Source organism: Streptosporangium sp. NPDC004631, from assembly GCF_053601935.1.
The window spans coordinates 230,126-273,314 of the sequence record NZ_JBSGCR010000007.1 but is presented as its reverse complement, the minus strand read 5'-3'; the positions used below and the strand labels follow the sequence as shown (position 1 = coordinate 273,314).

Below are 43,189 nucleotides of genomic sequence, written 5' to 3'. Positions count from 1 at the left end.
TACCAGCCGCCGAGCCCGTCGGCGCTCCGGCCACCGGTCAGGATCCGGCCGCCCGACGCGACCCCGGAAGCCCCGTTCCGGCGAGACCTCCTCAGGCCCCGGGTCTTCGACTGGCAGGCGGACGCCGAGGCCCGTGGATCGACGGCAGACCCTCGGGCCCCTGGGACCTCGCCCCCTCCGGCGCCTCAGGGTGCCGCGATCCCCAGGGCGCCGCGAGACCGTGTGAACAAGACGGTCCTGCGGTGCGCCCCCCCTCGGGGTCCCGGGGCACCGGCCGGGACGGGCGAGTCAGCCGAGGACCGCCCGCTCCGTCCTGTCCTCCCGGTCCGCTCTGGCGGCCCGTTCGAACTCCTTGCGAGGCTGGCTGAGCTGGCCGAGGGAGACGATCTCCCTGCGGAAGAGCAGCGAGAGGGTCCAGTCGATCAGGACACGCACCTTCTTGTTCAGCGTGGGAACGCGGGACAGGTGGTAGGTCCGGTGCATGAACCAGGCGGGCATGCCGTGCAGCTTGTGGCCGTAGATCTGCGCGACGCCCTGGTGGAGTCCCAGGCTGGCGACCGATCCGGCGTAGGCGTGCCGGTACGGCCTGCGCTCCCGGCCCCTGAGGGTGGCGGCCACGTTGGCGGCCAGCGTGCGGGCCTGCCGTACGGCGTGCTGGGCGTTGGGCGCGCACATCTCCCCCGGCTTGGTGAGGTCGGGCACGGCGGCGCAGTCTCCGGCCGTGAAGACGTCGCGGAAGCCCTCGACGGTCAGCTCGGCGGTCGCCCTCACCCGGCCCCTGTCGTCGGTCGGGAGCCCGCTGTCGCGCACCAGCGGGTGCGGCCTGACCCCCGCGGTCCACACCAGGGTGTCCGCGTCGAACTCGGCGCCGTCGTCAAGCACGATGTGGCCGTCCACCGCGGACCGAAGGCGGGTACGGACGCGCACGTCGATCCCCCGGCCGCGGAGCTGTTCCAGCGTCCAGCGGCCCATCTCGGGGCCGACCTCGGGCAGGATGCGGTCGGTGGCCTCCACCAGGAACCAGCGCATGTCGCCGGGCTCGATCGTCGGATAGTACGCGCAGGCGTCGCGGGCCATGTCCTCCAGCTCGGCCAGCGCCTCGACGCCGGCGAAGCCCGCACCGACGAACACGAAGGTCAGCGCCCTGGCCCGGACCGTCTCATCGGTGGTGGAGTCGGCCAGGTCGAGTCGGCTGAGCACCTGGTTGCGCAGGTGGATGGCCTCTTCGAGGGTTTTGAAACCGATGCCGCACTCGGCCAGGCCCGGGATGGGCAGGGTGCGGGAGACGGAGCCGGGCGCGAAGACCAGGAGGTCGTACTCCAGGGTGCGGCCGGGGCCGCCGTGCGGGCGGAGGTCGACGGTACGGGCCTCGGGGTCGACGCGGACGACCCAGCCGTTGAGAATCCTGCACCTGTTCAGGACCCGGCGCAGGGGCACGACGACGTGCCGGGGTTCGACGTTGCCCGCCGCGGCCTCCGGCAGGAACGGCTGGTAGGTCATGTAGGAGTCGGCGTCGACGACGGTGATCAGTGCCTCGTGACGGCGGAGTTCGCGCTGGAGCCGCAGGGCGGCGTACATGCCGACGTAGCCACCGCCGACGATCAGGATGCGGGCAGGTTCGGTCATAGACCGCCCCTACCCAGAAAAACGGTTCAAATCTTGAAGGACATCGTGATGAACGTGCCCGCGGCCCCGGTCTCGATCGTGAGGTCGGAACTGACCGTCCGGGCCACCCACAGGCCCATGCCACTGGTGGCGTGCGGGCCGGGGGGCAGCCGGCCCGGGGACGCCTCGGGGCTCCACCGGCCCTCGTCGTGGACCTCCACGACGATCCCGCGGCCGACGGCCCACATCCGCAGCACGGCCTTGGCGGTGGGATGGCCGTGTGTGACGGCGTTGGTGGCCACCTCGTTCACCGCCACGAGGAAGTCCGCCAAGCCCTCTTCCGACATTCCACTTCGCAGGGCCTGGGCGGTGACAAAGTCCCGCACGTCAGGCAGGTCAGGCAGGCAGAAGGCGAGCTCGGCCACGGGGGCTCCGGCGGGGGAAAGCCGGGAACGGTCGCCACTCGCCATGAAGCGAGCCGGACGAATACCGTCCTCGTTCACGCGAGATCCGCCTCCCCTGTCCCACGGCGCCTTCGTCGTCAGCACCTGGGGATCATTCAAACGCACCCTACGCCACGTCGTGCGGTCGCCGACTGGGGTGCCCGGTAAGGGGCGGTGTATTCAGCATTCGGCGACCAGTTCCGCTCGGAGCTGGTCCAGCACCTTCCGCAGGATACGGGAGACGTGCATCTGGGAGATTCCGAACTCCGCCGCGATCTCGGCCTGGGTGAGGTTGCCGAAGAAACGCAGGAGCAGGATGTTCTTCTCACGCTGCGGCAGCTTGTCGATCAGCGGCTTGATCGCCTCACGGTCCACGAGCACATCCAGCGCGTCGTCCTCGTCGGGGATCACGTCACCCAGCGCGGCCGCGTCGTCGTCACCGCCGAGCGGCGCGTCGAGCGAGAGCGCGCTGTAGGCGGCCGAGGCGTCCAGGGTGAGCAGGACGTCCTCTTCGGAGATCTTCATCTTGACGGCGAGCTCGGCCACCGTCGGGGAGCGGCCGAGGTCCTGGCTGAGGTCGGCGACAAGCCGGTTCAGCTCGGCCCTGCGCTCCTGATAGACGCGGGGCACCCGGATGGCCCAGGTGCGGTCGCGGAAGTGGCGCTTGACCTCGCCGGTCATGGTGACCACCGCGTAGCCGCGGAAGGCGTGACCGAGGGTGGGGTCGAATCCGTTGATGGCCTTCATCAGCCCGACGTAGGCGGCCTGGAGGAGGTCCTCCAGCGGTTCGCCCCGGTAGCGGTAGCGGCGGGCGATCTCCATGGCGAGCGGCCGATGCATCTCGACCAGACGCTCACGCAGGCGTTCGGCACGGTACTCGGAGATCTCGGGCAGAACCATCTCGGCGAGGAGGTCCTCGGCGGTCATGTCGATGATTTCGAGGGCCTGAACAGACATCGCTGCTCCCTGATATGACTGTCGGACGACACCGACGCCACGGAGCGACATCCGGGCAGACGGCATCGCCTCGACCACTTTTCGAGGCGAGGCCCTCTGCTGGACCTCGTCTCTAGTATTACCCCAATTCCGGGAGTACTGCTCGCCTGCAGGTAACAGTAGGGTTGCTAATCGAACCTCTAGGAGGACCTGAGTGACGGTGTCGGAGAACGGCGAGAGAGCGGCGGCCCTGACTCTCACGTCGGCGCTGGTCGGTGGGATCAACGTGATCCGGGTGACCGGCGTGCTGGATGCGACGACCAGGGACCAGTTCGCCGACCATCTCGCGGCCGAAGTGGACGAGCACGGCCTCGACATGGCGCTGGACCTGGGCGGGGTGACCTTCATGGACTCCCGCGCGCTCGGCCTGATCGTGCACCACTGGCAGCTCAGCACCAACGGGGGCGGCAGGTTCGCCCTCATCGGGGTCGAGTACGCCAAGACCAGGGTGATGTGGATCACCGGCCTGGCCCAGCGGCTGCCGCTCTACGACACGATCGACGACGCGCTGGCCGCGTTCGGCTAGCGCGTTCCCCGGCGGATTCCCGGCGGACGACCTCCCGCCTCCCCCACCGGCTCCCCGTGGAACGGCCGCTCAGTTCGCCTGGCCGCCCTGGTTGCGGCGGTGCTCGTCGACCAGCAGTTTGGCCAGGTCGGACACCTTCACCTGGTGGTGCTGGGAGATCCGGCGCAACTCGTCGAAGGCCGCCTCGGCCGAGCATCCGCTGGACTTCATGATGATGCCCTTGGCCTGGTCGATGATCGCCCGGCCGGCCAGCGCCTCCTGCATCTGGGCCGCGTCGGTGCGGACCTCGTCGTAGTCCCACATGTTGGCCAGCGCCACGGTGACCTGCTCGGCCAGCATGTCGGCCAGTGGGGCGACGCTCCGGTTCACGAAGGCGCCGGGGCGCACGCCGTAGAGACCGAGGACCAGGACGGCGCGTTCGACGGTGATCGGCATGGCGAGGACCGAACGGACCCCGCAGCGGACCGCCATGGCGGCGTAGGCGGGCCGGCGGTCGTCGCGCAGCACGTCCTGGACGATCACGGGCCGGCCGGTGGAACGGGCCTCGGCCGACGGCCCGTCTCCCAGGTCGCCCTCGCTCTCGACGAGCACGATGAGCTCGCTGTGCGAGGCTGAGACGACCACGCGTTCCTCCCGCCACAGCTCGGCGGAGCCGCCCGCGCAACCGGGCACCCCGCTCGCGAGTGTGGCGGTGAGGCCCCGTAGCACGCTCTCGCTTGAGGTTTCCTCGCTGACTCTGCCCAGAGTGGCGAGATCTCGGGCGAGAACGGGAGTGACCATGTCCATGTCACGAAACCCCTTCCCGATTTCGCTAACTTAATCACTATCTGACCGCGCATCGATCCGATCCACCGGGTGGCGTACCGTCTACGGGATGGGGCCGGCCCCATCCCGGCCCGCTGATGAGGATGAGCATTGACCGACGCCATTGGCCTTCAGGCCCTGGAGCAGGCGCTCAACGCGCTCACGACCAGGGTCTCCTCTCTGCGCGAGGCGAGGTCCGCCTACCCCGCCGACCCCAGGTCCACACTTGACGCGGCCCTCGCGGAGCTGGACACCGCCGGGGAGCTGCTGGAGGCGTCCCTGCGGGAGCTGCGCAAGACGCCCAGGCGGTCCGGCGAGCGGGAGAGCGGCTCCCAGCGGGAGCTGAAGCTGCTCCGGCAGGTGTTTCGCACCTTCCCCGTCCCGGTGGTGGTGCTGGACGCCTCGGGGGTGGTCCGGCGGATCAGCGCCGAGACCTCCCACATGCTGGGCAGCCCGGCCGGTTACCTGATCGGCCGCTCGTTCCCGCTGCTCGTCGACGTCTCCCGGCGGGCGGCGTTCCGTTCGCACCTGACCGCGGTGCGGCAGGGCGGCCAGACGGCGACGTTCCAGACCCGGCTGGCCCACCAGGGGCGCGCGCACACGGTGCAACTCGCCGTCACCCGGCTGACGATGCCCGGCGAGCCGCAGGAGATGACCGCGGTCGTGATCCTCCCGCTGGAGGCCCAGGTGGCGGGGGCTCACCCCGGACCGGCCGACCGGTCGGACGCCTCGCTGGTCCTGGCCGCCGCGCGCCGTCAGGAGCTGCTGTCCAGGATGACGAGGCTGTTGCTCGACGAGGAGAGCCTGCGGCAGCCGGTGACCGTCACCCGGGCCGCGCGGCTGCTGGCCGCCGAGAGCGCCGACTGGGTGATCGCCGACGTGGTGCGCGACGGCATGCCCCGGCGCGCCGTCGTACTGGGGCCGAGTGACAAGCCGGTGACCGAACTGGTCCGCCTCATCGAGGGGCTGAGCCCGCTGGCGGCACCGGCCGTGGCCCATGTGCTGACCGGTGGCTCGGGTGTGGTCCACGAGATGCTGGAGGAGGAGACGCTGCTCGGCGAGGTCCCGGGGGGGCCGCCGCTGCTGCGGGTGATGGGCGGGGCGTCGCTGCTCGTGGTGCCGATCCAGGGCGAGGCCGGCGCGCTGGGCGCCCTCACCCTCCTGCGGCTGCGCGACCGCGAGCCGTTCTCCCTGGCCGATCTGGGACTGATGGAGGAGATCGGCGTCCATCTCGGACTGGCCCTGCGCGCGCGGCGCAGCTTCCAGACGCGGTCCCAGGCCGCCGACGCGCTGCGGACCAGCGTGGTGCCCCGGAGCCTGCCGGACATCCCGGGGTTCGAGGCGGCGGCGATCTACCACGCGGGCTCCAGCCCGGTCGGCGCCGAGTTCTACGACGTCTTCCCGGTGGAGAACGGGTGGGGTTTCGCCCTCGGCGGGGCCGCGGGCAAGGGCGAGGATGCGGCGTCGGTCAGCGCCATGGTGCGCAACGGGCTGCGGGTGGTGAGCGTCTGGGAGTCCGACCCGGGTGAGGCGCTGCGCAAGCTGAACCACGCGCTGGTCGCGCAGAACAACGGAATGTTCGTGATGGCGGTGGCGGGGTTCGTCCGGGCGCGGAGGATCAGGCTGGCCAGCGCGGGGCACCATCCGGCGGCGATCCTGCAGCCCGACGGCGCGGTCAGGTTCACCGCCGGCGGCGGCGTGCCGCTCGGCATCGCCCCCGAGGCGGAGATGTTCACCGAGGAGCTCAGGCTGACCTCGGGCCAGACCCTGGTCTTCTACTCCGACGGGCTGGTGACGTCGCGGAACGACCAGGGCGAGGCGTACGGCGAGAGCCGCCTGGCCGACGTGCTGGCGCGGTGCGTGGGACGGTCTCCGGCCGAGGTGGTCAAGACGGTGGAGGAGGATCGGCACGCCTTCTCCGGCGGACGCGTCTGGGACGAGGTCGTGATACTCGCGCTGCGCGTGGTCTGACAGGACGCTTCGACGGTCGTGCCCCACGACGTGACGGTCCCGCGACCGCGCCCCGTGACCTGGCGGCCGGTCGCTCACGTTCCGTGACCTGGCGGCCGGACTCCGGGGTGGCCGGGCGCCCGGACGGCCTTGCGCCCCGGGCATCCGTCAGCAACATTTCCGGCAAGTCGGACAAAACCAAGGTTTGCCCGCGGGCGGGAGTTGGGTATGGTGATGGGCATTACCGATGAGTGCCTAAGAAGCAGGCATCCCTGAAGGAATCACAGGCGTTTCATGCCTAATCTCCTCACAGAGGTGTGCCGTGAACATTGCATTCGTCTCCTCCGATGCTCCCTCCGCCTCGCAGAGCCAGGCCGACATCGCCGCACAGCGGGCCCACCTCATGGCCGTCGCCCGCGAACTGGGCCGTGAGCACAGGGTCACCATCTACACCCGGAGAAACTCCGACACCGACAGGCCCCGGGTCCGCGTCTTTCCCGGTGTCACACTGGAGCACCTTCCCGCCGGTCCGGCCACAGACCTTCCCGAGGACGGCGTGCTGCCCTACCTGTCCGATCTCGGCGACCAGCTCATGCGCCGCTGGGGTCAGAACCGCCCGGACGTCATCCACGCGTACTCCTGGACCGGAGGCCTGGCCGCCATCGCCGGCGCGAACGGTCTCAACGTGCCGTTCACCCAGACCCTCAGCGTCGAGAACACCAACGACGCCAGGAAGGCCCGGCTTCAGCGGGCGATCGGCCGCCGGGCCGGCGCGGTGATCGCCGGATGCGGCGACGAGGAGTCCTCGCTGATCCGGATGGGCGTGCCGCGCCACAGCATCTCGGTGGTTCCGTGCGGTGTCGACGTCGAGCGCTTCCGGCGTCAGGGGCCGTCCGCCGCCAGGGGGACCCGGCCCCGGCTGCTGCACGTGGGTCCGCTGACCCAGGACAAGGGCGTGGACACCGCGATCCGTGCGCTGGAGGGCATCCCCGACGCCGAGCTGATCATCGCGGGCGGGCCCGCCGCCGGAGAGCTGAAGCACGACGCCGAGGCGCACCGCGTCATGCTGCTGGCCGAGGAGGTCGGGGTGAAGGACCGGATCACCCTGCTCGGCCGGGTGCCGCACACCTCGGTGGCCAAGCTGATGCGCAGCGCCGACGTGGTCGTCTCGCTGCCGCGCGAGGCCCCCGCCGGTGTCGTGGCCCTGGAGGCGATGGCGTGCGGCGTGCCCGTCGTCGCCTCGGCCGTGGGCGCCCACCTCGACTCCGTGGTGGACGGGGTGACCGGCCTCCTCGTGCCGGCGGACCGTCCCGCGCAGACCTCCCGGCTCACCCGTGAGCTGCTCGCCGACCCCACCAGGCGCACCGCGTTCGGCTTCGCGGGCGCCGACCGGGCCCGGTCCCGCTACTCCTGGGAGCGGATCAGCCAGGAACTGCTCCACGTCTACGAGAGCGCGATGGCCACCCAGCACTGACCGAGCGCACCGAGCGCCGTCGAGCGCCGTCGGGCGCGGGGTGACGCCGCCCGGAGCACCGGCCGGGGTTCCGATTCGGGGACCCCGGCTTTTCGTACGGCGGTGGGAACGGCCGGCGTCAGGAGACGGGGCGCGCCTGCGCCGTACGGCGGTGCAGGAGGACGCCGAGGCCGCTCGCGGCCAGCAGCACGACCCCCGCCAGGACCAGGATCACCGCGCCGCCGACGGCCCCGTCGGTCCAGTGCCAGACCGCCTCGGGAATCGCCAGCGTCAGCCCGGCCACACCCGCGACGATCAGCACCCAGGTGCGTTCCCAGGTGTACAGCGCCAGGCAGATCAGCGCGATCACCGCGGTCACCGAGTAACCCCAGACCTTCTCCTCCCACAGCAGGGGCCACTGTCCGCCGAACAGCGCGATGGCCGCGCCCATCCCCAGGGCGAGCCCGCGGGGGACGAGCCGCCCGCCGAGGGCGAGCGCCAGGATGAGCGTGCCCAGCACGATGTAACCGACCCCCAGGGCGGCGCCGCCCTGCGGGGCGAGGACCTCCAGCAGCCCGGTGACGGCGACCAGGGCCAGCATGCCGGCGGCCAGCAGGCCGATCGCGGCGGGCAGCAGCGCGTACCCCGCCGCGGCCACGGACAGGCCCACCACTCCGGCGAGCAGCGTCTCGTAGCGGTCGGCGACGACCCCCGCGCAGAGGGCGGCCGTACCCGAGCCCAGCGCCGCCAGCGTGGCGGCGACCCGGTGCTGTACGGCGCCCGCCCTGCCGGTCGCCGACCGCGCCGACCAGCCGAGCCCGGCGGCCACCCCGAGCAGCAGCGCCGTGACCACCGTCAGCACCACCACCCTGGCCGGGACGGTCATCCGGTCCCAGCCCAGGCCGACGAAGGTCGCCGCACCGGCGAGGACGAGCCCGCCGCCGACGTAGGCGACGATCTCACTCCATCGCACCCGGCCCGCGGCCCCGCGGACTCGCAGGGCGTCGTTCACGGCCGTCAGGACCGGTTCCAGCTGCTCGGCGCGGAGCGTGCCGGACTCCACCAGCCGAGTGAGTGCCTGCCGTACCGGGTCTGTGTGGTTCATGCGGGAATGGTCGCACAGTCGGATACCAGGCAGTAGCGGAGGATGTCCGGTATCGAGGCGAAAACGGAATACCTCTGTTATTGCTGTGAAATCGCTGCTTTGATAAGGCGCATGTCGATTCGCCGCACGTTTCTGGGCGTCATCACGGCGGCCCTGGCGTTCCCGCTCCTCACCACCCCGTCGGCGGCCTCCGCCGCCCCCACCTCCGCACAGGGCGCCGGCGAGTGGGGGGTCCCCGTTCTGACGGACGACTTCGACGGCACCCGGATCGACGGCCGCAGCTGGGCCGTCTACCACTCCCCCGGCGCGGAGACCAACCCCCGGACCCGTCGCGCCGTCAGCGTGGGCGGCGGCATGCTCCGGCTCAAGGGCGGTGTCACGGGAGGCAGAGATCTCTCCGGCGGCATCGCGAGCCACCTGTCACAGCGGTACGGCCGGTGGGAGGTCCGGTTGCGTGCCGAGCGCGGAGCCGGATACACCCCGCTGGCACTGCTCTGGCCGGACAGCCAGGGCAGGCCGGACTACGCCGAGGTCGACTTCACCGAGATCATCGACCCGGGCCGCCGGTCGAGTGGGATCTTCGTACACCGGGGCGATCGGCGCCAGGCCCAGCGGCAGGTCCGTGCCGACTTCACCCGCTGGCACACGGTCGCGGTCGACTGGCTGCCCGGCCGGCTGACCTTCTGGCTGGACGGCCGGAAGGTGTGGGACTACACCGGGGCCAACGTGCCCAGGGGGCACTCCATGCACCTGGCACTCCAGAACGACGTGACGTGTAACCGCTGGTCACCGTGCCGCGGCGCCTCCACCCCGGAGACGGTCAGCATGTACGTCGACTGGGTGAAGATCTACCGCGCCCGGCTCTGACCGTTTCCCCGGCTTCCACAGACTCCCCCGGCTCCCGGAGGCAGACCGGCGGGGGCGGTCAGAGCAGGCGGGCGGCTTTGAGGCCGAGGTGGATCAGCAGCCGGTCCTCGCCGTCGGCCAGGTCACGGCCGGTGAGGCGCTCGGCCTTGCCCAGGCGGTAGTAGAGCGTCTGGCGGTGCACACCGAGCACCGCCGCGGTCTCCTGAACGTGACCGGCCCGGTCGAGATAGCCCTCCACCGTCCTCGCCAGCTCCGGATCCCCGGCGAGCCCGGCGACCTCCCCCGCCAGATCGCGCAGGTCGGGCGGGGAGAGCCGGGTGAGCGTCCGGTAGACGCCGAGACCGGACCAGACCGCGACGGGGGCGAATCCGGGCACCCTGTCGGCGACCCTGAGCGCCTGTACGGCCTCCCGCCAGCTCCGCCACGACTGCGCGGGCTCGGCACGGACGTCGCCCACCCCGGCGGCCGTGCCGTACATGGCCTGGATCCGGCCGGCCACCTCCAGAGCCTGCCCGGCCGGGGCGAGCAGCGCGATCAGCGGCTCCCCCTGGGCGAGCAGGCCGGGGTCGGCGAGCACGCCACGCGGGAGCGTCCAGAGCGCGCCGACCCGTTCCAGTGAGCTCCGCACCGCGATCGCCGCCACCGGGCCGGCCACATCGAGGTGCGACAGCGCCCAGGAGCGCTCCTCGGCGTCGGAGGAGAACAGCTCCCTCAGGTTCCTGCCCAGGTCCTGTCGGCGGCGGATGTCCTGGGCGAGTGTGGCCGCCGCGCGGGCCACCAGGGCGGACACCGAGGTGAGCGCGGCGTCGCCAAGGGTGCCGTCGTCCAGCAGCCACAGATAGCCGTAGGTCACGTCGTGGTGCCGCAACGGCACGCAGACCCGGGCCAGCACCCCCAGTTCGGCGTCGGCGGGGATACGGACCGGCCCCTTGGCGGTGGCGATGCCGTACCCCTCGAAGTAGGCCCGCACCTCCTTGGTCGCGCGGCGGCGGAGGATGGACTCCTGGCGGATCAGATCGATGTCGCCGCTCTGCGCGGCGTAGGCCAGGAGCTGGAACGAGCGGTCCTCCAGGGTCGCGGAGGCCCCGAGCCGGGTGGCGATCTCATCTACTGTCTCCTGTAGCACTCCTCCATTGTTGTGCATCTGTATGAACGCGGCTCCCGGGGGTCGTGGCAGATGCATATGGGGTTGACTGTTTTGAGGTTTTAGTCTAGGAGCATGCTCGGTTCCCTTCTTCTCGCCGGATCCCGGGTGCCGGTGGTCCGGCGCACGGTCTCCGGTGTCCCCCTGACGCGCAAGGTCGTCGACCGCTTCGTCGCGGGCGAGACCGTCCAGGACGCGGTCAGCGCCGTCCACCGGCTGACCGACGCCGGTCTCGCCGTCACCATCGACCATCTGGGTGAGGAGACCCGGGACGCCAAGGCCGCGGCCCAGACCGCCGACGCCTACATCGTGCTGCTCGACGCGCTGCGTGAGCTGAGTCTCAGCACCCGCGCCGAGGTGTCGGTGAAGCTCTCCGCGGTCGGCCAGGCGCTCGGCGCCGACGGCGACAAGATCGCCCTGGAGAACGCCCGGGGCATCTGCGAGGCCGCCCACGCCGCCGGGGCGAGCGTGACCTTCGACATGGAGGACCACACCACGGTCGACTCCACGCTCGGCATCCTGCGCTCGATACGCGGGGACTTCCCGTCCGCCGGCGTCGCCCTGCAGGCGTACCTGTTCCGCACCGAGAACGACTGCCGCGACCTGTCCCACGAGGGGTCGCGGATCCGCCTGGTCAAGGGCGCCTACGCCGAGCCCGCCTCGGTGGCCCACCAGAGCAAGGGCGAGGTCGACAAGGCCTACGTCCGCTGCCTGCGGATTCTCATGGCGGGGCGGGGTTACCCCATGGTGGCGACGCACGACGACCGGCTGATCTCGATCACCGAGACCCTCGCCGACCGGTTCGGCCGCTCCCGTGGCGACTACGAGTATCAGATGCTCTACGGGATCCGCACCGACAAACAGCAGTCCCTGGCCGGTGCCGGCCACACGATGCGCGTCTACATCCCGTACGGTGACGACTGGTACGGCTACTTCATGCGTCGTCTCGCCGAACGCCCGGCCAACATCGCCTTCTTTCTTCGCGCCCTTGGAGGCAAGTGATGGATGCCATCTCCAACGTCCCGGCCCCGGCCAACGAGCCCGTTCTCGGCTACGCGCCGGGCAGCGCCGAACGCGGCGCGCTCGAAAACCGCGTCAAGGAACTGGCCGGAGCGCAACTCGACCTGACCATGACGATCGGCGGCGAACAACGGATGGGCGGCGGCGCCTCCATCGACGTGGTCCAGCCGCACAACCACGCCTCCGTGCTCGGCCGCACGGCTGACGCCACCGCCGACGACGTGCGGGCCGCGATCGACGCGGCGCTGAAGGCCGCGCCCGCCTGGCGCGCCCTGTCGTTCGACGAGCGGGCCGCGATCTTCATCAAGGCCGCCGACCTGCTGGCCGGGCCGTACCGGCAGACGCTGAACGGCGCCACCATCCTGGGCCAGTCGAAGTCGGCCCAGCAGGCCGAGATCGACGCGGCGTGCGAGCTGATCGACTTCCTGCGCTTCAACGTCGCCTACGCGCGCCAGCTCTACAGCGACCAGCCGGTGTCGTCGCCGGGTGTGTGGAACCGGATGGAGTACCGCCCGCTGGAGGGCTTCGTCCTGGCGATCACGCCGTTCAACTTCACCGCCATCGCCGGGAACCTGCCGGCGTCGGCGGCGCTGATGGGCAACGTCGTCGTCTGGAAGCCCTCGCCCACCCAGCAGTTCGCCGCGCACTTCACCATGCGCCTGCTGGAGGAGGCCGGGCTCCCGCCAGGTGTCGTCAACATGGTGACCGGCAACGGCGCCGCCGTCTCCGAGGTCGCGATGACCCATCCGGAACTGGCCGGCATCCATTTCACCGGCTCCACCGCGACCTTCCAGCACCTGTGGTCCACGGTCGGCGCGAACATCGCCTCCTACCGGTCCTACCCCCGCCTGGTCGGGGAGACCGGCGGCAAGGACTTCGTGCTGGCCCACCCCTCGGCCGACCCCGCGGTACTGACCACCGCGCTGATCCGGGGCGCGTTCGAGTACCAGGGCCAGAAGTGCTCGGCGGCCTCCCGCGCCTACGTGCCGCGCTCGGTCTGGTCGCGAATCCGCGACGACCTCGTCGGCACCGCCGAGTCGCTGACCATCGGCGACGTGGCCGCCGACCTGTCCACCTTCATGGGCGCGGTCATCGACGAGCGGGCCTTCGCCAAGCACAAGGCGGCGATCGACCGGGCCCGCGGACTCGACTCGATCAACGTGCTGACCGGCTCCTACGACGACTCCACCGGCTACTTCGTGAAGCCGACCATTCTGGAGTCGGCCGACCCGACCGACGAGATCTTCGTCAAGGAGTACTTCGGGCCGATCCTCGGCGTGCACGTCTACGACGACGCGGACTTCGACGCGGTGCTCGACCAGATGGAGGGCATCTCGCCCTACGCGCTGACCGGGGCGGTCATCGCCCAGGACCGCTACGCGATCGCCTCGGCGTCGGAGCGGCTCCGCTTCGCGGCGGGCAACTTCTACGTCAACGACAAGCCCACCGGTGCCGTGGTCGGCCAGCAGCCCTTCGGCGGCGCCCGCGCCTCCGGCACCAACGACAAGGCCGGTTCGATCTTCAACCTGATCCGCTGGGTCAACGCCCGCACGATCAAGGAGACCTTCGTCCCCCCGACCGACCACCGCTACCCGCACATGGGCTGACACCCCGCGGACCTGCCGGCGGCAGCCCGGCCTGAGGAAGCTCGGCTACCCGAACGGCCGGTAATAGCGGCTGAAAACGTCGACGCTCGGGACTCACGAATTCGAGTCCCGAGCGTCACGTATTTCCGGCGTGGGTCACAACCACAGCATCGCCCCTACCCATACCGCTCCGCCGTCGGCATCCAGCCGATACCAGCCCGGCCCGTAAGCGGCGCGCAGCAGAACCGGCTCCGAGCACAGGTCCTCCTCCGGTGCCAGCAGCAGGCCCAGCTTCCGGGCGATGATCCGGTTTCCCTCGATCCACGCGTGGTAGGCGTTCTAAAACTGACAGACATCGTTGACACCCGGGTCTCCGGCCACTACGGAGACCAATATGTCCACCCCGAACCCCCCACTGGATCGTGAGGCCAAGCGGCGCCTGGCCGTCATCCGTCACGTCGAAGAGGTCTCGGGCAACGTCGCGCTGACGTGCCGCTACTACGGGATCAGCCGGCAGGCGTACTACATCTGGTACCGCCGCTACCAGGCCGAAGGCGTCGAGGGCCCGCCCCTCACCGTCAATACCACCTGCTCCTCGTCACTGGTCGCGCTGCACCTCGCGGTCCGGGCCTGCGCGCGGGCGACTGCGATCTCGCCGTGGTCGGCGAGGCGACCGTGATGTCCACTCCGCGCACGTACATCGAGTTCAGTAGGCAGCGCGGTCTCGCCCCCGAGGCCGGCGCAAACCCTTCAGCGCCGACGCCGACGGCAACTGTGGGGCTGGCGGTGCAGTTCGCCGGGCAGGGCGGCCAGCGGCCCGGCATGGGACGTGAACTGTATGAGACGTCCCCCGCGTTCACGCGTGCGCTGGACGACGTGCTGGACGCGCTGGCCCTGTGCCCACGTAGAGCAGCCCTCCGTGGACGACGAGCCCCGCCACCCGTACGCCGATGCCCGGCGGTACCCAGGAAGGCGGCGGGGGGGCGTCTCATGCGGCTAATTTTGCACCATTCATGAGTTTTCCGGATCATGGTTTACGACTGGCGAATCGAGGCACTGCGGCTGAATCGCCCTGGGATTCACGGAGACCGTGGTATGTCGTCTCCATCGGCTGGGGATCTGTTGGGGTTCGTGCTGACTTACACCAGGTCTTCTGCAGATCTGGATACGTCCTCCGCTGACACTGCCTCAACCCATCATGTGGAAACGGACCTCACAGACCGTACCGTCGTCCGCAGTCAGTTCGCAGGGCCTCCTATGACGGCTGTGACGCTGCCCGGCGGCTCTCCATGTCGGTACTGCGCGATCCACCCCTTCCCCTCAGCGGCGATGCCCTCCAGGACGTGCAGGGTGTGGTGAAGGCCCGCGGCGTCCAGCGTCACCTCGGACACCGTTCCAGGGGCTTCGCCCTGCTGGAGCTCCTCCATCCCTGGGCCTGTCACCTGGACCTTGATGTCCTGCCCGTTGACGAGCGCGAGTTCAAAGGTCCGCTCGTCGTCGTCCGACTGGCTCACCCGTACGGCTGCGATCACCTCGAAGCGGTAGTTGTCCCGCTGCCGGTCGTGAAACGTGCCCTGCTTGAAATCGAGCTCAACGGTGAGCTGGCGCACCCCGTCGGTGGTGAGGAGGAAGACCATGATCCGGTATCTCAGGTGGCGCCAGGGGCCGCCCCGTACCCGCGCGCGCTTGGCCGAGCCGGCGCGGGTCTCGATGAAGGCATGGGCGATGACATCGCTCATGGAGAGTTTGTAGTGCCGCAGCGCCTCGTTCAGCAACACCTTCCGATCGTAATCCAGCCACGCGGCCATTTCCCGATCCTCGGGTTTGTCAGCCAGCTTCACCTTCCACCGGACGAAGGCCGCCCTATCCTCCTCCAGCGTCCGCCCGCTCTCGGCCACGTCGGCGGCGGACCGCCGGCGTTCCAGGACGATACTCAACCAGGCGCGGGCGGCGCCCCACCCGCCCATCAGCACAAGAACCACCGAGCAGCTCACGTCCAGCGGGCTAATCAGCAGCGCGTCGCCCACCGCCCAGATCCCTCCGCCAGCGAGGGCGGCCAGCCCGAGAATCGTCACCATCTTCACGGACGGAGGTGTCGCGAGTTCTTCGCGATACTTCCACAGCGTGCCCTTCTCCCAGCGCTTTCTGACGTCGCCGACCCGATGCCGGATCAGCCAGGAGATCTTCTCGACACCGATCCTCGCCTCCCGGTAGGTCTCGACTACCTCATCGCACATGCTCTTGCGAATCCCTGCGGTCGCCGCTAACCAGGTGGCACGGTCCACGCCGGACGGAACGTACACGGCGAAGTAGTGATCGAACCGTTGGTCCACTCCTCTGGCGAACCCGCCGGGCGGCGTGCCGGTCCCGTGCTGCCGGGGCACCCCGTACTCCCTGTCCTTCGCACGGCGGCGCACAGTGCGAAAGCACCATTCCACACCGTCGCGCGCGCCGAGGTAGGCGCCGGTGACGCTCAGCACGCAGGCGGCAAGCGCCGAGAATCGGCCTTCCCTCGCCAGTAGGTGGCCGATGTAGGCCGCCGCCATGGTGAGGACGGCGGTCGCCGTCACGGCCTGGATCCAGATGGAGGCGGGAATCACGGGTGGGTGCGTCTTCCGCTCCCTCGGCCCGGCCGGGACGGGTTCGAAGAACTTCCAGACCCGCTCCGTCCGGTCACCGGCCATCTGATCCTGCTCGGCCCGGGTAAAGGCTCGGTACCACATCTGGTCCTTGAGCGGCCCGTCCAGGAACAGTTCCAGATGTCGCAGGATCATGGCGCGCTGCACGTGGCCGAGCCCGTCGAACTCCTTCAACATGACGCGGACGTCCGCCTCGGGCTTCTCCGCAGAGTCCAACAGACGGTAGACGGCCTGCACGCCATCCGCCCATGCGTTGTCGTCGGCGAGCTGAAATCTGCCCGGCGCGGCGCGCAGCAGGCCGGCCTCCTCTTCGGAGAGCTCCCGGCGCGTTCTGCCGCTCACCAGGGCGAGCAGCCAATGGAAACAGGCTTCGTCAGTGCGATATCCAGTCATGACGGCTTCATTGATAAGCTGCCACGCCCGTCCAGGTATGCCGCCGTCGAGGAAGCGAACCCCCGTCTCGAACTTCCTCTCAGGCGGGTCGTCGGCGAATGTCGTGTAGACGGAGACGTCGCCATGCACGGTTCCCGCTTGCACACCGATGTGCGCGGAATCCCCGGCGACATTCGTCGTGGTGGCATCCGGTGGCATCATGACAAGCCTTGCGCCAAGGCGATGATGACCGCCAGTTCCGCGGCCAGATCGGCTACGTCACCGATGAGCCCGCGCAGCTTCTTGAGCGCCAGCGTCAGTCTGCCCTTGCTCTGCAAGGTGTCCGTCTCCAGCGCCTCGTCGGCTGCGGTGAGCTCCGCCTCCGCTGCCACGTAAGTGTCCTCGTCCAGGTGACCGGCCGCCCGCGCCCGCTGAAGCCGGGCGCGGAAGCCGACGAGTGCCTCTCCCAGGTCAGCCGGAGGGTTCGATCCGAGGCTTATCCGGATGCCGCCGTTCACCGTACCGGCCTGCACCCCCACCCGCGCGTTCCCCTTCGCGACGTTCCGGGTCGTCTCCTCCATTACCGTGCTCCTTCCGGTGCCCGTTGCCGAGGACTGGTCGTCTCTTCCCTCTGCGGCCAGCTCTTCGGCCAGAACGGCGGCGAACGCCGCCGCGTTGGCCACCGCCCGCGGTTGCCACCGCTCGCGGTCCGTGGCCTCCTTGGTGCCGTCGGCCCGGTCGCTGATGCCCCGCACCACGACCACCGGCAGGGCTTTGTTCAGCTGCCCGGCCTGCGCCACGCCCGCACCTTCCATCTCGATCGCCTGCGCGTCGTTGTAATGCTCTCGGATCCAGCGGGCATGGGCGGAGATCCTGGAGTTCAGGACCACCTCACCGGCGGCGATCGGCCCGAAGTGCACCTCGGGGGCCCGGTCATCGACAGAAAGACCTTGCCGCCAGGAACCGTCGCGGACGATATGCCGGGCGATCTGGTCAGCGCTGTGCGAGGTCTCCCAGCTCCGGGGACGGCTCTTGAACCCGTCGTCCTCGCTCGTTCCGCCGTGGAAGGCGTAGACGTGCGTCGCCACCACCACATCTCCCAGAGCGATGTGGGAGTGCAGGGCACCCGCCACCCCCACGAAGAGCAGGGCGGCCGGGGCGAACTCGGCGATGGCGCGTTCGGCCAGCACCGCCGCGGACTGGTTGCCCTTGCCGACGTGAACAAGAGCGACCTGGCACCGGCCGGTGGCAAGCTGGCCGACCTCGAAGCGGGTGCCCTGCCGGTGCCGGTGCAACCGTGGGTCGACCAGTTTCTCGCGGATCGCCTGGTATTCAAGATCCAGTGCTGTGAGGATCACGATTGGACGACTCACTTCACTTCTCCTCTCCGATCGACGGTTCGGCAGGCCGGACCATCGGTGGGTACAGGACCTCACGCGGTCCGGCCCTGAACAGCTGGGCCGGTCGCCCGGTCGCGGCCTTGCGCGCCGAACCGGCCGCGACAATGAAACCGTCGGTCTTCTGAACCTTGCGATAGAAGTTCCTGGGGTCGAGCGGCATCCCCCACACCGCCTCGTACACTTCCTGAAGATCGGTGATCGTGAAGGTCAGCCCGCAGAAGGCCGTCGCGAGCGCGGAGTGCTCCAGCTTGACGCGGGCGCGCTCGACGCCGTCGGCGACGATTCGCCGGTGGTCGAAGGCCAGTTCCAGGTTTCCGGAAAGCACACGATCGACCGGCTGCCATCGGGCGTCGGCCGCGTCCGTCCCGGCTGTCGGCTCCGGCAATCGTGGCGCGATCGCCAGGTAGGCGACGGACACCACTCGGCCGCGCGGGTCACGGCCGGGCTCGCCGTACACGCCCAACTGTTCCAGGCGCAGGGTCTCGACGTTCAGGTCGGCCTCTTCCGACAGCTCCCGGTGAGCCGCGGCGGTGAGGTCTTCCTCAAGATGCCGCAGGAACCCACCGGGTAGCGCAAGGGCGCCCTTGTACGGTTCGACGCCGCGTTCGACGAGCAGCACCTGCAGGATCGATTCACGCAACGTCAGGATCACCAGGTCAACGGCGAGCAGGACGATGGGAGGCACCCATCGGTCGTCGGTCATGCACCCAGGCTAGCTTTTTGTCATTCTGACAGAAAGCGGTATCGCGATATCAACCCAAACGTCCGTTCTTCTGTCGTCGGCCTAATCCGGATTCGGGGCCGTCCGAGAACCACTCCTGCCCATGTCACCTGCACGTCCAGAACACCGATACGCGTCGGGCAAGGTCGGCAAACCAGGTACGTGTCCAGGTTCAGGGGCGGCGGTCAGACCACCGCCGGGCATATTCCCGGCATTCCGTCCGCCTCTTGACGACACGGAATGCCATACGTCAGCCCCCGGTGCCGTCTGGCTCGCCTGCAGCCCCAGGCCTCCCGTATGTCCTGTGGTCATCCGGAAGCCATATACGGGATACAAACGATCACGGACTATGCGACAAGACGGATCACCGCCTCCTCAGAGGCTCTGTGGAACCCTCGACGAGCCGTAAAACACCAGCGATCTTGGCCATCACCTCGTCCAGCGCCGGAGTGGAGGCCTCCTCATTCAGCAGGTCGCGCACGTACGCCGCCCGCAGCGACACCGGCTCCGCGCGCAGGTCCTCCCCCCAGCCCCAACAGCAGCCCCGGCTTCCGCGCGATCGTTCGATTCTGTTCGATCCACGCGTGGCACACATCGCCCAGCAGTTCGCCATCCGAGATCCCAGCGGCATTCGCGACTCGGGGTGAGCCGCGGAGCCTGCTCGTTATCGGGAGGCCGCCGGCAACGCAGCCTCCCGAGGTCCGAACCAGGCCCGGTGGTCACACCGTCGGCGGCACGCCCGGCGTCACGCGGATGTCGAACGTGGCGGAACGAATCGCGTCCTGCGCCGCCGTAACGGCTTCCTCCGCGGTAGCGCCATGCGCACGGGCCTTCGCCAGCCGGGACCACGAGCCTGCCAAGTCCGCCAGATCGGTACCAGGCTCGTGCAGCATGGTCACCGACTCAGGTGCCGTCATCCCCAGGAGAGTGCCGGTGGCGGGCGGCGCGTACCAGATCGCCTCATGACGAGGAGCTCGCTGAGCGTCCAGGGTTGAGCGCACCCCCTCCAGCACGGGTTCACCCAGCGTCTGCCGGACCTGCAGGTCGATGAAGTCGACCCCTGTGGCCTCGCGGACGAGCTCGAAGATGAAGTCGCCGCCGATCCGCAGGTGAGTCTCGATGAGCCGCGGCCCCGTGGCGGTCAGCACGATTTCGTTGTGGGTCGCCCCGAAGTCGACACCGAGGACCTTCAGCACGTCGCCGATGTAGCCATCGATCGCCGCCCGGTCGGCCGGGTCGAGCTCCGCCGGGCAGACGTGGCCCAGCTCGACCAGCGTGTGCGGGTCGGAGTATTTCTTCGTCACGGCAACGATGATGTGCCTGCCGTCGGCACTGAAGGCCTCGACGCTGTACTGCGGGCCGGTGTGGAACTGCTCGACCATCACCTCTGCCCTGGTGACGCCCAGGAAGTCGCCGGTCGCGGCGGCATAGGCCGCTTCGGCCTCCTCGGCCGAACGGACCACTCCGACACCACAGCTGCCTGCCGCCGCGACCGGTTTGACCACGACGGGATAGCCGTGAGCAGCACCGAACGCGGTGATGTCGGCGGCGGAACGCACCAGGGCGGCGGCGGTTTCGTCGACGCCGGAGGTCTGCAGGCGTTCGCGCATGGCGTCCTTGTCGTTCACCACCCGCACGGTGTCCGGACTGTGCGTTGGCAGGCCGAGTGCCTCACCCACCGCGGCGGCGCGGTCCTGGTCGAGCTCCCAGAACGCGGCGACGCGGGTGATGGGATCCTCGGTGTGGATCGCGCGGGCCAGTGCGACGACCTCGCTGATCGGCGCGTCCTTGCGCACGGTCAGGACGCGCTGGTGCCCCTCCGGGGCCATGACCTTCGTCAGGTACTCGATGCGGCAAATCATGCTGGTCCGCACGCCTGGATGGGCGCGCAGCAACGAGCCGTAGTCGATTTTGGGGCCGCTGCCGAACAGCAGGACGTGTTCAGACATGGATTGCTTCCTCTCGTAACGTCAGCGGCCGGACCGCCAAGACCATGAGTGTCGTCGCGACCGTGAACAACACCGCCAGCAGGATCCAGCCGAGGGTCGTGGCAGGCAGGATCACCGCCGTCACGAGCACCGGACCGAACACCAGCTCGGTCCCGGCTCCCGCGCCGAACAGTGAGAGATACCGGCCACGGGCACCGGGTGGCGCCATGGCGAACGACATCTCCCAGGCCGCGATCGCGTGCAGGTTCTCGCCCACCGTCATGGCGACCGTCGCGATGACGACCAGCGCGAGCGCTCCGCCGAGGTTTTCGGCGACCATGAACAACGCGCACGCCAGCAGTAGCACGGCGCAGCCCCTGCGCAGCATCCGCGCGGCCTGCGCGACGCCGTTGAGGTTGCGGGCCAGCATGATCTGCAACAGCACGGTCAGCACGGTGTTGACCGCGAGCAGCAGCGGGCTGATCACGCCTGGCAGCCCCTCACGGACGAGCCACAGCGGCACCAGGATGAACAGGACCGCGTCGTGCAACAGCATCACGGCGTTCGCGGCGGTGAGGACGAGGAACCTGACGTCGCGGAACGGCGTCCGGGCGGCGGACTCGTCCACCGCCACCGACTTCGGCCGCGCGACGGCCGTTCGACCGATCAGCACCATCATCGACGCCGCGGAGAGCAGGGCCATCGCCGCGAGGACGAACGCCACCTGGAACCCCAGGCGGACGCCGGAGAGCTGGGCGAGCCCGGTGACCAGGAACCCGCCGGTGAGGCCGATGTTGTTGAACGCGCGCAAAGACGCCATCGTCCGGGTGCGGGCGTCGTCGTCCACCACCTCCCCGACCATCACCTGCAGCAACGGCAGGCACGCTCGGGTCGCCCCCGCGATCACCGTGGTGACCACCAGGTAGCCGGCCACCTCGGTGACGAAGACGTAGCTGACGAACCCGGCCGCGCGCACCGCCATCAGACCGACGTAGACGCGTTTCGCGCCGTAGCGGTCCGCGAGGCTGCCGAACGGCAGTGGAGAGACGAGCCCGACGATGTTCGCGACCGAGAGCGCCAGCCCGACGGTGACCGCCGAGATGCCCAGCTGGGGCACGAAGTACAGCGTCGGCACGGCCAGGAACAGGCCGATGGTCAACGAGTCGATCCCGGCGCAGAACGTCAGCATCCGTCCGGTCCTGGTCCGGGGGACCAGGGCTTCGGTGAACGACCGCGTGAGAACGCGCGCCGACATGCTCACGCGCCGAGGATTTCGGCGAGCGCCTGGCCTGCCGCGGCCACCTCGTCGAGGGTGTTGTAGTAGTGCACGGACAGCCGGACGGCCGTGTCGATGCCACGTTCGCCCATGTAGATCGGGGTGTGGTCACCGCGGATCTTCCAGCCGTTGATGCCGCGCTCGGCCAGTCCGTCGCGGATCCGCTCGGCGGAGACGGTCGCGTGCCGGAACGACGCGATGCCCGAGTGCACGGTGCCGGGCTCGATCATCTCCACCGGCAGCTCGGCCAGCGTGCCGCGCAACGCCTGGTACACCTCGCGGTTCCCGTAAGCATCCACTGTGGACATATGGTCGAGCGCCGCGTTGAAGCCGAGCACGGCGGCGGTGGTCCGTTCGGCGAGTTCGAGCGACCGGGCGCCGTCGTCCTCCACCACGTACGAGGTCGGCGAGTCGGCGCGGGCGACGTGCAAGTCGTACGTCTCCACCTGCAACGCGGCGCGCAGTTCCGGCGCCACGTAGGCGAATCCGGTTCCGCGCGCCCCTCGCAGGAACTTGCGGCCCGCGCCGGTGAGCAGGGCGCAGCCGAACGCGGCGACGTCGATCGGCACCTGGCCCACCGACTGGCAGGCGTCGACCGCGTAGAACGCGCGGTGCCCCGCGAGGATCCGGCCGATCTCGGCGACCGGGTTCACGATGCCGCAGCCGGACGGGATGTGGGTGATCGAGACGAACGCGACGTCACCGTCGACGTGCGCGCTCATCCACTCCAGGTCGAGGTCGCCGGTCGCGGTGGTGGGGATGGTCTCGATCACGCATCCGGTCCGCTCGCGCAACGCCAGCAGCGAGATCAGGTTGCCCGCGTACTCGTACGGGCTCACCCAGACCTTCTCGCCCGGCTTGAGGTCCAGCCTCGACACCACTCGAACCCACGCGCGCGTCGCGCTGTCGAAGAAGGCGACGTCGTCGGCCGGCGCGCCGACCAGGGTCGCGATCCGCTCGTAGACCTCGTGCTGGAGGATCTTGTCGTAGTGGAGCTCGGTCTCGTACGCGCCGTACTCCACCTCCCTGCGCAGGCAGTCGAGCATCGCGTTCGCCACCACGTCGGGCATGAGCCCGGCGCCTGCGGTGTTCAAGTGGATCATGTCGTGCCCTTCAGTACTGCGCGCCGAAGACGACCCGGTCGGGGTCGGCCAGGTCGGCGAGCGCGGTGATGATGGTCGGCGGGTGCTCGGCGATGCGGTGCAGCAGGTGCAACCACCAGTTGTCCCCGTAGGTCAGGTAGACCCGGCAGGCCGTGCCGCCCTCCCGGTGCGCCCGCAGCAGTTCGGGCTCGACCCCGTGCAGCATCTCGATCTCGTCCACCCGGCCGAGCAGTCCCCCTGCCCGCGCGCGGTCGAGCAACGCGGCGTCGTGCGTCGCCAGCGCGAGCCGGGTGCCCGTGTCGGCGAAGCGCGCGGCCAGGTCGAGATACCGCGCGTCGAGCTCGGGTCCACGAGGCAGCGCGACGTCGGCGGGCTCGGCGTAGACCCCCTTGACCAGCCGGACTTTCGCACCGGTCGCGGCGATGGCGGGCAGGTCGTCGGCTGTGCGGTGCAGGTGCGCTTGGACGGTGATGCCGACGTTGTCGTGGTGTCCGGCGAGCTTGCCGAACACGCCGAGGATGTCGTCGACGAACTCCGCGCGCTCCATGCTGATCACCACGGCCGAGTCGTGCTCCGCGGCGACCTCCAGGATGCGTGCGGTGTTGTCCAGCGCCTGCCCGGCGGACCGGAGCAGGCCGACCGCCGAGAGGTCGAACCCGAGCTGCACCGGGACCGGCACGCGGCGCAGCAACGAGACGTACCCGGTCACAACGGCCTCGATCTCGGCGGGATCGGTGATCTCCTCACCCACCGCCTCCACGGACACCCGGTAGCCCTTGCCGGTCAGGGTGGCGACGCGGTCGACCACCTCGTCCTCGGTCACGGCTGCGACGAACCTCCGCGCCGCGGGCCCGAACAGGGCGCGCAGCGACGAGTCGGGCGGCCCGAACGCGGTGCGCAGAGCGGGACTCGCGGCGAACGCGCGCAGGCTCCGGCCCGCCCCTTCGAAATCCGCGATGGACTGCGTCATCCCGTCTTCTCCCCTGTCTTGGCGGCAGGCGCGCCTGCCATGATCATCATCAACGTGGCGAAGCTCGGCCCTGTTGCCGGATCGCCGCCGCTCTGCCGCCACTGCCGGTACTTGACCGCGTAGCTGATCACGGTCTCCTTGCCGCTACGATGCCGCGGCCGGGTGAACACGCCTGCCCACAGGCCGTCCCACAGCGCGTAGCCGGGATCGTTGAGCAGCACCTCGTGCGCCTGCCGGAGGTTCCAGAACGGCACACCGGTGTTCAGGTGGTGTACCAGGTGGAACCGGTCGTTGTGCCTGCTGATGAGGAACCGCTCCCACAGCCTGCCGTGCCGGTTGCGGGTGAGCAGGACGCGCTTGGTCTCCCCCTCGGGCATCGGGTAGTGCTCGGCCAACTCCGAGATCCAGCCGATGGCCACGCTGGTCGTGCACATCGGCACGAACCAGAACAGCAGCAGTTCGGGGAGCACGCCGAAGTACGCGCAGCCACCGATGATGAGCGCCCACTCGACGCCCATGATCAGCCGCTCGACCCCGATCGGCACCGGCGCCGACATCTGCAGGATGTCCCGGTCGACCCGGAACCGTTCCCTGATCAGATACTTGAGGTAGGAGAAGACCCGCAGACCGATGATCGAGAACACGACCTCGCGCAGCACCAGCGCCCGGCTCGACCGGTCTGCGTCGTACAGACCGCACTCGATGTGGAACTTGTAGTCCGGGTCCACGTCGGGGTCACCCAGGCTGCGATGGTGCAGGCCGACGTGGGTGTTGCGGTACGGCCCCTGCAACTGGAATATCAGGTATCCGCTTAGGACGGTGCCGCCGAGGAAGTTGACGACGGGATTCCGGGCGAAGGTCTTGTGCGACGACTCGTGCAGCAGGTGGGCCAGGAACCGGTGGGTGGTCCCGATCAGCAACGCCGAGAGCGGGAAGAACCACCACGAGACACCGACGCACAGGAAGACGGAGAAGGCGATGAGGGCGAACTCGAAGGCCACCGCGAGGAGTCCGTGCCAGTTGTCCGTGACGCAGAGCTCCTTGAGGCCGCGGCGGACCTGCGGGGTTAATCGGTCGAAGGTCAGCTCGTCGAACCTTCTGCTGGCCGTGTCGTCCGGATCGGCAACAGTTTCCGTTAAAGCCATTGTTCCGTTCCCTTTCCAGAACAACCGGACCTGCTCCTCGCGGGTCCGGCATCAGTGCCTGCCGCGGGTGTGAACCCCAGGGCGCGGCCGTAGAGCCGCAGTTCTGCCCGCAGGCATGCGGCGATCGTGGCCGCCCGGCGGAACCCGTGTCCTTCGCCGGGAAAAGTCAGGTACTCGTGGGGGACCGCGCTGTCCGCGAGGCCGGCGAGCAACGCCTCCGCCTGCGCGGGCGGGCACACCGTGTCATCAAGTCCTTGGAACAGCAGGAGTTCCGCCGTCATCCGTTCCACGTGGTGCACGGGCGAGCGGTCGCGGTAGTCGGCGCGGCGTTGCGGCCACGGCCCGACCAGGCCGTCGAGGTAGCGCGACTCGAAGTCGTGGGTGCCGCGGGTGCGCCAGCCCTCAAGGTCGAGCACCGGGTAGTAGATCGCCGCGGCGCGGTAGAGCGCGGGTTCGCTGGTCAACGAGACAGCGGCGGTCCAGCCACCCGCGCTCCCACCTCGGATCGCGATCCGGTCCGCCGTCGTGATGCCGTCCGCGACGAGCGCGCGGGTGACCGTCGCGCAGTCGGCGACGTCCACCAGACCCCAGTTCTCACGCAGTCCTTCGCGGTACACGCGGCCGAAGCCGGTCGAACCGCGGTACTGCACGTCCACCACGCCGATGCCGCGGCTGGTGAAGTACGTGATCTCGGTGTTGCGGACGCAGTGGCTGCGGCTCGTCGGTCCACCGTGGACGAACACCACATACGGCGGCAGTTCGCCGTCCGGCCCCGTGTGACCGGGATTCGCGGGCGGGTACAAGTGCGAGTGGACCGCGGCGCCGTCCGGCCCGGTGTCGGTGCGGCGCACCGGAACCGAGAAGTACTCGTCGTGCGTGCCCGCCACTTGGCGCAGCACCTCGTGCGCGCCCGTGGCGAGATCGATCAGCAGCACCGCCCGCCGGTGGTGCGGCCCGGCCGCGACGACGGCGACGCGCGTGCCGTCGGTGGCCGGGTAGAACCATTCGGTGTACGGGCTGTCCACATCGCGGAGCACGCCGTCGGCGCCGAGCACACCGAGCGTGCGCCCGCTCGTGCCGTGGAAGACCGCGGTCGAGGAGTCCGCGAGCGGCAGGGCCCAGCGCAGGCCGATCCGCCACAACGCCTCGCCGAACTCCTCCTCGCGCTCGCACAGCGCCGTCACGGTCCCGGCGGTGTCGACCCGGTGAAGGTTCCACCAGCCGGTGCGGTCGGTGAGGGCGAGCAGCGACCGGCCGTCATGCGCCCAGTCGGCCTGGGTCACCGACTCCGCCGGTCCGCCGAGCACCACGGCGGGCGCGCCGAGGGCGCCGTCCGCCGAGACCTCGGCGACCAGCAGTTCGGTGCCGTCCCACGGCATCGCGGGATGGTTCCAGCCGAGCCAGGCCACGCGGTCGCCCGCCGGCGAGACGCGGGGCCCGGTCATGAAGTCGTGCGACGCCGCGAGCACGCGCACCCGGTCGGGGTCGTCGGCCGCGCTCCCGTCGAGCGGCAGCGCGACGAGATGCCGGCTCACCTTGGTCGCGGCGGCGTCGAACACCGTCTCCCGCAGGCAGAACACCTCGTCGCCACGCACGGAGAAGTCCGCGTGGCGCACCGACACGTCGCCGCCCGCCGGACTGAGCGGCACGGGCTCCGCGCCTTCCCGCCAGCGGTACGCGCGCCCGTCCGCATACGACGAGAACACGATGTCCACAGTGGACCCGGGCAGGGCGGTCCACGGCCGCCCGCCGTACTCGATCACCCTGGTGCGCACGTCCCAGCCGGGCAGCGCGTCGACCGGACCGCTCGCGGTGTGCCGCATCAACGCGTTGCGTCCGCCGTCCTCCGGGCGGACCTCGGTCCACCAGACCTCCGGACCGGCGAAACCGACCCATTCCATCAGGGCCTCGCCGACCGCCACCGAGTCGGCGTCGACCGGCGAGAGCCATGCCCCGTAAGGCGTCGTGCTCACGTTCATCGGCGGTGGTTTCCCTTTCACGGCAAGATCAAGAGGCGATTCTCGGCACACCGGGCGCCGAACTGTCGAGGCGGTAGGACATCACCGGTTCGGTGTCCACGAGCCAGAAGTGCCCGTCCAGGTCGGTCCAGTCGCACAGGCCCGCGATCTGGGCGGAGTAGGCGATGGCCCGCGGCGGTTCGAGGAAGCAGCCGAGCATCCGGGTCGCGCCCCGCTCGGCGAGATCGGTCAGCACCTCACGGCCGGGCAGCAGTCCACCGAGCCGCATGAGCTTGGTGTTGGCGCCGTCGGAGACCGCGACCGCCGCCGCGACGTCGGCCGGGGTGTTGACGCCCTCGTCCAGGATCACGGCGGTGTCCGGCAGCGCGGCGCGGATCTCGCCGAGCAGGCTCCGGTCGCGCACCGGGTCCTCCAGCACCGCGGGCGCGATGGCGGCGATGAGCCCGCGCAGCCGCCGCCAGTCGTCCGCCTCCCAGCCGCAGTTGACGTCAAGGATCACCGGTCCCGGCACCCCGACCAGCCGGGCGAGCACCTCGTCGTCGTCACGGCCACCGAGCTTGATCTTCACCGGCCGCACGGCCGCCGGGATCTCCTCGCCGATCGGCACGGTGTGCAGCAGCCGGACCTCACCGGGTTCGGGCAGGCCGATCAGCCGCCACACCGGTACGCCCGCCCGTTTCGCGGCACGGTCGAGGAACGCCATCTCCACGAGCATCCGGGCAGGCCCCGAGGCCTGCTCGCCGGTCTCCGGCAACGCCGCGCACAGCTCCTCGGTGCCCCTCAAGCCGCGCGCGCCGACGGCTGCGGCGAGCGCGGCGGCCTCCTCCGCGATGAGCCGGGCGTCCTGGCCGTAGCCGAGATCGGCGGCGATCTCGCCGTACCCGGACTCGCCGCCACCGGAGACCGTGAGACCCACGATGTCGACGGACTCGATCGTCATGTGCGAGATCTCGAAGGACCGCCGCAGCGGCAACGGATTTACCGTCACGCCGATCGACAGGCCGGCGTCGTCGCTCATGCCGATTCCACCTCGAACTTCACGGACTCCACCAGTTCGTCTGCGAGCCTGCGGGCCGCGGCGGGCGACTCGGCGCCGACGACGACCGCGCCGACCCGGTCCTCACCCGAGCGGAACGGCCGCACGACGTCGCCTTCCCCGACGGTGAGCTCGGCGTACAGGACGGCGGGGTGGGCGCGGACGGCCTCCCACCCGGCGATGGTCGTGATCCGGCCCGGAGGCGGCGCGAAGTACCGGGACGCCGCCGCGCCGGTCGTGGTGAAGGACGCGGGCGCGGTACCTGCGCCGAGCGCGTCGTCGTACGCCAAGCCGTACAGCTCGATGCCGGGGAGGGTGTGTTCGAGCATGCGGTGGATCCAGCCGCCACCGACGCGGACGTGCACCTCGCCGAGGACGACGCCGCGGTCGGTGAGCCACAGCTCGACGTGGAACAGCCCGTGGGTCAGGCCGAGTGCCCGCAACGCGGCGAGCACCTGCGCCTCGATCCGTTCCCCGTCCGCGCTCGGCAGGTCCGCGGGCAGCACGTGCCCGATCTCCACGAAGTACGGCGGCGGGAGCTTCTCTTTGGCCGTCACCGCCAAGACCCGCGGCTCACCGCCGAGGAACACTCCCTCGACGCTGTACTCGGCGCCGACGACGAACTCCTCGACCAGGAACTCGTCCTGGTTCGGGAGCGCGGCGACGGCGTCGGCGAGCTCGGACGGGTCCGCCACCAGCCGGACGCCCTCGCTGCCCGAACCGTCCCTGGGCTTGACCACCCACGGTCCGGCGACCGTCCCAACGAACTCGGCCGCGTCGGCGAGCCCCGCGCAGAGCCGGACCAGTGGCTGGACGAACCCGGCCTCAGCGAGTGCGGCACGGCACGCGTCCTTGCTCCGCACGCGCCGGACGGCGTCCGGCTCGTTGCCCGGCAGGCCCAGTGTCCGAGCCGTCTCGGCGACGGCGACCTGGGCCATCTCCCGGACGCCGAACACGACGTCGAACCCTCCGTCCGCCACGGCCCACGCCGCGACCGCACCGGGATCGGTGTGGTCGACGGCGGTCACGGCGTCGGCCGCCGCGGTGACCGCGGGTGTCGCGGCCAGCGTGTCCGCCAGGTTGGTGACGTGCGTGGTCAGGCCGCGGGTGGCGGCCTGGCGCAGCGCCGCCACGGCGACGTCGACGCTGAGCGTCATGTCTCCGCCGCCGCCGACCAGCAGCAGGCGACGGGTTTCGGGTTTGGTGGTCATGCTCGTTTCCTCGCGGGTGTGGCCGGCTCAGCGCAGCCGGAAGACGGCGTCCTTCAGCTGCTGCACGCGCTCGTAGTCGCGTTCGAGCTGTTCGGCCGAGCCGGTGGCCAAGTGCACGCCAAGGGTGCTGGTGTAGAGGTCGACCGTCGGCTTGATCCGGCCACCGGGCTTGATCTTGATCCGCAGGTTGGTCAGCGACGGCAGCGCCTCCAGCTCGGCCTGCGCGTCGAGGTCGATGTCCTCCACGATCCCGTCGAGCTCGGTCGCCGTGATCACCAGAGCGCCGAGCTTGTGCCGCGTGAACACCTTGCCCGCGTACTCGTCGAGGAACTCCTGGGGCCGGACGGCGGCGAGCGCGGTCAGATGGGCCTGGTTGGTGCCCACGCAGGCGTCCTGGAACTCCCGCGCGAGGCTGCCGCTGAGCCTCGCCCCGACCTCGACCAGGGTCGGCCCGTCCGGAGTGATGATCACCTCGGCATGGGTCGGCCCGGAGCGCACGCCGAGCGCGTCGAGCGCGGACGACGTGTACTCGATCAGTGCCGCGACCTCGGGCGAAGCCGGGTCGAGCAGGTCCTCGCGGTCGTAGATGTTGTGCGTGCCCTGCAACCGCTTGCGGTAGCGCGAAACGCCGTTGGTGTAACGCCTCCCGTCCACGGTGACCATGTCGACCGTGTACTCGTGGCCCGCGAGGTAGGACTGCACCAGCGCTTCGCGGTTGCGGGTCTCGAAGATGTCGCTCGCGCCGAGCACGACCTCCACCGCCTTGCGGACCTCGTCGGCCGAGGCGCACACGGCGACGCCGTCGGTCGCCGCCGACGCGAGCGGCTTCACGACCACCGGATACTCGTCCCGTCGCTCGGCCCAGGCGACGATCTCCTCGGGGTCCGAGCTCTTGAACTGCTCGGCGCAGCGCACGCCCGCCCGGCGCAACGCCTCGATCATCTCGTACTTGTCGCGGCGGGCCCGCCACGTGGCACTGGCGTTGCCGGGCAGGCCGAGCAGTTCGTTGAGCCGGTCCGTCCACTCGACACCCGGCTCCTGCCCGGTCACCACGGCGACAGGCGAGAACTCGGCCAGCGCTCGCGCCGCCTCCTCGGGCGTGTCGCACACGATGTTGGCCCGGTAGGCCGTCAGGTCGGGCAACGTCATGGAGGTCATCAGGTCGCGGCTGCTCTGCACGTGCACCACGTCCGCACCGATTCCCGCGAACGCGGGTGGCAGGAAGTTGCCCGTGGTGTAGCCGTCGACGATCACGGCGACGGGGCGCGGTTGTCCAGTCATGTCAGGGATCTCCCGGTGGTGGGTGGGGGACGGACCGATCACTCGACGATGGTCATCGTCAGGTGGATCCGGGTGTCGCCGCCGGCGTTGTAGGCGGAGTGGTGCAGCAGCGTGTTGAGGATGTGGATGCGGCCGTCGGTAGGGACGTGGTAGGTCTCGCCGCGGCGCAGCAGCAGCCGGCAGTCCTCGTTGGTCTTGATCGCCATGTGCGCGACCCGCGAGGCGTCGGTGTGCATGTGGTAGATCTCCGACGGGTGCAGCGCGACCAGGCGCATGCGGCCGATCCGGAACGGCAGGCTGCGGTAGATCTCGTGGAAGTAGGTGTCCTTCAACTCCTCGTTGAAGAAGCCGAAGTCCGTCTCCTCGAAGTTCTTCTCGCCGGTGATCTGGTTGAACTGGCCGTTGCCCGCGTCGTGCCACGGGTCGTCGGCGCCCGCGCGGTGGGTGAGACCGAGCTTGCGCAGCCGGTGGTCGGGGTTGGCCGGATCGGTCACCGGCACGCGGTCGACCACCTGCCGGTAGGCCTCGGTGATCTTCTCCGGGTCGAACAGGAGGTCCGGGACGATTTCGATCATCGCGGTACGGGTCTCGGCGCCGATCAGGGGCACGGGTCTGCCTTTCGTGTGCGGTTGGGTCGTGCCGGTCCGCGACGCGGCCGGTCGTGGGATCACAGATGTGCAGGCCGCCACCGGCGCAGGGAGTACGCGATCAGCGGCGAGCTCAGCGCGCCGACGGTGGCGAAGCCCGCCGCGATGAGCAGCCATGCGGGCCAGCCGTAGGTGATGGCCAGACCGAGCACGGCGGGCGCGAGGGCCTCGGCCACCCCGCCACCGAGGCCGAACACGCCCGAGTACTGCCCCTGGGCGTGTGGTGCGGCGAGGCCGAACGAGTACTCCATAGACGCGGCGGCGTGCCACAGTTCGCCGAGGGTGTAGACGGCCGTGGACAGCACGAGCAGTGCGATGGCGACGGCCGGGGACTGGGCGCCCGCCGCGGCCATCAACGCGAGCCCGGCGGCGACCGCGATCCCCGCCCACCGCATCCTGCTGCCCGCGGCGGCGTGGTCGGAGACGTTCCGGCTCAGCACCACCTGGAGCGTGATGATCATAGCCGTGTTCAGGGCGAGCGCGACCGAGACCATCCACTTGGGAGCCGCGGTGTGCTCGACGATCCACAGCGGCAACAGGAACGTCGGCACCGCGTAGTGCAGTGACATCACGGAGTTCAGCGCGGTCGCGGTCAGGTACGGCCGGTCGAGCAGCGCCATCCACCGCCCGGCCGCGGCGGTCGCCTTGCCCGGCTCGACGCGGGGCAGCCGGACCAGCAACGCCGCGCCCGCCAGGAACGACAGCGCCCGGCCGCAGATCAGCGCCTGGTACGCGATCTTGGTGTCGACCTGGAGCGCGATGCCCGCGCCCAGCGAGCCGAGCGCGATGGCGAGGTTCACCGTCGAACGCAGGTAGGCGCGGTACCCGGCGGGGTTCTCGCCGCCGAAGTGCCGCACCAGCGGCGCCTTGCTCGACTTGTCGGCCGCGAAGACGAGTCCGATGAGGACGGACACGGCGAGGTAGGAGGCCGGCGTCGAGACGAACAGGAAGCAGGTCATGGCCGCGGTGCCCGCGAGCATGACCGCGATCTGGGTCTCCCTGGCGCCGTACTGGTCGGCGATCCGCCCGGCGAAGATGCCCGCGATCAGACCCACCATCGCGCCGAGGAAGAGGCCCAGCGCGACCTGGGTCACCGGCAGACCGATGATCCGGGTGAAGTACAGCACGCTGCCCGCCATGAACATGCCGCTGCCGACCGCGTTCACGAAGTGCGCGAGAGCCAGGGCCCGTTGTGCCGGCGTCTCGGGCAGCAGCCTGGTGACGAGTCCGCTTATCACGACTGCCAAGGCAGGTCCCGGTAGTCGGCGTCCGGCCAGTTCTCCCGCTGCCACGCGCGCAGCCCGCTCATCGGGCCACTCGGCGCGATCAGCAGGCGCTCGTCGAACCACACCCGCAGCTCCTCGAACCGGCGCAGCAGCGCCTCCTCCGAGGAGGCCGAGACCAGCACCTGGGCGATGCGGGCGTTGGTGCTGCCGACCGCGGAGGAGAGCGACGCGCCGAACGCCGACTCGACGCGCACGTACTCGACCCCGTCGAGAGCGCCCATCTCCTTCGGCGACGGGCAGTGAAACAACGTTCCAGGCCGCCCCATCAGGTAGGTGCCACCGATGGTCTCCGGCCGCACCTTCACCTCGATCTCGGGCTTGCGGCCGAGCGCGCCGAAAAGCGCCCCCTCGCCCAGGTGCACGCCGAACTTCGCCTGTACCTCCTCGTGTACAAGCGCGCCACCGCGGCGCGCCGCGCACTCGCCGAACGTCAGGGTGCCGGTCTCGGCATCGTGGAACAGCTCCATGTGGAACACGCCGTCGCGCAGGCCAAGCGCGGTGAGCGCGCGCCGCACCACCGGTTCGCCAAGCTCGTAGGCCCACGCCTCGTCGTTTGGATCGAACCTGCGCAGCCACAGGGGGAGTTCGTGGTCGATCGTCGTCAGGCACGGCACGCCGTAGCGGCCGAGGGCGCAGAACACGACCTCGCCGTCGTGCAGGACACCGTCGGCGACCCACTCGTCGCCGGGGATGTACTCCTCCAGCGCGAAGGTGCGCTGGCCGGTGCGCTCGCCGCGGTACTTGGCGCTGAGCGCGCGCAGCCGGCCGATGTCGCCGACCACGGAGGTCATGGCGGTCGCCGCGCCCGCGATCGGTTTGAGCACCGCCTTGGCGAAGGGCAGCTCGGTGAGATCGCCGAGGTCGTGGATGTCCTCGATGACGTGGGTCCGCGCGGCTGGGACACCCGCTTCCCGGACGCGCTGCTTTTGCAGCGTCTTGTCACGGAAGTACAACGCGGTCACGGGGTCGATCGCGCGCGCGCCCAGGTGTGCGGCGAGCATGCCCGCCGTGACCATGGCCCACTCGTCGGACGTCTGCACCCCGTCGAAGCGCCGTTCGGCGTAACCGGAACGGTGCAACGCGCCGAGTACCGCCTCGGGGCTGGACACGCTGTCGACCCGCAGCACCGTCATGCCATCCGGAACGGGCTGGAGTGCGTAGTCACGTTGGCCGGCGCCCACGACGACGACAGCCTCGACGTCGTGCCGTTCGCACGCGTCGAGCACGTACTTGTCGACGCCGAGGACGAGGACCAGCGAGCGAGGTACAGCGGTCATGGAATACACCGCATTTCAGGTATGGTTGGGCGTGGCCCGACCGACACATCAGGGACGCATGGCACAACTGAGTCGGCAGCGAAGCCTCCTGGAATAACAACTCCCCCTAGAAACCCTGCCGAGCAGCACAAACCAACGAGCGTCGGCCGGGGTTTACCGTACTTTATCAACGAATCAATCCAGGGCGTCAAGAGATTTCCCCCAGAGCACCCATCTTGGAAAGCGATGGGCCAAACGGCGGAGTGTCCTTGACACAGCCGTTGCGGACACGCATAAAATCGCCACAAAACTCCGCATCCGGAGGGTTGCCAAGCCCGGGGAGGCTGGCCTCCCGGATGGAGTGACGAGGGGGGATGTAAGGCCGTGGGATCTGGGGGATCTGGGGGATCCGTTAACCGGGGGCAAAATCCGGACATCGAAGCACAGGTGACCTGACTTCCTTCACCTGTTCGCATATCCAACAATTCGGGCGCATGAAGTGCCCGCCAAGCATCGAACGCACCTTACCGGCCGAGCCACCGCCTCCTGCTTTCCGTGGCCGAAGCCGGTTACTAACGTGCGCGAGAAATTAGCTCGTCGATCCGGCTGATCGCGCCGACGAACACTCGCTTAAACACTCGCGCGGACAGCCATGTATTTGGCGACCCCACATCGGCCTCCTTGTTCGGGACCACAGTGAAAGGGATACGATGAGTTCGGACACCCTGACAGGGCGTTATCTCGCGACATCGACAGTGGTGCAGCCGCTGATCCACAGGTGGTACGCGGTTCCGTATTTCGCCGCACCGCACACCGGCGCGCTCAATCTGGCGAAACGGCAGCTGCCGGCGCTGCGCAGCTATCTCTCCGCACCGCACGCGCATGAAGCCGCGCTCAAGAACCCGAGCATGTTCGGCGCGCCGTTCGTCAACTCGCGCGAAGGCGGTGTCGCGGCGATCGAGGAGCTGGTCGAGACCACGCTCAAGGAAGGCAGGCCGCGCCTGCAACTCGCCGAGGAGATCGACGCCATGCGCGCGATCCTCAAGGAGAATGCGAACGGCGGGTCGCTCGCGAGCCTGTACGCCCAGCTGCCGCCGAGCCTGCACGGCATCTCCGAGCTCGTCTACGACACGGCGAACAACCCCTCGCTGCGCTTCTTCGAGCCGCTGCTCTACCGCACGGCGGCGCTGCAACCGGAGGCGCAGACGATCTCGCTGCTGCCCCGGCACGACCCGAACCAGCCGTTCGTCTACGGCTCACCGGTGCTGTCGCACGGCCGGGCCGAGCTCAAGGTGCCGTTCTCCGCGCCAGAGCTGGGTGAACTGTTCGCGGGTCACCGCCGCCGGGTCGACGTCGAGGCGCTGGTCGAGCTGTTCGAGCTGACGGGCGGCCAGCAGGAAACCTTCCGCGGTCTGTTCACCGACCGGGAGCCCAGGCCGTACGACCACGCGGAACCCGGCCAGGTCCGGGTCCGTTACTTCGGGCACGCGAGCGTACTGATGGAGTACGAGGGCTTCACGGTCATGACCGACCCGACGCTCGGCTACGACGACGACGGCTGGGACCACTTCACCTTCGCCGACCTGCCCGAAAAGATCGACGTCGTAGTGATCAGCCACGGCCACTCCGACCACTTCTCGCTGGAGACGCTGCTCCAGCTGCGCGACCGGATCGGCACGATCGTCGTCCCGCTCACCGGGGGCGGTACGCTGCCCGACTTCAACCTCCGGGTCTTCCTGGAGAGCTTCGGCTTCCGCAACGTGGTCGAGCTCGGCGAGGTGCAGTCGCTCGACCTCGGCCCGGCGAAGATCACCGCGCTGCCGTTCCTAGGCGAGCACGGCGACCTCGACATCCGCGCCAAGATGGTGCCGCTGGTGCGCATCGGCGGCCGCGGCTTCCTGTTCGCGACCGACACCTCACCGATGGACCCGTCGATCTACAAGCTGATCGGCCGCGAGATCGGCACCGTCGACGCGCTGTTCATCGGCCTGGAATGCGTCGGCGCGCCGATGAGCTGGCTCTACGGCCCGCTGCTCGACACGCCGATCAGCCGCAACGACGACAACGCCCGCGGGCTCAAGGGTTCGTTCGCGGACCCGGCGGACAAGGTGGCGCAGCAGGTCGGCGCGCGCACCGTGTTCGTCTACGCGCTCGGCATGGAGCCGTGGCTCAAGCACCTCTCGGGATGCTGGTACGACCCCGCGGCCGAGCAGATCCAACAGTCGGAGCTCCTCACCGAGCTGTGCGGCAAGCGGGGCGTTTCGTCCGAATTGCTGTACATCACCGCGGAACGCAGCTGGCCCGCCGGTTCCGACGAGGTCGTGCCGACGAGGACCCGATAGCGGTGCGCAGGCTGGCAGTCGTCTACGACCGGGGGTCGGCGGGCCCCGCGGAGCTGTCCGCGGCGGCCCGCGCCCTCGACGTCGAGCCGGTCCTGGTGATCGACTCGGCCTCGGAGCACGTCGCCCAAGTGCTGCCCGCCCTGCGCCGCCGGTTCGCGTTGGTCGACACGGCGGGCATGTCCCCGGACGAGGCCGCGGACGAGGCCGCCACCGTGCGGCTCTCCGGCGTGGTCACCTTCAGCGACCTGTGCCTGCCGGTCGCCTCGGCGCTCGCGGCACGCCTGGGCACGCCGTACTGGCACTCCCCCGAGGTCACCGCCGTGCTGCGGGACAAGGCGGCGCAACGCCGGGCGTTGGCGGCGCACGGCGTTGACACCACCCGGTACGCGGTGATCACGACCGGGTCCGCGGTGGCCGGCGCGCTCGCCGTGACCGGTCTGCCCGCGGTGCTCAAGCCGCACAACGGCACGGCGGGACAGCACGTCACCAGGGTTGACGACCTCGCGGCGGCCGAGGCCGCCGCGAGCCGGTTCTTCGCCACCGCACCAACCGGCAGCGTGTTGATCGCCGAGGAACTGCTGATCGGCGACCCGGAGGTGGCCGGACCGGCGTTCGGCGACTACGTGTCGGTCGAGGCCGCCGTGCACGACGGCGCCGTGCTCCCGCTCGGTGTCGTCGGCAAGCTCCCGCTGGAGCCGCCGTTCCGCGAACGCGGGTTCTTCCTGCCCGCGACCCTCGACGCGGCGATCACCGAACGCGTGCTCGCGGTCGCCGAGGCGGCCGTGCTCGCACTCGGTATCCGTACCGGGGTCGTCCACACCGAGCTGAAGCTGACCGCGGCCGGCCCACGGGTGATCGAGGTCAACGGCCGGGTGGGAGGGCACGTGCCCGACCTGTTCGACCGCGCGTTCGGCTACTCCATGGTCGAGACCGCGTTCCGGCTCGCGCTCGGGGACCCACCCGTCGCGCCGGAACACGCGGGCACGGGCATCACCTACCAGTACGTGTTCCTGCCGCCGACCGACGCGACCGCGGTCGAGGGCGTCGAGGGGCTCGCCGAGCTGCACGCGCACGCCGGGGTTGATGTGGTCGATGTGCGCGTGACACCGGGACAGCGGGTCTCCTGGCGCGAAGGGGCGTTCAGCAGGCTCGGCAAGGTGTACGGCCGCGTGCCGGACCACACCGCGCTAGCCGGGCTGGTCACCCGGATCGAGGACACCACCCGCTTCCGCTTCACGCGCGACGACACCGTCGCGCCGCAGGTCACCGCCAATAGGCAGTAGTAGAGGGAGAGCATCCATGGTCCAGACCGCAGCGACCGGTCCGGCTCTGTCGGCGGCCCAGCACCGGCTGTGGTTCGCGGCGCATGTCGAACCGGACAGCTTCGAGTTCACCGTCCCCTGGGCCGTTCGGGTCCGTGGAGGGCTCGACACCGACGCCATCGCAGAGGCCTGGACGGCGGTGGTGGCCCGGCACGCCGAACTGCGGTTGCGGATCACCGAGTCCGGCGGCGTTCCCATCCGCGACCTGTGGCCGGTCGAGCGGATGGCGGCCCGTGTGAACGAGATCGACGTGGGCGAGCTCGACGCCGTGCTGCGGGCCGCCGCGACCAGGGTGTTCGACCTGACCACGGAACCCGCCGCGGAACTGGAGGTGCTGCGGCTGGCGGGCGACGACCACCTGGTCCTGCTGACCGCCCACCACATCGTCACCGACGGCCGCACCGTGCGGCTGGTGACCGACGACCTCTTCGCGCAGTACGCGGGCAAGACGACCGAGACGGCGCCCGCCTACGCGGACTACGTCGCCTGGGAGGCGACTGCGAAGCGTCCCGCGGCGGAGAAGCTCGAAGCCTGGTTCGACGAGCTGCGCGTGCCGGTGCCCGATCGCCCGCTCGGCCTCGGCCCGGCACACCCGGTCGAGGGCAAGCGCGGCGCGGAAGTGCGGGTGCCGATCGACACGGCCCTGTGGCGCCAGGTGCTGGACACCGCCCGTGAGCTCCGCACCACCCCGCAGGTGCTGGGCATGGCCGCGCTCGGCCTGACGCTGCGCCGCTATACCGGTACCCGCGACATCGTGCTCGGCTCCACAATGGACACCCGCACCGCCGAGTTCGCCGACACCTCCGGCATGTTCATCAACCCGACGCCGGTGCGGCTGCGGGTCGAGGACGACCAGACCGCCGCCGACTACCTCGGCACGGCACACCGCGCGCTGCTGCGCGCGTTCACGTTCCGGCACGTGCCGTTCGACGAGACCGTGCGCGGTGTCGGCAGCGCGCCCGCCTCCGGTCGCACGCCGGTGTTCCAGGTCCTGTTCAACTACGCGGCCCACCAGAGCGGTCCGGCAACGCCGGGTCTGGAGATCGTCGAGGTCGAGTTCCCGACCCTGGTGTCGAAGTACGACCTGACGGTCTGGCTGCGTGCGGGCCAGGACACCGCCGAACTCGCGGCGATCTACCGTGCCGACCAGTACACCGAGGCGCAGATCGAGCAGTTCACCGACCACCTGCGCACGATTCTCACCGGTCTCGTGTCCACGAGCAAGGCCGTCGGTGAGCTGCCGCTGCTCGACGCGGACTCCGTCGACCGGCTACTCGCGCTCGGCGACGGCGGACCGGTCGCCGACGGCGCGGACGTCACCGTCACCGCGCGCTTCGCGGAGGTCGCCGCCGCGCGGCCGAACCACCCCGCGCTGACCCACGCCGGCAAGAGCCTCGACTACCGCGAACTGCGCGACTGGGCGGGCGGCGTCGCGGCACGGCTGAACTCCCACGGAGTCGGACGCGGTGCGACGGTCGGCGTGCTCACCGAGCGGTCGCCCGCCATGGTCGCCGGGGTGCTCGGCGTCCTGCGCGCGGGCGCGGCGTACCTGCCGCTCGACCCCGCCGTTCCGGACGAGCGCATCGCGGCGGTCCTGGACGACGCGGGCGTGACCCACGTGTTGACGACCGGGAAGACCTCCCATCGGGTCCCGCTCTCCCTGGTCACCCTGGACGTCGAGGAGGAGCGCGGCACGCCGGGCGTGGAGGGCGTCGAGCAGGCCACCGCGACCGACCCCGCCTACCTGATCTACACCTCCGGCACGACCGGCGAGCCCAAGGGCGTCGTGGTGGAGCACGGCGGGCTGGCCGCGTCCACCGCCGCACGCCGGGCGGAGTACCCCGGCGAACCGGTATTCCTGCACGTGTCACCCCTGGCGTTCGACTCCTCGGTCGCGGGGCTGTGGGGCACGCTGACCGCCGGCGGCACGCTGGTCATCGCCGACCTGGATGACGTCCGCGACCCGAAGCGCCTGCTCGCGCTGGTCGAACGCCACCAGGTCACCGACCTGCTGTGCGTGCCGACGCTCTACGCCCTGCTGCTGTCCCAGGCGGGCGACGGTGCGGCGCTGCGGTCGTTGCACCGGGTCGTCGTCGCGGGCGAGGCGCTGCCCGAGTCGTTGATGGCCGAGCACTTCGCCATCGCGCCGCACGCGCACCTGGTCAACGAGTACGGCCCGACCGAGGCGACGGTGTGGGCGAGCCACCGGGTGTACGACCGGGTGGCTCCCGTGAGCATCGGCGGTCCGATCGCGGGCACCCGGCTGTACGTCATCGACGACCGCGGCGAGCTCTCACCTCCGGGCACTGTCGGCGAACTGCACATCGGTGGTGCCGGCGTCACCCGCGGCTACCACGGCAGGCCGGACGACCCGGCGTTCGGCGCCGACCGGTTCACCGACGGCAGGGTGTACCGCACCGGCGACCGCGTCCGCTGGACCGAGACCGGTGAGCTGGAGTTCCTGGGCCGGGCCGACCAGCAGGTGAAGATCCGCGGGCACCGGGTCGAACTCGGCGCGGTCGAGGCCGCGTTGTCCGAGGTGGAGGGTGTGCGCGGCGCCGTCGTGCGACCCGACGCCACGGCCACGCGCCTGCTCGGCTTCGTCGTCGCCGCCCCCGGTTTCGACGCGGGCGCCGCCCGGCGTCTGCTGGCCGAGCGGCTTCCCGAGCCGATGGTGCCGAAGACCCTGCGGGTGCTGGACGCGTTCCCGTTGACACCCAACGGGAAGATCGACCTCGACGCGTTGATCGAAGAGGAGACGGCGGTCGACCTCGGACCGGTCGCCACGAGTGACGATCTGATCGCGCAGATCTCTACCGCGTGGCGCACCGTCCTGGGACTGGCCGAGGTCCCGGTCGAGGAGAACTTCTTCGACGTCGGCGGCCACTCACTCCTGATACCCCTACTCCAAAGTGAAATCACCACCCAGACCGGCACCGAGGTGTCCGTAGTGGACCTGTTTACCGCCGCGACCGTCGCCGCCCAGGCCGACCTCGTCCGCAACGCCGCACCGGTCACCGAGACCGGCACCGACGACCGGCGGGCCCGGCTCGCGGCCAAGGCGCGGCGTGGTGCGGCGGTAGCGCGATGATCCGCGACGACGCGTTCGACGTCGCCGTCACCGGGATGTTCGCCCGGCTGCCCGGTCCGGCGGACGTCGACGAGTGGATGGCGGCGATCGGCGCGGGCGAGGTGTTCACCACGCGCCGTGACACGGACGAGCTGATCGCCGCGGGCGTGCCCGCCGCGCGGGTGCACGACCCCGGGTACGTCCCGGTCTGCGGGTATCTGCCGGACGCCGACCGGTTCGACACCGCGTTGTTCGGCATGAGCCCGCGCGACGCCGAACTGACCGACCCTCAGCACCGGCTGATGCTCGAAGCCGCGTGGGCGGCGCTGGAGGACGCCGGGCGCGACCCGCTGGACGGCAGCGTGCGCACCGGTGTCTACGCGAGTTCCAGCAGCAGTGCCTACCAGCGGCGGATCCTCGTCGGCGGGGCCCTGCCGCACGACATGCACGACCGCCTCGAAGTGGGCTCCGGGCAGGACTACACGGCCACCCGGATCGCCTACAAGCTCGGCCAACGCGGCCCGGCGATGACCGTGCAGACGGCGTGCTCGTCGTCGCTGGTCGCGTTGCACACCGCCGTGCAGGCGCTGCTCGGCGGCGAGTGCGACCAAGCGCTGGTGGTCGCGGCCTCGGTCGGGTTCCCGCAGGAGGGACACCTGCGGGTGAGTGGCGGCATCATGTCCGCGGGCGGCGCGTGCCGTCCGTTCGACGCCGCCGCGGACGGAACCCTCGCGGGCTCGGGTGTGGTCGCCGTGGTGCTGCGCAGGCTCGCCGACGCGGTGGCAGAGGGTGTCACGCCGCACGGCGTGATCCTGGGCACCGCCGTGAACAACGACGGAATGGCGAAGGCGGGCTACAACGCACCGTCGGCGACGGGGCAGGAAGCGGTGATCCGGGCCGCGCTGCGGGCGGCGGACGTGTCCGCGGACTCGCTGGGGTACCTGGAGGCGCACGCGACCGGCACCTACGTCGGTGACCCGATCGAGTGGAAGGCGATGTGCGCCGCGCTCGACGGGGTGCCCGAGGGGCAGGTCCGGCTGGGCGCGGTGAAGGCCAACATCGGTCACCTGGACGCGGCGTCGGGGCTGGCCTCGCTGGTCAAGACCCTGCGCGTGCTGCGCGACGGCGTGATCCCCCCGGTGGCCGGGTTCACCGAGCTGAACCCGATGCTCACCGCGGGCCCGGTGTCCGTGCCGACCGAGGCGACGCCGTGGTCGGGGCCCGAACCACGGCGGGCGGGCGTGAGCTCGTTCGGCATCGGAGGCACGAACGCGCACGTGATCGTGCAACAGGCCGTCCCGGCACCGGCAGGCGCTCCCCAGCCGGAGCAGGACACCATCATTGTCCTGTCGGCGGCGGAACCGGAAGCGCTCGAACGTGCGGCCATCCGGCTCGCCGACCATCTGACCGGCGTCGACGCTCCGCTGAACGACATCGCGCAGACCTTGGTCGGTGGCCGGGCGCCGCTGGCGCACCGACTCGCCGTCGTCGGCGGCACGGCGGTCCAGGTCGCACGGCGCCTGCGCGCCCCGACCGAGCGGGTGAACGGGATCCGGCCCGTGTCCGGCCCGGCGCCACTGGTGTTCCTGCTGCCCGGTCAGGGCTCGGCGCCGGCTGCCATGGGACTGCCGTGGCGCGACCGGTTGCCCGGCTTCGCCGATCTCGCCGAGGAGTGCCTCGCCGAACTGCCCGCCGACCTCGCCACCGACGTGCGGCGCGCGCTGTATGACCGGGTGAGCCACAGCTGGCGGTACGGCCGGACGGACGTCGCCCAGCCCGCGCTGTTCGTGCTGGAGTACGCCGCCGCGCAGGCACTGCGCGGACTCGGGCTGAAGCCGGTCGCGGTCGCCGGGCACAGCCTCGGCGAGATCACCTCCGCGTGCCTCGCCGGTGTGCTGACCCGGACCGAGGCGCTCCGGCTCGTGGTCGCGAGGGGCAACCTCATGCAGGCCTGCGGGAAGGGGCGGATGCTCGCGGTCGGCTGCGGCGAGGCGGAGGTGCTGAAGCTGCTGGACGAGGCCCGGCCGTTGCTGGGCGGTGCGGCACTGGAGATCGCCGCGGTCAACACGGCCGAGAGCTGCGTGGTGTCCGGGTCGACCGGTGCCGTCGACGCGTTCGCGGACCACCTGGGCGAGCGGGTGTTCCACCGCTCGCTCACCACTCTGCACGCGTTCCACAGCGCGCTGGTCGAACCCGCGATCCCCGGTCTGACCGCCGAGCTGGCCAAGGTGACCACGCGCCCGCCGACCGTGCCGTTCCTGTCGAACGCGACCGGCGCGCTGATCGACGCGGGCACACCGGTCGACGCCGCGATGTTCGCCGAGTCCGCCCGGCGAACCGTGCGCTTCGCCCAAGGTCTCGCCGCGCTGGCGAAACGGTTTCCCGGCGCGGTCGCCGTCGAGATCGGGCCTGGCCGCGCGCTCAGCGGTTCGGCCTCCGCCGAGGGGCTGACCGGCATCGCGCTGGCCGCCAACCGCGACGACGACGCGCCGCTCACCGGTCTTGCCGCGCTGTGGACCCTGGGCCACCCGGTGGACCTGGCCCGGCTCATCCCGGCGGGCAGGCCGGTGCGCCTGCCGACCTACCCGTTCCACGGTCGCGTGGCGACCGCGCCGGAGGCGCTGGCCCGCACCTCCGAGGAAACCCCGGCACAGCCCGCGTCCGCCGACATGTCCGCACAGGACACGCCACGCTCGCTGCTGACCA

Annotated in this window: 31 protein-coding genes and 1 pseudogene (1 of these 32 only partly in view); 11 read left to right on the top strand and 21 right to left on the bottom strand. The window is 70.3% G+C overall.

Annotation, left to right across the window (positions count from 1 at the left end; translation table 11 throughout):
- Window positions 1-288: 288 nt before the first annotated feature.
- The 3 genes from ACWEF2_RS10325 to ACWEF2_RS10315 form a co-directional block, all read right to left on the bottom strand.
- A complete protein-coding gene (locus tag ACWEF2_RS10325) occupies window positions 289-1,626 on the bottom strand; it encodes an NAD(P)/FAD-dependent oxidoreductase (protein ID WP_453813794.1) in 1,338 nt (445 codons plus the stop codon).
- A 26-nt stretch (window positions 1,627-1,652) separates the two neighbouring features.
- Complete coding sequence (locus ACWEF2_RS10320; protein ID WP_453813792.1) at window positions 1,653-2,153, bottom strand: ATP-binding protein; 501 nt, start codon at window positions 2,151-2,153, stop codon at window positions 1,653-1,655.
- A 75-nt stretch (window positions 2,154-2,228) separates the two neighbouring features.
- Complete coding sequence (locus tag ACWEF2_RS10315) at window positions 2,229-3,005, bottom strand: SigB/SigF/SigG family RNA polymerase sigma factor (protein ID WP_453813790.1); 777 nt, start codon at window positions 3,003-3,005, stop codon at window positions 2,229-2,231.
- 193 nt (window positions 3,006-3,198) lie between these two features.
- Here ACWEF2_RS10315 and ACWEF2_RS10310 point away from each other — a divergent pair, with 193 nt between their 5' ends.
- On the top strand, window positions 3,199-3,570 hold the full coding sequence (locus tag ACWEF2_RS10310; protein ID WP_453813788.1) for an STAS domain-containing protein: 372 nt from the start codon (window positions 3,199-3,201) through the stop codon (window positions 3,568-3,570).
- 69 nt (window positions 3,571-3,639) lie between these two features.
- Here ACWEF2_RS10310 and ACWEF2_RS10305 read toward each other — a convergent pair whose 3' ends face one another.
- Window positions 3,640-4,356, bottom strand: a complete 717-nt coding sequence (locus tag ACWEF2_RS10305) for an ANTAR domain-containing response regulator (RefSeq protein ID WP_355590501.1) — start codon at window positions 4,354-4,356, stop codon at window positions 3,640-3,642.
- 129 nt (window positions 4,357-4,485) lie between these two features.
- Between ACWEF2_RS10305 and ACWEF2_RS10300 the strand changes: the two genes are divergently transcribed.
- Both ACWEF2_RS10300 and ACWEF2_RS10295 read left to right on the top strand, forming a co-directional pair.
- The gene (locus ACWEF2_RS10300; RefSeq protein WP_453813785.1) at window positions 4,486-6,345 is read left to right on the top strand and encodes a SpoIIE family protein phosphatase; all 1,860 of its coding nucleotides are present in this window, start codon (window positions 4,486-4,488) and stop codon (window positions 6,343-6,345) included.
- Between the two features lie 301 nt (window positions 6,346-6,646).
- Window positions 6,647-7,798 (top strand): glycosyltransferase, encoded by a 1,152-nt coding sequence (locus ACWEF2_RS10295; protein ID WP_453813783.1) that lies wholly within the window; start codon window positions 6,647-6,649, stop codon window positions 7,796-7,798.
- Window positions 7,799-7,916: 118 nt separating this feature from the next.
- Here the strand turns inward: ACWEF2_RS10295 and ACWEF2_RS10290 are convergent, their stop codons facing one another.
- Complete coding sequence (locus ACWEF2_RS10290) at window positions 7,917-8,882, bottom strand: hypothetical protein (RefSeq protein ID WP_453813781.1); 966 nt, start codon at window positions 8,880-8,882, stop codon at window positions 7,917-7,919.
- 111 nt (window positions 8,883-8,993) lie between these two features.
- On the opposite strand from ACWEF2_RS10290, the gene ACWEF2_RS10285 reads away from it, so the two are divergent.
- Window positions 8,994-9,749 carry a glycoside hydrolase family 16 protein gene (locus ACWEF2_RS10285; protein WP_453813779.1) on the top strand — a complete coding sequence of 252 codons (756 nt, stop codon included), beginning with the start codon at window positions 8,994-8,996 and terminating at the stop codon, window positions 9,747-9,749.
- A 58-nt stretch (window positions 9,750-9,807) separates the two neighbouring features.
- Here the strand turns inward: ACWEF2_RS10285 and ACWEF2_RS10280 are convergent, their stop codons facing one another.
- Entirely contained in the window at window positions 9,808-10,893 is a 1,086-nt protein-coding gene (locus tag ACWEF2_RS10280; protein ID WP_453813777.1) for a PucR family transcriptional regulator, read from the bottom strand.
- A gap of 75 nt (window positions 10,894-10,968) precedes the next feature.
- Here ACWEF2_RS10280 and ACWEF2_RS10275 point away from each other — a divergent pair, with 75 nt between their 5' ends.
- The 3 genes and pseudogenes from ACWEF2_RS10275 to ACWEF2_RS10265 all read left to right on the top strand — a co-directional run bounded on the left by ACWEF2_RS10275 (window position 10,969) and on the right by ACWEF2_RS10265 (window position 14,516).
- Window positions 10,969-11,895, top strand: coding sequence for a proline dehydrogenase family protein (locus ACWEF2_RS10275; RefSeq protein WP_453813775.1), 927 nt, complete (start codon window positions 10,969-10,971; stop codon window positions 11,893-11,895).
- Complete coding sequence (pruA, locus tag ACWEF2_RS10270; protein ID WP_453813773.1) at window positions 11,895-13,520, top strand: L-glutamate gamma-semialdehyde dehydrogenase; 1,626 nt, start codon at window positions 11,895-11,897, stop codon at window positions 13,518-13,520. Before ACWEF2_RS10275 ends, pruA begins: the two co-directional genes overlap by 1 nt.
- A gap of 373 nt (window positions 13,521-13,893) precedes the next feature.
- Window positions 13,894-14,516: pseudogene (locus ACWEF2_RS10265) on the top strand (beta-ketoacyl synthase N-terminal-like domain-containing protein).
- A 221-nt stretch (window positions 14,517-14,737) separates the two neighbouring features.
- On the opposite strand, the gene ACWEF2_RS10260 reads toward ACWEF2_RS10265, so the two are convergent.
- The 15 genes from ACWEF2_RS10260 to ACWEF2_RS10190 form a co-directional block, all read right to left on the bottom strand.
- Complete coding sequence (locus ACWEF2_RS10260) at window positions 14,738-16,531, bottom strand: hypothetical protein (protein WP_453813771.1); 1,794 nt, start codon at window positions 16,529-16,531, stop codon at window positions 14,738-14,740.
- Between the two features lie 197 nt (window positions 16,532-16,728).
- The gene (locus ACWEF2_RS10255) at window positions 16,729-17,883 is read right to left on the bottom strand and encodes a 5'-methylthioadenosine/S-adenosylhomocysteine nucleosidase family protein (RefSeq protein ID WP_453813769.1); all 1,155 of its coding nucleotides are present in this window, start codon (window positions 17,881-17,883) and stop codon (window positions 16,729-16,731) included.
- A 1-nt stretch (window position 17,884) separates the two neighbouring features.
- Window positions 17,885-18,613 (bottom strand): NUDIX hydrolase, encoded by a 729-nt coding sequence (locus ACWEF2_RS10250; protein WP_453813767.1) that lies wholly within the window; start codon window positions 18,611-18,613, stop codon window positions 17,885-17,887.
- A gap of 737 nt (window positions 18,614-19,350) precedes the next feature.
- Complete coding sequence (locus ACWEF2_RS10245; RefSeq protein WP_453813765.1) at window positions 19,351-20,580, bottom strand: ATP-grasp domain-containing protein; 1,230 nt, start codon at window positions 20,578-20,580, stop codon at window positions 19,351-19,353.
- Window positions 20,573-21,748: an MFS transporter gene (locus tag ACWEF2_RS10240; RefSeq protein ID WP_453813763.1), complete on the bottom strand. Its 1,176-nt coding sequence runs from the start codon at window positions 21,746-21,748 to the stop codon at window positions 20,573-20,575. Before ACWEF2_RS10240 ends, ACWEF2_RS10245 begins: the two co-directional genes overlap by 8 nt.
- 68 nt (window positions 21,749-21,816) lie before the next feature.
- The gene (locus ACWEF2_RS10235; RefSeq protein ID WP_453813761.1) at window positions 21,817-22,938 is read right to left on the bottom strand and encodes an aminotransferase class V-fold PLP-dependent enzyme; all 1,122 of its coding nucleotides are present in this window, start codon (window positions 22,936-22,938) and stop codon (window positions 21,817-21,819) included.
- Between the two features lie 10 nt (window positions 22,939-22,948).
- Window positions 22,949-23,908, bottom strand: coding sequence for a proline dehydrogenase family protein (locus ACWEF2_RS10230; RefSeq protein ID WP_453813759.1), 960 nt, complete (start codon window positions 23,906-23,908; stop codon window positions 22,949-22,951).
- A complete protein-coding gene (locus tag ACWEF2_RS10225) occupies window positions 23,905-25,053 on the bottom strand; it encodes a fatty acid desaturase (protein ID WP_453813757.1) in 1,149 nt (382 codons plus the stop codon). The genes ACWEF2_RS10230 and ACWEF2_RS10225 overlap by 4 nt, the downstream gene beginning before the upstream one ends.
- Complete coding sequence (locus ACWEF2_RS10220; protein WP_453813755.1) at window positions 25,044-27,032, bottom strand: dipeptidyl-peptidase 5; 1,989 nt, start codon at window positions 27,030-27,032, stop codon at window positions 25,044-25,046. Before ACWEF2_RS10220 ends, ACWEF2_RS10225 begins: the two co-directional genes overlap by 10 nt.
- Before the next feature lie 28 nt (window positions 27,033-27,060).
- A complete protein-coding gene (locus ACWEF2_RS10215) occupies window positions 27,061-28,050 on the bottom strand; it encodes an enolase C-terminal domain-like protein (RefSeq protein ID WP_453813753.1) in 990 nt (329 codons plus the stop codon).
- Entirely contained in the window at window positions 28,047-29,279 is a 1,233-nt protein-coding gene (locus tag ACWEF2_RS10210) for an ATP-grasp domain-containing protein (protein WP_453813751.1), read from the bottom strand. The genes ACWEF2_RS10215 and ACWEF2_RS10210 overlap by 4 nt, the downstream gene beginning before the upstream one ends.
- Before the next feature lie 27 nt (window positions 29,280-29,306).
- Complete coding sequence (locus ACWEF2_RS10205; RefSeq protein WP_453813749.1) at window positions 29,307-30,560, bottom strand: ATP-grasp domain-containing protein; 1,254 nt, start codon at window positions 30,558-30,560, stop codon at window positions 29,307-29,309.
- A gap of 38 nt (window positions 30,561-30,598) precedes the next feature.
- A complete protein-coding gene (locus ACWEF2_RS10200; protein ID WP_453813747.1) occupies window positions 30,599-31,168 on the bottom strand; it encodes an aspartyl/asparaginyl beta-hydroxylase domain-containing protein in 570 nt (189 codons plus the stop codon).
- Window positions 31,169-31,227: 59 nt separating this feature from the next.
- Window positions 31,228-32,445 carry an MFS transporter gene (locus ACWEF2_RS10195; RefSeq protein WP_453813820.1) on the bottom strand — a complete coding sequence of 406 codons (1,218 nt, stop codon included), beginning with the start codon at window positions 32,443-32,445 and terminating at the stop codon, window positions 31,228-31,230.
- A complete protein-coding gene (locus ACWEF2_RS10190; RefSeq protein WP_453813746.1) occupies window positions 32,442-33,770 on the bottom strand; it encodes an ATP-grasp domain-containing protein in 1,329 nt (442 codons plus the stop codon). The genes ACWEF2_RS10195 and ACWEF2_RS10190 overlap by 4 nt, the downstream gene beginning before the upstream one ends.
- A 689-nt stretch (window positions 33,771-34,459) precedes the next feature.
- Here ACWEF2_RS10190 and ACWEF2_RS10185 point away from each other — a divergent pair.
- The 4 genes in view from ACWEF2_RS10185 to ACWEF2_RS10170 are tightly spaced (at most 16 nt apart) and all read left to right on the top strand, a layout consistent with a single transcriptional unit that may run on beyond the window.
- Entirely contained in the window at window positions 34,460-36,091 is a 1,632-nt protein-coding gene (locus tag ACWEF2_RS10185; RefSeq protein WP_453813744.1) for an MBL fold metallo-hydrolase, read from the top strand.
- A 2-nt stretch (window positions 36,092-36,093) separates the two neighbouring features.
- The gene (locus ACWEF2_RS10180; protein ID WP_453813742.1) at window positions 36,094-37,374 is read left to right on the top strand and encodes an ATP-grasp domain-containing protein; all 1,281 of its coding nucleotides are present in this window, start codon (window positions 36,094-36,096) and stop codon (window positions 37,372-37,374) included.
- A 16-nt stretch (window positions 37,375-37,390) separates the two neighbouring features.
- The gene (locus ACWEF2_RS10175; RefSeq protein ID WP_453813740.1) at window positions 37,391-40,504 is read left to right on the top strand and encodes a non-ribosomal peptide synthetase; all 3,114 of its coding nucleotides are present in this window, start codon (window positions 37,391-37,393) and stop codon (window positions 40,502-40,504) included.
- Window positions 40,501-43,189, top strand: partial view of a type I polyketide synthase gene (locus ACWEF2_RS10170; RefSeq protein WP_453813738.1) — the 5' portion only. 218 nt of this gene lie beyond the right edge of the window; only the first 2,689 of its 2,907 coding nucleotides appear in the window; its start codon is at window positions 40,501-40,503; the stop codon falls past the right edge of the window. Before ACWEF2_RS10175 ends, ACWEF2_RS10170 begins: the two co-directional genes overlap by 4 nt.

Excerpts from the sequence above, each read along its gene's own strand:
- ACWEF2_RS10325 (WP_453813794.1), bottom strand. The coding sequence starts at position 1,626 with ATGACCGAACCTGCCCGCATCCTGATCGTCGGCGGTGGCTACGTCGGC.
- ACWEF2_RS10315 (WP_453813790.1), bottom strand. The coding sequence starts at position 3,005 with ATGTCTGTTCAGGCCCTCGAAATCATCGACATGACCGCCGAGGACCTC.
- ACWEF2_RS10305 (WP_355590501.1), bottom strand. The coding sequence starts at position 4,356 with ATGGACATGGTCACTCCCGTTCTCGCCCGAGATCTCGCCACTCTGGGC.
- ACWEF2_RS10290 (WP_453813781.1), bottom strand. The coding sequence starts at position 8,882 with ATGAACCACACAGACCCGGTACGGCAGGCACTCACTCGGCTGGTGGAG.
- ACWEF2_RS10285 (WP_453813779.1), top strand. The coding sequence starts at position 8,994 with ATGTCGATTCGCCGCACGTTTCTGGGCGTCATCACGGCGGCCCTGGCG.
- ACWEF2_RS10280 (WP_453813777.1), bottom strand. The coding sequence starts at position 10,893 with ATGCACAACAATGGAGGAGTGCTACAGGAGACAGTAGATGAGATCGCC.
- ACWEF2_RS10275 (WP_453813775.1), top strand. The coding sequence starts at position 10,969 with ATGCTCGGTTCCCTTCTTCTCGCCGGATCCCGGGTGCCGGTGGTCCGG.
- pruA (WP_453813773.1), top strand. The coding sequence starts at position 11,895 with ATGGATGCCATCTCCAACGTCCCGGCCCCGGCCAACGAGCCCGTTCTC.
- ACWEF2_RS10260 (WP_453813771.1), bottom strand. The coding sequence starts at position 16,531 with ATGACTGGATATCGCACTGACGAAGCCTGTTTCCATTGGCTGCTCGCC.
- ACWEF2_RS10250 (WP_453813767.1), bottom strand. The coding sequence starts at position 18,613 with ATGACCGACGACCGATGGGTGCCTCCCATCGTCCTGCTCGCCGTTGAC.
- ACWEF2_RS10245 (WP_453813765.1), bottom strand. The coding sequence starts at position 20,580 with ATGTCTGAACACGTCCTGCTGTTCGGCAGCGGCCCCAAAATCGACTAC.
- ACWEF2_RS10240 (WP_453813763.1), bottom strand. The coding sequence starts at position 21,748 with ATGCTGACGTTCTGCGCCGGGATCGACTCGTTGACCATCGGCCTGTTC.
- ACWEF2_RS10235 (WP_453813761.1), bottom strand. The coding sequence starts at position 22,938 with ATGATCCACTTGAACACCGCAGGCGCCGGGCTCATGCCCGACGTGGTG.
- ACWEF2_RS10230 (WP_453813759.1), bottom strand. The coding sequence starts at position 23,908 with ATGACGCAGTCCATCGCGGATTTCGAAGGGGCGGGCCGGAGCCTGCGC.
- ACWEF2_RS10225 (WP_453813757.1), bottom strand. The coding sequence starts at position 25,053 with ATGGCTTTAACGGAAACTGTTGCCGATCCGGACGACACGGCCAGCAGA.
- ACWEF2_RS10220 (WP_453813755.1), bottom strand. The coding sequence starts at position 27,032 with ATGAACGTGAGCACGACGCCTTACGGGGCATGGCTCTCGCCGGTCGAC.
- ACWEF2_RS10215 (WP_453813753.1), bottom strand. The coding sequence starts at position 28,050 with ATGAGCGACGACGCCGGCCTGTCGATCGGCGTGACGGTAAATCCGTTG.
- ACWEF2_RS10210 (WP_453813751.1), bottom strand. The coding sequence starts at position 29,279 with ATGACCACCAAACCCGAAACCCGTCGCCTGCTGCTGGTCGGCGGCGGC.
- ACWEF2_RS10205 (WP_453813749.1), bottom strand. The coding sequence starts at position 30,560 with ATGACTGGACAACCGCGCCCCGTCGCCGTGATCGTCGACGGCTACACC.
- ACWEF2_RS10190 (WP_453813746.1), bottom strand. The coding sequence starts at position 33,770 with ATGACCGCTGTACCTCGCTCGCTGGTCCTCGTCCTCGGCGTCGACAAG.
- ACWEF2_RS10185 (WP_453813744.1), top strand. The coding sequence starts at position 34,460 with ATGAGTTCGGACACCCTGACAGGGCGTTATCTCGCGACATCGACAGTG.
- ACWEF2_RS10175 (WP_453813740.1), top strand. The coding sequence starts at position 37,391 with ATGGTCCAGACCGCAGCGACCGGTCCGGCTCTGTCGGCGGCCCAGCAC.